Origin of the sequence: Candidatus Blochmanniella camponoti (assembly GCF_023585825.1) — a bacterium.
Lineage (GTDB): Bacteria > Pseudomonadota > Gammaproteobacteria > Enterobacterales > Enterobacteriaceae > Blochmanniella > Blochmanniella camponoti.
Map to the genome: position 1 here is coordinate 173,015 of NZ_CP097751.1, position 57,671 is coordinate 230,685.

Genomic DNA, 57,671 nt, shown 5'->3' on the forward strand with positions numbered 1-57,671 from the left:
ACACATCTTTATCCATCCCTACAGATGAACTTAAAATATTAGACCCAACAAATGGCAAATTCATCATACACAATAAACCTTGCAAAGCACCATCTTCTCCTAGTGTTCCATGGACTAAAGGGAAAATAACATCAAATTTTAATAAAATATTTATATTTTTAGTATGCAATTTAAATGGATGAGGACAGTTTTGTAACAAAATAGAAATGTTATCATTTTTATGATACGATAAATCATTAAAATTGATATCTTTCAAATGCCAACATCCTTTTTTATCTATCCATAAAATCATGGCCTCAAAACGAAATTTATCAATAACCTGTGCAATACACATAGCTGATTTCAATGAAATCTCGTGTTCTAAAGAACGACCCCCGCAAATAATACCAATGCATAATTTAGACATATTCTATTCCTTGAAACCATTAAATATACTAAAACAGGCGAATTAATGTCTTAATTAATTCGCCTGTTTTAGTATATTTAATGGTTGACCTATTTTTAAAATGCGTAAGCTACGCCCAATGCAATAACATTATCGGTACAAATCTGAGATGCACTGGTAAAACTATCTTTATGTAATAAATTGATTCTATAATCCACAGTAGTACAAATATTTTTATTAAAAACATAACTTGTTCCAACTGTAACACATTTTTTTAAGAAATTGCTGTAACCATCATTTTCCGCATCATTAGCTTTTGAATACAAATAAGATACAGAAGGACGTAAACCAAAATTAAATTGATATTGAGCCACTAATTCAATATTTTTAGCTTTATTAACAAACCCATAAATATATTCTGGATTAAGATTATCACAAAAACTACCAAATGGAGTCATATTATAAGTCTCTCCATAAGTAGCTGCTACATACATACCGTTTCCATCATATTTTATGCCCAAAGAATACGCTTCAGCATTATCATTGCAACACAGATTACTATCTAAACCAGTTTGTTCAAGGATACGTTTATTATTAGTGTAAGCCACGGACGCAGCAAACCCATTATCCAATGAGTAAGATGCGGACACCCCGTATCCTTCTCCGTTAGCCGTTTTTAAAGTACGACCCGTTGCTTTGTTCACATCATTTTTACCTTGATATTGTAAGGCAAAATCCAATCCATTCATGAAACCAAAAAAATTTTTATTACGATATGTAATCACATTCGAACTACGATTAGATAAAAAATTATCTACAAACAATATATCTCCTCCAAATCCTGGCGTTACATCTGTCCATGCTCCCACATCATACAATACTCCATAATTTCTTCCATAATCAATGCTTCCTAAATTTCCAAATTTTATTCCTGCATAGCCAAGCAACACCTTATCATTATTATTTATGATGGTTCCTTCAGTATTTTTTAGGGAAATTTCATGCTCCCACATACCAAAACCAACAATTTTGTCATTAATATATGTTGTTCCAGAAAAACCATATCTTACAAACGAATTATCCCCATTTTTAGTATTATCTTTAGAAAAATAATGACCTCCAACAAGACTACCAAACATATCTAATATATTTCCATCTTTATTGTAAATTTCAGAAGCCCCGGCAGTGCTTGCCATAACCATAGTTGCGACCAGGCTAGTAAAACACCGTAATTTCATATTAATACCTCACCATATAGTAAGTAAAAAATACTATTTAACAAAAATGACACCCATTAACTTTCTTCAAAATAAATTAACACTTTTTATGCACCAATCCACTCTAAGTTATTAGTTATTACATAATAAACCACCTACTTTGCTCACATTGCATCAACTATATCGGCATATTAATAAAATACAATTCTCCAACAATTCAACTCATATTTGAACAACACACGCAAAAAACCAAATCCTACGCATAAAACATAAAAAATCCAATGTTTCTCTCATATCTATATCATTTACTATCTAATACACAACGATTTCTCATTCAATATACATATCTAACAATTCCTGTCATTGAATATCGTATTATTTATGATCATAATGTCCAATATCAATAATAAAATAATCATATTATAATATAATATTGCATGTTTGTTACATTACCTCAACTTAAATAATCTCTACTCCAATTAACTATTTCACAAATCATAGTAATCATTTCTTATCATTATATTAGAAATAATTCCTGTATACCATATATATTAACATAATAAATATTAAAAAATACATGAGTAAACAACACAAAATGCAATATTAATTTCACAGACACAAAAATCCCATATTATTGAATAAAATTTCATTATTAAAACCAACAATTAATAACAATAAATTCTCTTCGATACTGAATTAAATAAAACATTTTAATTCTCTACTGATTCCACAACACACTGTAGCCCAACTACACATTCATCACATGCTGTACGAATTAACATAACTCCTTGAGTATTACGTCTAATAATATTAACTTCAGAAACACGAGTGCGCACTAATCGGCCTGAGTCAGTGATCATTACTATTTGATCAGATTGATTTACTTGCACAGCACCAATTACATTACCATTTCGCTCAGTAACCTTAATAGAAATCACACCTTGAGTCGCGCGAGACTTAATTGGATATTCTGATTGATTAGTACGTTTTCCGAAACCATTTCGAGTAACAGTAAGAATAGAACTCTTATCTTTTGGTATAATTAAAGATACTACGCGATCACCTTGTAACAAATGAATACCCTTCACACCGATCGCCGAGCGACCTACACTTCGCACCTGCGTTTCTTTAAATCGCACAACTTTTCCGTAAGCAGTAAACAACATTACCTCATTACTGCCATCGGTTACATCAGCTCCAATTAATTCATCCCCATCATTAAGATTCAATGCAATAATACCAACATTACGTGGCCGACTAAACTCAGTAAGTGGTGTTTTTTTTACAACTCCACTACTAGTCGCCATAAATACTTGATGTCCTGTTGTATAATTTTGAATTGGTAAAATAGCAGTAATTCGTTCATTCACATCTAATGGCAAAAGGTTAATAATTGGTTTACCTCGTGATCCACGACTAGCTGCAGGTAATCGATAGACTTTCATCCAATATATACGCCCATAATTAGAAAATAACAAAACCGTATCATGAGTATTAGCTATTAGTAATCGCGTAATAAAATCTTCTTCCTTAATTCGCGTTGCTAACTTTCCTTTTCCTCCTCGTTTTTGCGCCTCATAATCTGTTAATGGTTGATACTTAACATAACCTTGATATGATAAAGTTACTACTACATCTTTTTGATTAATTAAATTTTCAACATTAATATTTTCAATATTGCTACTAATTTCAGTACGACGAGAATCGTTATACTCTTCTTGTATCATCAATAGTTCTTGACGAATTACCTTCATAAGGCATTTAGAATCTTTTAAAATAGAGATTAAATTTTCTATTTTTTCTAATAAACTGCTATATTCTTTTAATATTTTTTCATACTCCAAAGTAGTAAGTTTATGTAATTTTAAATCTAAAATAGCTTGTACTTGATTCTTGGTAAGATAACATTGATTATTGTAAACAGCATTCTTTAAATCTGACCCTTCAGATTTCATCAAATTAATAGAAGTTCTCTGTTTCATATCAAAAACATTGCCTATATTCCACGATGAAGATATTAAAACAGAACTAGCTTCCTCAGAACTATTAGATTGACGGATAAGTTTAATAACTGAATCAATGTTAAATAATGCAATCGCTAACCCCTCTAAAATATGAATACGACTACGAGCTTTCTTTAATTCAAAAGTAACACGACGTATTACCACTGCACGACGATGACATACAAAAGCAGATAAAATGTCTTTTAATGACATAACTTTTGGTTGTCCTTGATGTAACGCCACCATATTAATGCCGAATGAAGTTTGTAACGAAGTTAAAGAATATAAATTATTTAAAATTACTTCACTAATAGCATCACGTTTAATTTCAACAACTATTCGCATGCCATCCTTATCAGATTCATCACGCAAATTATATATTCCTTCAATGCGTTTTAATTTTGCTAATTCCGCGATCTTTTCTAACAATCGAGCCTTATTAACTTGATAAGGAATTTCATATATTACGATAGATTCGCGACCACTTTTAACATCAGTTTCAATTTCCGATCGGGCGCGAATATAAATTTTACCTCGTCCAGTGCTATATGCTTCTTTCAGACCACCACTATCATTAATAATAGCAGCAGTAGGAAAATCTGGGCCCGGAATATATTTCATTAATCCTTCAATAGTAATATCCTCATTATCTATAAACGCCAAACATCCATTAATTACCTCAGAAAGATTGTGAGGAGGGATATTAGTAGCCATTCCCACAGCAATACCAGAAGAACCATTAACCAAAAGATTTGGAATTCTAGCAGGTAATATTCCTGGAATACTTTCAGTGCCATCATAATTAAGTTCATAATCAACTGTTTCTTTGTCTAAATCTAACAATAATTCATTTGCTATTTTAGACATACGTACTTCAGTATAACGCATAGCCGCCGCTGGATCACCATCTACTGAGCCAAAATTACCCTGTCCATCTACTAAAGCATAGCGCATTAAAAAAGGTTGTGCCATGCGCACTATAGTTTCATATACTGCAGTATCCCCATGAGGATGATATTTTCCAATAACATCACCTACTACTCTAGCTGATTTTTTATAATTTCTATTCCAACAATTCCCAAGTACTTGCATGGCAAACAATATACGACGATGCACAGGTTTTAACCCATCTCGAACATCTGGCAATGCACGCCCAACGATCACTGACATAGCATAATCTAAATAAGAATGCGTTAATTCTTCTTCTATGTTAATTTGTGTGATTTCTTTAGCAAAATCATTCATGCATTTATATCCTCTATTTATTTTTAATTTATATATATTAAAAATTTATTTAAATAATCTATTTAAACTATAATATAAACTGTTTTAGTAATATTTAAATTACTCTACAAAGATAAATACATTTATCATATTATATATAAATCAGTTCATAACCATATTTCAACGAACTAATAGTTGTAAACAATTTACATACTAATATTCAAATCTATAACATTCCCATCTTCTTATTTTAGGAAGATCTTAACATGAAAGACATAATTGTTGATGAACTTACAAAAAATCAAAAGAATATGAATAAAAAAGAAATCAGTAAATTCAAAACATCCACATCTCAATGGTGGGGTCCTTTTAATACATTTAAACCATTGCATCACATTAATTCAACACGCTTTAATTATATTATTGAGCACAGTAATGGACTATTTGGCAAAAAAATATTAGATATTGGCTGCGGTGGAGGTATTTTGTCAGAAAGTATGGCGCAAGCAGGCGCAAAAGTTGTTGGGTTAGATATCAATGCTTCTGCTTTAGAAGTTGCAAAATCACATGCCTTACATCAAGGTTTAAATATTCATTACATACAAGAAACAATAGAAAACCATGCCTTAAACCATGCTAATCACTACGACGTAGTAACCTGTATGGAAGTTTTAGAACATGTACCGTGTCCTTCATCAATCGTTCATGCTTGCTCTACCATGATTAAGATAGACGGATCAGTATTTTTTTCCACATTAAATCGTACATTTAAATCATGGCTGTTCGTTGTAATAGGCGCTGAATATATTTTTCGCATTATTCCAAAAGGCACTCATAATTTTAATAAATTTATTACCCCATCTGAATTACTAGAATGGATTGACTCTACCATTTTAGAAGAACAAAACATCACCGGATTATGCTATAATCCCTGCACGAATAAATGCGCCTTAATACGTAACCTTAACACAAACTATATCTTACATGCTAAACTAAAAAATAATCGCACTATATAATACAGAGCGATTACAAATTAACAAATAATAAACGTTTACTATTGCAAGAATAATTTTTTTAATATGATCAATATAATATTAAAGACATAATCCAATTGTTCAATTATATATAAAATATATAATACGGTACAGCATGATCACATATATTTATAGACACAATCAGTTATTATTGATATTTAGAATATTTATACCAAATAAGAACCATGCAATATTTTCCACCTGTATTACTATTTAATCAATTACTATTTTATACATAAAAATTATGATGTCATTATTAATTCACCGAACTATCACGAGTCTAAGCTATAATTTATTCATCACAAATTACTGTGGCCTAATATTATTAGTACTTCACAACAGGTATACATTTATATGAACCAAACTCTACTAGTTACTAAACGAAACGGTCATCACGAACCTATTAATCTTGAAAAAATTCACCGAGTTATTAATTGGGCCGCCAAAGGCTTAGAGCAAGTCTCTGTTTCACAAGTAGAATTGCGTTCCCACATACAATTTTATAATGGAATAAAAACTTCCGATATTCAAGAAACAATCATAAAAGCAGCAGCAGACTTGATTTCTGAAGAAGAACCAGACTATCAATATTTAGCAGCACGTTTAGCGGTATTTCATTTACGTAAAAAAGCTTATGGTCAATTTAAACCACCAAAACTGTATAATCATGTGTTACGATTAATAAAAATTGGGAAATACGATCAACATTTGCTAGATGATTACAATGCGGAAGAGTTTAATCAAATGGATTCATTTATTGATCATTGGCGGGACATGAATTTTTCATATGCTGCTGTAAAACAATTAGAAGGTAAATACTTAGTACAAAATAGAGTAACCGGAGAGATTTATGAAAGTGCTCAGTTTTTATATATACTAACTGCGGCCTGTTTATTTTCTAAATATCCCAAAAAAACTCGAATGCATTACATTCAACAATTTTACAATGCGATATCAACTTTTAAAATTTCTTTAGCAACACCTATTATGTCTGGAGTACGTACACCAACACGCCAATTTAGTTCCTGTGTATTAATCGAATGTGATGATAGTCTTGATTCTATCAATGCAACATCCAGTTCTATTGTAAAATACGTCGCGCAACGCGCTGGAATAGGTATTAACGCTGGACGCATTAGAGCATTAGGTAGTCCAATACGTAACGGAGAAGCATTCCACACCGGATGTATCCCATTCTATAAACATTTTCAAACAGCAGTAAAATCATGCTCTCAGGGAGGCGTACGTGGAGGAGCGGCCACACTATTTTATCCTATTTGGCATTTAGAAATAGAAAATCTACTTGTTTTAAAAAATAATCGTGGCATCGATTCTAATCGAATACGTCATTTAGATTATGGGGTACAAATCAATAAATTAATGTACCAACGTCTTATTGAAGGAAAATATATTACACTATTTAGTCCATCTGATGTGCCAGGATTATATGAAGCTTTTTTTAATAATCAAAATGAATTCGAACACTTATATAACACATATGAAAATGATCGTAATATTAGACATCGAAAAATTAAAGCAATAGAATTGTTTTCTTTGATGATGCAAGAGCGAGCTTCTACCGGAAGAATCTATATTCAACATACAGATCACTGTAATACTCATAGTGCTTTTGATAGTATTGCCGCTCCAGTTCGTCAATCCAATTTATGCTTGGAAATCACTTTACCAACCAAACCTTTAAATAACATTAATGACCATAATGGTGAAATTGCTTTATGTACACTATCTGCTTTCAATCTTGGTAACATTGAAAATCTTGATGACTTATCTGAACTTTCTACTTTAATAGTACGAGCTCTTGACGCTCTATTAGATTATCAACATTATCCTATTCCTGCTGCGCAACGTAGTGCTGTAAGAAGACGCTCTTTAGGAATTGGAGTAATTAATTATGCTTATTATCTTGCTAAACACGGGGTACGCTATTCAGATGGTAGTGCTAATAAACTAACACATCGTACTTTCGAAGCTATTCAATACTATTTATTAAGAGCTTCTAACAATTTGGCTCAAGAAAAAGGATCTTGCGAGTGGTTCGATGATACTTCATATTCAAAAGGAATCTTGCCTATTGATACATACAAAACAGACCTGAATTCATTTATTAATGAACCATTACATTATAACTGGGAAGATTTACGTGTTAAGATTAAAAAATATGGATTACGAAATTCTACATTATCTGCATTAATGCCATCAGAAACTTCGTCACAAATTTCTAATGCTACTAATGGCATAGAACCTCCCAGAGGTTACATTAGCATAAAAGCTTCAAAAGACGGAATCTTGCGTCAAGTAGTACCTGAATTTATTAAACTAAAATCTGATTATGAATTATTATGGCAAATACCGGACAATCGGGGATATCTACAATTAGTAGGAATTATGCAAAAATTCATTGACCAATCCATTTCAACTAATACTAATTACGATCCCTCTCGATTTCCAGAACACAAAGTGCCTATGAAACAGCTACTTTCAGATTTGTTATACGCATATAGACTTGGTATTAAAACATTATACTATCATAACACCCGTGATGGAGCTCAGGATGTACAAAAAACACTACCACATAACCAATCAAATATTTGTACAAGTGATGCTTGTACAATTTAAAAAAGCAACTACTGTTTACTAAAACCCACATATTTATATTTGCTTGTAACAAAGGAATAAAAATGATTTATACAACTTTTTCTCAAAATAAAAATAATCAACTGCTCGAACCGATGTTTTTAGGACAACCAGTAAATATCGCCCGATTTGATCAACAAAAACATTCCATTTTTGAAAAATTAATTGAAAAACAACTTTCGTTCTTTTGGCGTCCAGAAGAAATAGATATTTCTAAAGACCGTATAGATTTTCAATCATTACCAGACCATGAAAAACACATTTTTATTAGTAATTTAAAATACCAAACTTTATTAGATTCTATTCAAGGACGCAGTCCCAATATTGCATTACTACCATTAATTTCTATACCAGAACTGGAAATTTGGGTAGAAACTTGGTCATTTTTTGAAACCATCCACTCCCGTTCCTACACCCATATTATTCGCAATATTGTTAATCATCCATCTTTGATATTTGATGATATTATCAGCAACAAAGAAATTTTAAAACGTGCTAAAGATATTTCAACATACTATGATAATTTAATTGAATTAACCAGTTATTATCATATCTTAGGCCCCGGTATTCATCAAATCAATAATAACACTGTCGCAGTAAACTTACATGAACTTAAAAAGAAATTATACTTATGTTTGATTAGCGTTAACGTGCTAGAAGCTATTCGTTTTTATGTCAGCTTCGCCTGTTCTTTTGCATTTGCTGAAAGAGAACTCATGGAAGGTAATGCAAAAATTATACGACTTATAGCACGTGACGAAGCTTTGCATTTAAACGCTACCCAACATATTTTAAACTTAATGCGCTCTGGGTCAGATGATCCAGAAATGGCCGATATCAGTACAGAATGCCAACAAGAAAGTTATGCGCTATTTTTAATGGCTGCAGAACAAGAAAAAAATTGGGCTAATTATTTATTTAAAGATGGCTCTATGATAGGTTTAAACAAAGATATACTTTGTCAATACATTGAATATATTACCAACATACGTATGCAAGCAATCGGACTAGGAACACCCTTCAACACTAAATCTAACGTGATACCCTGGATTAATTCTTGGTTATCATCAGATAATGTTCAAGTAGCACCACAAGAAGTAGAAGCCAGTTCTTATTTAGTAGGTCAAATAGACCCCAATATTGACGAAAATGAATTTCATGACTTTCAATTGTAAAATATTTTTTTTTCAAAAAAAATATTTAAATATACAATTTGCGCATAATAACAGAACATATCGTTCCTTATTGGAAGCATTGGAAATGCATCATATACCATCATTAAATTATCAATGTCGATCAGGTTACTGTGGAAGTTGCCGTGCCTTATTAATAAAAGGAAAAGTGCAATATTGCATAGAACCTTTAGGTTATATTCATTCTAATGAAATTTTGATATGCTGCTGTGTTCCTATAGAACATATTATATTAAAACTACTGTAACATGTGTTTTAAACGACATTATTATAAATTCAGAAAATCTATTCATTAAATAATTTAAAATATAAAATCCTCCAATTAAATTTTTATTTCAATTAAACTACCGGTGAGTATATTAAATGCATAAAATAAATCAAAGGCTTTGGGTATAATCCTAAAAATAATATAGAAAAAGATACTATAATCACTATTATCCCATCAGGAGTAACACTCCAACTAGATAAAGAATCAGAGTTGATATTTAAACGATTTATAGGACTAAGATATAAATTTATTATAATTCTTAAATAATAAAATATACTAATAACACTACTCATTGCTATAAAAATAGTAAGCCACCATAATTTACTGTCTATTCCCAAAACAAACAAATAAAATTTCCCAATGAAACCTAATGTCATAGGTATGCCCGCTAAAGACAATATAATAATCGTAAATAATACCGATAACGTTGGATGATGCCAAAAAAGACCACGATATACAAACAAAGAATCTACATCTATGTCCTCATTGCCATAAAAAAACGACATTACACTGATAATACCAAATGCGCCAATACTAGTCAGCACGTAACTTATAAGATAAATACCAATCGTTTCCAAAGCAATGGGGTTGGCCCGTAATATCGCAATTACACCAATCAAAACATAACCTGTATGTGCAATTGAAGAATAAGCTAAAACCCGCTTAATATTATCTTGTTTAATAGCCATTAAATTACCAAATAACGCTGAGCAACATGCAATACCTGATAAAAATATACAAAATACCTTACTACACTGATTAGGAAACACCATAAATAATCGTATCAATACAGCTATTATAGCTATTTTACTGCTAGTTGTCAGATACAATGATACCGAAGATGGCGCTCCTTGATATACATCAGGAGTCCATAAATGAAAAGGAACTAATGACAATTTAAACCCGATCCCAACCATCATCATACCTAGTCCTATGGTTGACATAAGTATAGATTGATTCGACGCAATAACATGCAAACGTAACAATTGACTAATGCTGGTAAAAGACAAAAAACCAGTTGCAGCATATATCAATGCTATACCAAATAATATAAATGATGAAGATACTCCAGATAATATAATATATTTAATACTTGCTTCTAAAGAAAATTTTTTAAAAAAAGAATAACCTATCAACCCAAATAACGGCAATGAAATAAGTTCCATTCCTAAAAATAATATTACTAAATGATTCGTAGTTGCTAGTAAAATACCGCCAATACTAGAAATAAGTAATAATAAATAAAACTCGTCACGATTATTACTCGGATAAATTAACAACCATTTATAAGCCAATACGGAGCTTGATAAACCAGAAACTAACACCAATATTATATATAATATAGAAAAATCATCAACACACATTAATTGTAAAACGTTTCGAGCTCTTTGATCCCATACCAATCCAATCGATATAATTGCCAAACTAAATCCGAATATTGTTAATGAAGTATGTAAAAATAAATTGCGACGATATGCAATAGATAACATAATAATGACTACTGTCATTCCAATAATTAGTACGGGCAACAATAGAATTATTTGTGTCCAAGTTATTAACATAATAAATTAAGATCCTATTATCGTTATAATGTAATCACATTGAACAGTTATATTCTTTTAAGAAAATATAAAGATCGTGCATTGTCGTATATGAAACATTTAAAATATATTGCGGAAAAAAACCAATTAAAAAAATACATGACAACAACGTTATAATAATATTCTTTTCCCGTAGTGTCATATTTCTTAATAACCTGCTTTTATTAACTCTGGGAACCAATATTGGACCATAATATACGCGTTGCATTAAAATAAGAGAATAAATTGATGATAATATTATCCCAAAACAAGCTATTATTGTAGTTATAGGTGCTGATTGAAAATTACCAAACAAAATCGTCACTTCTCCTACAAAATTTCCAGTACCAGGTAATCCAAGTGTTGCTGCTGCGAAACATAAAGAAAAAGCAGGAATTAAATGCATGCGACTCCATAATCCTCCCATCACACGCATATCTCGAGTATGTGTCCGCTCATATAATTGACCACAAATTATAAACATTCCAGAAACAGACAAGCTATGAGAAATCATTTGTATCACAGCACCCTGATATGATAAGTGAGTACCACTATAAATTGCGATCAATACAAATCCCATATGAGATATACTAGTATATGCAATTAAACGTTTAACATCAGTTTGTGCGAATGCCATAAAAGCTCCATAAAAAATATTTACCAGACCCAAACCCATAGCAATTGGGGCAAAAGATTTTGAAGCACAAGGAAATAACGGTAAAACAAATCGGAAAAATCCATAAGCCGCTGTTTTTAATAAAATTCCTGCTAAATCGACTGACCCAGCAGTAGGAGCTTGACTATGAACATCAGGCAACCAAACATGAAAAGGAACGATTGGCATTTTTACTGCAAAAGCAAAAAAAAACCCCAACATAATTAAATATTCTGTATTCACTGGCAGCAACATATTCAATAAATCTTGATAATTAAACGACCACACACCATGTATATCATGATGTATAGAAACAAGAGTAATAATAGAAATTAACATAAATAATCCGCTAAATTGAGTATAAACAAAAAATTTAATAGCAGTATTAATACGACCGCTTCTATTAACCTCTTTGTGTCCCCACAAAGATATCAAAAAATACATCGGAATAAGCATTATTTCCCAGAAAAAAAAGAACAAAAACATATCAATTGATAAAAAAACACCAATAACTCCACCTAAAATCCATAATAGATTAAGATAAAAAAGACCGTGATAACGCTGAATCTCACACCAAGAACATAACACTGCCATGCATCCTAAAAATCCAGTTAATGTCACCATCAACAAAGAAAATCCATCCAACGCTAAATGAACGCTAATTCCAAATCTTGGGATCCAAGGATATACGTATTCTAATTGCCATTTAGGAAATACATGTTCTGTTGGATGCGCATTTAATAGATCATGGCACTCATACTGCCATAAAAAAAAAGTAGTAATGAATGTTATGCTCATTCCAGATAAAGCAACCCAACGCGGTACCCAACATCCAATACGTTCTGACTGCCAACATAACAGTCCAAAAATAAAAGGAATAAATATTAAGATAATTAATAACATATTATTTTTGTTTTTCTCGATAAAACATATACATTAAATATTTGTATTTCCTCATATTATAAACCAATAATGCTACACTGATTTACAGACGATCATAAATTAATATCATGATTAGTATCATAACTGCCCCTATGTTCATCGATATTATGTACCAACTGAGTTTACCATTTTCACTACATATCAAACCATTCTTAAGCCAACATAATAACGATACGATAACATTCACGATTACATCAATTGGATCAGAATAAGATAATTTTTTTGTTATAAATAAATATGGCTTTATAAATATCAATTTATAAAGCCAATCAAATCCCCATCCATAATAACATAACAATACTATATATCGTTCTACTACTTCTGTTACACGAGGCCTAATAATCTGTCTTGTAATTATACGCAAAGAATCCATCCAAAAAATTGATGCCAACCAAATACCAAGCATTACTAAAATCCCCGATATTATTTCAAGATATATTTGACTATAATTATACACCTCGCCAACGTTAGTAATTATAGTATCTGTTAACAACGGTAATTTTATCCATCCACCAATAAACGTCGATAACAATAACAATAAGATTAAGGGTAAATTTTGAGCAATTTTATTACATACACGTGGCTCTATTTTTTTTTCACCATGAAACACAACAAAAATCATTCGGAACGTATAAATAGGTGTTAAAAACATTCCTATTAATCCAGATAACAAGAAAAAATAATCATGATTAGTTAGTGTTTTTAACATGATCATTTCTTTTGAATAAACTCCAGCAGTAATGATAGGCACTCCAGATAAAGATGCTCCACCTATTAAAAAACAAACATAAATTAAAGGTATAAATTTATATAACCCTCCCATCTTAAAAATATTTTGTTCATATCTGCAAGCGTAAATTAATGAACCCGCAGATAAAAACAACAACGCTTTAAAAAAAGCATGTGTTACTAAATGAAACATAGCTGCATCCCAATGTTGACCTCCGAGCGCTAAAAACATGTATCCTATTTGACTTATAGTAGAATATGCTAAAATTTTTTTAATATTGCTTTGAAATAACGCTGAACAACTAAATAAAATCACAGTTAATGAACCAATAATACCGGTCAAATACAAAATACTTGGAGTCATTAAAAAAAATTTATTCATACGAATTATTAAATACACACCAGAAGTGACCATAGTAGCTGCGTGAATCAATGCCGACACTGGGGTTGGACCAGCCATAGCGCTGGTTAACCAAGTTTGTAAGGGTAACTGAGCTGATTTACCTATTGCTCCAATAAGTAACATAACAGATATCCATGTGATATCATTAAAAATATGACACGATAAATATTTTAGTTCCAACGTTAGTAATTTACTAAAACTCAAGGTATGATATTGATCATAAATCATGAATAACGCACATACCAAACATATGTCTCCAAAACGAGTAATAATAAATGCTTTCAAAGCTGCTATTCCATTCTTAGAATCAGAATAGTAAAATCCAATTAATAAATAACTACACAGTCCTACGCCTTCCCATCCAAAATACATCAATAACAAATTATCTGAAAGCACCAAAAGCACCATATTTGCCATAAATAAATTAGTGTAAGCAAAAAAACGAGAATATCCTTCACATTCACTCATATACCAAGCGGCATATAAATGAATGATAAATCCAACACCAATAATTACTGATAACATGATTAAGGACAACCCATCTAATCTAAGTGCTACAGTAATACATAAGGTATTAATAATAAACCAGGTCCAAAGTTCCTGTACAAACATAAAATTAACGTCATTACTGGAATTGCAATAAAAATTAAATATGACGTATATAGCAACCAACGCTGATACACCTACCGTGCCTACTCCTATTATAGCAGAAGTATTTTCTGACCATTTTCCTTGAGAAATAGCTAACGTAATGAATCCTAATAGCGGAAAAAGTATAGTTAAAAAAAGTAAATTCATCCGCGCATCTCACTAATATTATCAATATGCAATGTATGATAACGACGATATAACTGAAGTAATAATGCTAAAGAAACTGCAGATTCAGAAGCAGATAAAGTAATTACTAAAATATACATAACCTGACCATCTGATTGCCCCAAACAAGATCCTACTATCACAAATGCTGAAGCAGCAGCATTAATCATAATTTCTAGACCCAATAATATAAACAATAAATCACGTCTTATTATTATAGCTATTAAACCTAACATAAATAAAATTATAGATAAACCAAAAGCATGCGATAAAGGAATCATATTTTATATTTTTGTAATTGAGTTGAATCAATACAATCATCAGATTGTGTATGTTTTTGAGACAAATGAAAGACAGAAATCAACGCACCTAATAATAAAAATGACGCTAGTTCTACCATTAATATATATGGCCCAAATAATACAACACCAACTTGTTTTGAGTCTATTATTGAGTTGTTTACATTTATCACATCATCTTTTAATCCAAAGGATATGTACAGTAAAATCGCAAACAAAGTACCTACCAACAACGCAGAGCCACAACATAATATGGGGTTTAAAAATTTACTTTCTTTTTGTATACCAAATATAATATTTTTCGTATTAAGCATCATTATTGCAAATACGAATAAAATCATGATAGCTCCGGCATAAACAATAATTTCCAAGGCAGCAGCAAAAGATGCGCCTAAAGAAAAAAAATTGCATGATATAGATAAAAAGGAAACTATTAAGTATAATAAAGCACGCATTGGATTATAATGCAATATTACACATATCGTAGACAATATCGCTATAATTCCAGAAATATAAAATAGAACCATCATACTACATTCCTCTTATGAACCATCACCTTAAAATTAGGGCAATATGTTTTTAACATTTATAGGCTTTGATTCTTTTATCGCGTCCCCCTTTTTTTTATCCAATATTTCCTTACCAGAAAATTGATAAAAATCATACTCTAAATATTTTCCAGGACCCGATATTAATAAATCAGACTTTTCATACACTAAATCATGTCTTTTAAAATCACTCATTTCAAAATCTGGAGTTAATTGAATAGCTGCTGTTGGGCATGCCTCTTCACACATACCACAAAAAATACATCTAGAAAAATTGATTCTAAAAAATTTTGGATACCACCGACCATCTGTAGATTCTCCTTTTTTCAAAGAAATACACCCTACTGGACAAGCTACAGCGCATAAATTACAAGCTACACAACGTTCTCGACCTGAAGAGTCTCGAGTCAATACGATACGACCACGATATCTAGGTGATGGAATATACGGAACTTCAGGATACATCCGAGTTTCACGTTTACTAAATGCTTGCATTCCTATCATCCAAATACTACGTAATATAGAACCAATATCTATAAAAACCTTTTTTAACTTCATCATAATATATTTAACCTATATTAATAATTATAATAAAATAACAACAGCAGTACTTAATAAATTAAACAACGTCATCGGTAAACAAATTTTCCAACCTATCAACATAACTTGATCGTAACGTGGACGTGGTAACGCCGCACGTATCAATATAAACAGAATCAACAATAAAAAAGTTTTAGTAATAAACCAAATTACAGGAGGAAACCAAGGTCCCTGCCACCCTCCAAAAAACAGTGTTACAATGAATGACGCAATGACAATCATATTGATATATCCAGAAATAAAAAATAAACTAAACTTAATACCAGAATATTCAATATGATAACCATCTGCCAACTCTTGTTCTGATTCTGGTTGATCAAATGGATGTCTATGACACAAAGCCATACCCGCTAAAAAAAAAGTAATAAATCCTACAAATTGAGGAATTATATTCCACAGATATAATTGATCTTCAACTATATTTTTTAAATTAAACGATCCAGCTTTAGCAACTACACCCATTATAGATAAACCTAAAAACACCTCATAACTAAGAGTTTGAGCTGCAGCACGCACAGCTCCAATTAAAGCATATTTATTGTTGCTTGCCCACCCCGCAAGCAACACTGAATAAACCATTAATCCTGACATCATAAGAAAAAATAATATACCAATATTGCAATCCCATATTATCCATGTAGGCGTAAAAGGAATAATCAATACACTCATTAATGATGAAATAAAAGCTATCACTGGGGCTAAAACAAATACAATACGATCAGAAAATGGAGGGATCCAATCCTCCTTGAACATAACTTTAATTAAATCAGCGCATAATTGTAATGAACCATGCCAACCTACTCTATTAGGACCATAACGATTTTGAAACAACGCCAATAACCTGCGTTCTAAAAAACTCATGTATGCACCACAAGCGACTACCACTAACAAAATAATTACCGCATGAAAAATGGCGGAAAAACAATGTTCCGTAATAATTTCTGACGAACCAGACATCACAATAATACTCCTTGAACATCTTGCGCATACATACCAGATAAAAATAAAGGAATATCTGGAAAACCTAAAGGTAATCCAATATGGCCTGTAGGTAAATTAGTACTAAATTTGATCGGTAAACATAAAATTTGATCAGCACATGTAAATTTAAGCAACATATTTTTTTGTATTTTTAGTTGCAACGCATCTAATTGATTGAGCATTACATAAGGATTTGGCATACAATCTTGAATACACTTAGATCGCTGAGAAGTTTCTTCACTACCAAATAAATGCCAATAAGGTACTATCAACCACCGATCAACATTTTTCATAATTTTAAAAGATTGAGGAATCATATTAAACCAATTCAATGTTGAACCATTATCAGTGTGTAATACACGTATTCCCGGATTACCAGAATACAAATTCTCACCTACTTTATCTTGAAATTTATTCCATGCTTGTGGAGAATTCCATCCCGGAGCCCATGCAAACGCCACTTGTTTATGAAAAGATTGAACATTATGATTACCTTCCATAGAAAAAGAAAACATCGTATCATCATCTTGTGATATATAAGGTTCGTGTACATCAACATTAGCATACATCGCTGTACGTCCACTATAACGATGCGGTGCACGAGCTAGTTTTTGTCCATATATACGAAAAGATGCGTCCGGAGATGCCTGTTTAATTCCAATTAATTTTGGAAAATAATAAATAATAGCATCTATAATCTGATCAATATGCAAATTTTTTTTTCTAATATAATTTATATAGCAATCATGTATCAAATATAACCATCTCCAACTTTCTAAAATAACTGTATTTTTTTTATAACTTTGTGGCTTATATAAGCGAAAAAACCTTTGTGCACGCCCTTCGTAATTAATCACAGTACCATCGCTTTCAACAAAACTAGAAACTGGTAAAACTAAATTTGCTTTCTTTTGAATCAGAGTACATTGATGATCTAATACAATTAAATAATTAACCTTATTTAAAGCAACATCAACTTGATTTGCCTGTGCATGACGATACAAATCACTTTCTAAAACAATTAAACCAACGGATGAAGTGTCGGTACTACAAATATCTACAAGAGCAGCATCGAGACTTTTTTTACCTAACATTACTAAACCTATGCTATTTACTTCTCCTACGATAAAAGTAATCCCAACTTCACTCCCGCGATTTTTTAAAGCACGAGCAATATTTGCTGCTGAAGCAATTAATTCTTTACTACCTGCATTACTTCCTGAAATAATTAATGGCTTGTGCGCTTCCATTAATTTTTGTACAACTATATCTAATTTTTCATTCAGTTTAGAATCAAAATCTTTAACTTCGGGAGCAGTATGATCTAACGCGTGAGCAATAGCAAAACCAAACCGTGCTTGATTTTGTACTGAATCATAATATGTTAATATAGCAACATCGTCTAATTTAGTCTTGTCAACTCCAGTTATCAATATATTATTTTTAATACCTTGAGAGCTATTTATAATAGCCGCAGATTGCCAATCAAAAATTCCTTGATCCCCCGCGTCTTTACGCGCTTTCCCTTTAACTACCTGACGTATCGACAGTGCTACTCGTGCTCCAGTTTGAGTTAAATCCTCTCCTAATATTAACACTGTATCATAACTTTCTACTTCACGTAACGACGGAACTTGAATACCACTATTACACAATATTTCAATTATTAATAATAATCGCTCTTGTTCGAGATTATTAATCCCATTATAAAAATTATCTGGTCCTACCAATTTTAACAAAGAAAAATTGCTTTCCATGCTGGCGCGAGAAGATCCAATACCAATTATCCTGTTACAATTATATTTTAATCCATTGGCAGCCTCTTGTATCGCTTGTCTTTCATTCAACACAACCCAATTATCACCTTGCTTATTTGATGGAATTTTAGGTCTATTATCAATATTAACGTAATTACATCCAAACCGGCCACGATCACATAAAAAATACCCATTAATATTGCCATTATAGCGATTTTCAACACGACACAACTTTCCGTAACGCTCACCTACAATAATATTACATCCAACGCTACATTGTTGACAAATACTCGGCGCAAAAATCATATCCCATTTACGGGTATAATTTTGGGACTGTGTTTTATCAGTAAACACTCCAGTAGGGCATATCTCTATTAAATTTCCAGAAAACTCACTTCGTAACATACCATCTTGTACTCGTCCAAAATAAATGTTATCATGCACCCCGAATACCCCTAAATCATCACCGCCAGCATAATCATTATAATAACGTATGCAACGATAACAAGTAATACACCTATTCATTTCATGCCCAATAAACGGTCCCAAATATTGATTATAGTGTGTACGCTTATTAAACCTATAACGACGATATGTTTGTCCAACCATTGCTGTCATATCTTGAAGATGACAATTACCTCCTTCCTCGCATATTGGACAATCATGAGGATGATTAATCATTAACAACTCCAATATACTCTTTCTAAATTCTTCTACCTCATCATCAAAAATAATAATAGAACTACCATCTGCTACTGGTGTCATACAAGACATCACCAAATGACTTTTTGTATCTTTTATTGCGTTACCAAAATGCTGTTGTTTTACTGCACATTGCCTGCAAGCTCCAACACTGCCTAAAGCAGGATGCCAACAAAAATAAGGAATGTCAAATCCAAGAGACAAACATGTTTCCAGTATATTTTTTGAATCTTCCACTGTATACTTTTTCCCTTCTATATAAATAGAAATCATCATTTTAATATACCAATTTTATATTTTGTTGGTGCCTGAAAAAATTTAAAAATCATCAATGTACATTATTTATATTGAACATATAATATGATTATATTTATTTTGTGATAAAAAATTTTTTAATTAATTTGCACACAAGTAATACGATTAGGTTCCTGTTTATAAAATTTATAAATACCCAATTCAAATTCATTTTTAAAATATTTTAAAGCACTTTTCAAAGGTTCTATAGCTCCTGGGGCATGAGCGCAAAAAGTCCTTCCAGGTCCAAGTACACAACACAATTTCTCTAATAATTCTATGTCTCCAGGCCTGCCATCTTTATTTTCCAAAGAAATCAATAATTTTACTATCCACGGTAAACCATCTCTACAAGGAGTACACCAACCACAAGATTCTCGTGAAAAAAACTCTTCTAAATTACGCACTAAAGACACCATATTTACGGTATTATCTATTGCTATTGCCATACCAGTTCCAAATCTACTGCCAGAAATAGCAATATTATCAAAATCCATAGGTGTATCTAAATGATCTTTGGTTAAAAAATCTGTACTTACACCCCCAGGTTGCCATGCTTTTAATCTAAAACCAGGACACATTCCTCGAGAATAATCTTCTAAAATTTCTCTAGCAGTCGTACCAAAAGGCAGCTCCCAAACCCCTGGGTTTTTTACTCGACCAGAAAATCCCATTAGTTTTGTACCTGAATCATTACTTTTTTTAGAAGAAATGTTTCGATACCAAGTGGCCCCATGTTCAATAATTCCTGGAATATTACATAACGTCTCAACATTATTGACACATGTAGGTTTTCCCCACAATCCTACATGACTTGGAAAAGGTGGTTTAGCACGCGGCACTGCTCGACGACCCTCTAAAGCATTAATCAACGCTGTTTCTTCTCCACAAATATATCTTCCAGCTCCTGTATGTAAGAATAACTCAAAATTGAACTCACTATTCAATATGTTTTTACCAATCAATCCAATTGACTTAATCTCAGCTATAGCCCGAGTTAAATATTTCGCCACGATTATGTATTCATATCTTAAAAAAATATACGCTCGTGACACCCCTAAAGCATAACTTGAAATTAATATACCTTCTAATAATAAATGAGGCAATCGTTCCATTAAAAATCGATCTTTATAAGTTCCTGGCTCCATTTCGTCTGCATTACATACTAAATAACGAGAGCAGCCTGACTTACTTTGAGACATCATGGACCATTTTATTCCGGTAAGAAACCCCCCACCGCCACGACCTCTTAAACCTGAATTTTTAACTAATCCAATAATCTCTTCTGGAGACATTCGAGTAATTGCTTTATACGCAGATCGATACCCATTTTTAGATGTATATTCATGCAACCATACTGGTTGTTTATCGTCACGCATTCTCCATGTAAGTGGATTATTTTCTGCGCTAACATCATAAATATTGTTCATAAATACTGTCCTAACAATTTTGTAATTGTTTCCGGAACTATACAAGAATAAATATCTTTGTCTATCATAATGACTGGAGCTTTATCACAAATACCTAAACAACAAGTAGGCAATAAGGTAAAGCGATGATCTGAAGTTGTATTACCCACTTTAATATTCAACAGATATATTAAAGTGTTTTTGATTTTTTCACATCCAACCAAGTAACATACCGCACTATCACAATACCTAATGATATGTCGACCTACCGGCTGACGAAAAATTTGATTATAAAATGTCGCGACACCTTCTAGATCAGCGGCAGAAATACATAATATTTTAGCAATAAAAATAATTGCTTCATCTGGTACCCACCCATGATTTTTTTGAATAATTTTTAACGCTTCAATAGAAGCAGCGCGCATGTCCTCATAATGTGTACATTCTTCTTGAATAGCATTACATTCTTCTTGACTTAATTGAAAAAAACTATTACTACTTAAACTAGTAGGCGTATCATTAATTTTAATATTACTCATATTTCTCCATTTATTAACGATCTACATCAGACATAACAAAATCAATACTACCTAAATACACAATTAAATCAGATATTAAACTACCACGAATAACATGTGGAATCTGCTGTAGATGAGGAAAACTAGGAGTACGAATACGAGTACGATAACTCATAGTATTCCCATCACTAATTAAATAATAACTATTAATACCTTTTGTGGCTTCAATCATTTGAAAGGACTCATTAGCTGGGATAACAGGACCCCATGATACTTGCAGAAAATGAGTAATGAGAGTCTCTATGTGTTGTAGGGCGTATTCTTTCATGGGAGGAGTTGCTAAAGGGTGATCTGATTTAAATGGGCCTATTGGCATGTTCTGCAAACATTGTTCCAAAATACGTACACTTTGATATATTTCTTCTACTTTTAACATTACTCGACTGTAAGAATCGCTGATTCCATTTCCTATTGGTACATCGAAATCAAAATTTTCATATCCAGAATAAGGCCGTGACTTACGTATATCAAATTCAATGCCAGTAGCACGCAATCCTGCTCCAGTTACTCCCCAATCTAATGCGTCCTTGGCATTATATGCGCCAATACCACACGCTCGTTTTTTAAATATACTATTTTCTAATGTTGACTTAACATAAAAAGAAACACGATGTGGAATCCAGTCAAGACATTTTCTTAATAAACACTCCCAACCTCTAGGCAAATCATGAGCAACCCCCCCAATACGAAACCATGCCGGATGCATACGAGATCCGGTAATTGATTCAATAACATCATAAATCTTCTGTCTGTCAGTGAACGCTAAAAAAACTGGAGACATAGCACCTACATCTTGCAAATAAGTGCTAATATACAACAAATGGCTATTAATTCTAAATAATTCAGACAACATAATGCGGATCACTTTTACTCTATCCGGTACTGCAATTCCAGCAAGTTTCTCGACAGCTAAAATATAGGGCATTTCATTGACACAGCCCCCTAAATATTCAATGCGATCAGTATAAGGAATGTAACTATGCCAAGTTTGTCGCTCTCCCATTTTTTCAGCACCTCGATGATGATAACCAATATCTGGAACACAATCTATAATTTCCTCTCCATTTAATTGTAAAACAATACGAAACACTCCATGCACTGAAGGATGATTAGGTCCTAAATTAAGAAACATAAAATTTTCATGTTTACTATGTCTATGCATTCCCCATTCTTCGGGTTTAAATAATAATCCTTCCATTGCTAAATCTTCTTTTTGTTTCGTAAGAGTAAAAGGATTAAATTCTGTAGCACGAGCTGGATATTCTTTGCGTAACGGATATCCATTCCAGTTTTTTGGCATAATTATACGCGTTAAATTAGGATGTTTATTAAAATGAATTCCAAACATTTCCCACGTTTCTCGTTCATACCAATTCGCATTTGCAAACACAGACACTATTGTGTCTACGTATAGAGATTGCTCTAGCAAAGGAACTTTTATTATTATATCATCATTACGTAATATAGAAATTAAATGATAAAACACTGTAAAATCTGATTCTGGCAATCCTTCACGATGTATACGCAACCTTTCATCTATACCATGTAAATCATATAACATAATATACGGTTTTGACGTTGTTTTTAAAAATGTCAACACCGGGATTACCATCGCACGTTTGATCCAAATTATTAAAATTCCAGTATGAGTAGGTTGTAGCACAAAGTCCACAGAACTGAATGCAGAGAATAAATCATCTAATATCGGGTAAATATTGTTAATTAAAGACGCACCTGTAGAATCATTACGCATCATATCTACCAACTAATGATAATTATTACAAAAACTCTTAAAACTTTGATTATGCCTCGCCGTTTTGTTTTGAATATACATCAAGTTCATCATCTGGAGAAGATAAAATAGTTTCTGCTGTGCGAGTATTATGTTTACATTGACGCTCTGACTCCATATTTCTTCTATATATCCCTTTATCTCCCAACACCCAAGAAAGTGGACGTCGTTCTTCATTAATAGACTTTTTTAATAATAACAACCCTTGAATATACGCTTCAGGTCTAGGTGGGCATCCAGGAATATAGACGTCCACAGGAAGAAATTTATCTACTCCTTGCACCACAGAATAAATATCATACATACCTCCAGAATTTGCGCAAGCCCCCATAGAAATCACCCACTTAGGCTCTAACATTTGATCATATAATCGTTGTATTACTGGCACCATTTTAAGAAACGGAGTACCCGCTATAACCATAAAATCCGATTGACGAGGAGATGCGCGTAGCACTTCTGAACCAAACCGTGCAACATCATGTATTGCAGTGAACGCGGTAGTCATTTCAACATAACAGCAGGATAATCCAAAATTATAAGGCCATAAAGAATTGCCTCGTCCCCAATTGACAATTTTATGCAAAACAGCACTTAATTTTCCAAAAAAAACATTCCGTTTAATATTCTTTTCTAACGGATCTGTCACAATCTTCTTTTCTTGAAGAGGATATTGCTCATCTTCACTATTATCTGTTCGAGCTGTTGTTAAAGTATATTTCATATCTGCTACCTTGTATTGTTTTTTTTAAATATCTCGAAGTATCAATATCAAAACAATCTACACAATGGACATATCGGGATGATTGGTCCATCCAATCAAACATACCAATTCGTATCAAATATACTAAACTTACTAATAAAATAAAAATAAAAACAAAAATCTCACTAAACCCTACCCAACCCACATCTCGTACAGATATAGCCCAAGCATACACATATATTCCTTCTACATCAAAAATTACAAAAAACATCGCAATTAAGTAAAATTTAACAGAGAATTGTATTCTAGCATTCCCTATAGATTTAATTCCCGACTCAAATGGTACATTTTTAGAACGTGAACTTGAACGTCCTCCCAGAAAATATCCACAAGACAACATAAAAACACATAAAAATAAGATACCAACTATAAATGCTATTAAACCCCAATGATAAGTATCACACAAATTATATACCTGATTTTTTATTATTGAACACTACGTTTACATCAAATTATAAGTTTAACTACTATAAAACATAAACATTCAAATTTTTACTATCACATTTCATTAAAAATGTACTCATGACGACATACTTAATAATTTATTTCATGAATCTATAAAACTATTTACTATAGCCATTTTAATTCAGTACAAGTTAAAATTAAAAATGGTACAAAATTCCACACATACTATATTATACAACACAGTTGGCGGTATGATTCTGCATACTATATAGTAATCAGTGTATCTTTGCATAGAATATATTATAAATAGAACATATATAATATATATTACAGCGATCATAAGTATAAAACATAAATTAAATTAACTAAAATTCAAAATTCAATATACTACTGATTGCATTCTCTAAAAGAATGCAATTTCCAAACAAATAATCACAAAATCATAGGAAAACAATTTCTCTAAATTTATTTAATTAATTTACGATCAAATTTCTGACACATACAATTTATATACAACTGAAATATCTAACGACCTAAGATCATTAATTTTTAGTTTTCTATTTTCTACTTGTATTAATATTAAATAATTAATGTAAACCTATTTAATAAAAAGAACATCAAATTTCATAATTTCCTAACACTGATCAGCATATACACCAAAATATAAATTTATAACTATTTCATTATATTTCTCATAATTGGACTGACAGCGTGAAAAGATCCAAATACTAAAATGCAATCATCACATGATGCATCTAATACAGATTGATTCCAAGCATCTAATATATTACTAAATCTCTGAACATTACAATTCAACAAACAACCAGATAGTTCTACAGAACTCGCAGAAAAAGGGACATTTAAATCAGAACAATACCAAACGTCAACTAAATGACTTAAACAACATACGGTACCTTGAATATCCTTATTTTTTAACATTCCTATGACCATTCTCACTTTACCTGTCCTTCTTTTAAGAAGGACAGGTAATCGTTTAGTTAAATAATTAGCAGCATGAGGATTATGCCCTACATCTAATATTGCAAGCGGGCTACGAGCAACTATTTGAAAACGTCCTGGCAACGTAGCTACTTGTAACCCATAGCTTATTGCTGTTTTATCCACCAAAAAAGGTAACCAATATAATACACTTAATGCTGTAGCGGCATTTTCTATTGGGATTATAGGTAGGGGTAAATCATATAATAATCTACAATCATTAGAGCACTCCCGCCACATCCACTTATTTCCATAAACACGAAAATTCCAGTCCCTTCCACGAGCAAACAACATTGCTCCGCAATATTGCGCCATTTTGCGCGCAATTACTGGAAAACAACTTTCACCAATTACTGCTGGTTTGTTAAAACGAAAAATACCTGATTTTTCCTGTGCAATCATATCACGATTTATACCTAAAAAATCAGTATGATCTATTGCAAAATTAGTAATTACAGAAATATCAGGGTTGACAATATTTGTAGCATCTAATCTGCCGCCTAATCCAACTTCAAGAATAACTAAATCTAATTTAGCTCGCTTAAATATATACAAAGCAGACAAAGTAATAAATTCAAAATAAGTTAATGCAATTTGATGACGTGCGGACTCTATAACAGATAATGCTTCAATATGCATGCTATCTGGAAGCTCTTTTCCACACACTCGAATCCGTTCATTATAAGAAAGTAGATGAGGAGAAGTATATAAACCAACTGTATTATTATTATTTAATAAAATAGTTTCTAATAAACAACATGTTGTACCCTTACCATTTGTACCTCCAACTAGTATAACATACTCTGCAGGATGTATTAAATCAAGATCAGTAGCTATTTTTCGTACCCTATCGAGATTTAAATCAATTAATACATGACTTAAAGATTCAATATAATTCAGCCATTTTCCCAGAGATGATTCCGCGGTGGGAGTATGAAAAATTTTATTCATATTTTACACAATTTTAATTATTGTAGTATTTTTGCATGGATATAAATTAATAAAAATACAGGCATCTATTCGACACAATGTCTGTAATCACCTTTTGGTATTGGTTGTTGAGTTAACTTGGCTAATAACCCTGCTACTTTAAATCGTAAATCTGGTCTACGTACAATTAGATCAATCGATCCTTTTTCCAACAAAAATTCACTGCGTTGAAATCCCAACGGTAATTTTTCTCGAACTGTTTGCTCAATAATCCTAGGCCCAGCAAATCCTATAAGTGCTTTTGGCTCAGCAATATTCAGATCGCCTAACATAGCTAAGCTAGCGGATACTCCTCCCATAGTAGGATTAGTTAAAACAGAAATATATGGTAAACATCGCTCATGTAAATTAGCTAACGCGGCACTAGTCCTCGCCATTTGCATTAAAGACATAAGAGCTTCTTGCATACGAGCACCACCACTTGCAGTAAAACAAACTAACGGACACCTAATTTTTAAGGCTTGATTTACTGCATGCACAAAACGAGCTCCCACTACAGAAGACATCGATCCGCCAATAAAAGCGAATTCAAAAGAAGCAGCGACAATCTTCATGCCATATAAAGTACCCTGCATAACTATCAATGCATCTTTTTCTTTTGTTATTTTTTGTGCTGAAATTAAACGATCTTTATATCTCTTCGAATCTCTAAACTTTAAAACATCTTTGGGTTCAAATTCACTTCCTAATTCAGATGTACTTCCTTGATCTAAAAAAGAAAACAAACGTACCCTCGCTGCAATTCTCATATGATGATCGCATTTAGGACACACTTCTAAATTACGTTCTAACTCTTTTTTATATAACAATTGGCCACAATTATCGCACTTAGTCCATATTCCCTCTGGGATATTTATTTTTCGGGTGGGTATAATGGTACTTTTATTAAGAATTCGTTCAATCCAACTCATTTTTAACCTTTAAAGTTTTAAAGAAATTAAATATGCTTAACATATATTCACTGCTATAAATATTAATAATTCCATGTTCACAAATTATTTATAAAAAAATAAATCCATTATTAAAATATAGCTTAATAAAACTACCGCCCTCATTGATACTAATATAGTATGTCGAATACTATGCCATATACAATTATTTTCATATACATATTTTGCGAAATATAATAAAAATAATTCAATCACATGAAGACATCTTATAAAAATAATTAAAAAAATATAATTTATTTCGCATTAAAACATAGATTCATAGAAATATATGCAAATATGATAATAATGCAAAACAAAATGCAAAATATTTATGTGCACTACAGTTCTTCGATGAAAGAAGAAGGGATAGAAAAATCTGAAGGATATTTAACTTCCACCAAATATAAACCACTAGCTGGAGCTGTTACACCAGCTAGTGATCTATCACAATTTTCTAACAACTCTGCAATCCATGTTTCTGGTTGCTCCCCACAACCAACTTTTACTAAACTACCTACAATATTTCGTACCATACGATACATAAAAGAATTAGCTTTAATATCTATCACAATACATTGACCTTTGCGTATGATACGTATATGATATAATTTTCTTCGCGCTGAATGTGATTGACACCCTGCGGCACGAAACGAAGAAAAATCATTTTCTCCTAATAAATACTGAGCAGCATCACACATTTTATTGATATCTAAATATTTTTTATAATGCCAAGTTTTTCTAAATAACAAAGCAGATCGTATACAACTATTATTGATAATATAACAATAACGACGAGAAATGGCGCTAAAACGAGCATGAAAGTCTTTATGTACTAGTCTAGCCCAGCGTACGCAAATACTTGACGGCAAATAACGATTCATACCCAATGTCCAGGCTGATTTTGAGCACCGAGAATAAGTTTCAAAATGAACAACTTGCCCCAAAGCGTGTACTCCAGAATCGGTTCTGCCCGCGCAAAATACCGTTACTGACTCAGCTGTTATTTTTTTTATAGCGTTTTCTATGTAACTCTGGATACTTGGCACATCTCTTTGTCTTTGCCAACCGCAATACCAAGACCCATCGTATTCAATGCCTAAAGCAAATTTTTGCATTACACTGCAACTTTTATTCAAATATGTGATGAATCTATATGAGATTAATACTAATTACATGAGTTCTAATTAAATATAAAGATACATAACGGATATTTTATTTTAATAAAAACAATACATACACATACAACACAAGCTAATTAAATTCAATAACAATGGAACCACAAAGCACAGTGGTTCATAATCTATATCTTCAAGATAAAAATATCGTAAAATCAGCGCGTAATAACTATTAATGAAAAATCAATATACTGTATGTCATTCTTATCAACAAAAAAATATAAGCGCTTATCTACTATACATAAAAATAGATATACCTAACTCAGCAGAATAAATGTACAAAAACACTTTTCAACATATATAGACAATAATCCTTAAAAAATGCTTGTATACAAAAACTCTTTACCCTAAACATACAGTCATAACCCACTCAATATGCATTACAATACAAAAACTAGTAAACATGGACGCAATACAACAACACATATGCGAATATAATTTTACACACAACATACATTAAAACCTAACTTAGTTAATATTTCATTATTAGAATCTATGTATGTTTCTACGCGTAATGAAGACCACTCTCTACGAGCTAAATAGTGTTTACGTATCTTGTCAAATCCTCCTGATTTAGCAGCAAATCGTCTTAATATAATGTCATCATATTGTATGTTATACACAAATTTAACCAATTTATATAACAACATTTCATCTATTTCTTTCTGAACTCTTAAATAAGAAATCACAGAGGGATCCAACGCAGATAAATTAATTACATTAAAAATATTAAAAATATTACAGTACGCGTTATATATTTGTACAATACTACGTGTTTTGCTTTCAGTAGAGTATCCAGCAATGTGAGGGGTCCCTATATCCACATAAGATAACAGAGGTAAAGATAATTCTGGTTCTGTTTCCCACACATCCAATACCACATTTAATTTTTTACCGTTTTCTAAAACTTTTAGTAAGGCATTGTTATCTATTACAGAGCCTCGGCAAGTATTAATTAAAACACGATTAGAAGGCAAGGCCTCTAACACATCAATATCAACCATATGCCATGTAGGATGATCTCCATAATAAATTAAAGGAGTGTGAAAGGTTAAAATATCTGCTTCAGCAACTAATGTTTCAAAAGACTTCCAGGGTTTACTTGAGTTTATTTTTTCTAATGGCGGATCGCACAACAAAGTATGTATACCGAAGTTACGTAATCTCTTATTCAACAAACTACCAATATGTCCTACCCCCACAATTCCAACAATTTTGTCGCGCAAAAAGAATCTACCACGCTGTGCCAACCAAAGTAATGCTGAAAACACATATTCTACTACTGCTACAGCATTGTTTCCTGGAGCATAAACAAAATTAATGCCATATTTTTTTAAATAATTTTGATCAATATGATCAACTCCAGCGGTTGCAGTACCCACAAATGTTACAGAACTATCATCTAATAATAGTTTATTGACTTTTGTCACTGAACGTACTATCAAAATATCTATATCTCTTACATCTTTATCAGAGATAACACGTCCTTCACAAATTGTCACTGTGTTATATAAACCAAATAATTTATAAATATGTGGTATATTTTTATCAGCTAAAATTCTCAAATTAATCCTCCAAACAAATTACTATATGTAAAGATTAAAATAATCATAATAACTACTCACCACGCTTGTATGCTTTCATCATATCCGATCATATAAGTATAATATAAGTTTAAAAAACGCCCCTGAATATTCACATTTACAACTATATATTGTATTTTGTATGTGTAAAATACAATATACGGCACTAAACCTTATATAACCAAAATATTGAAAAAACATTCAGGAATATTTACTCATAATTAATGTAGCATTTGTTCCTCCGAACCCAAAACTATTAGTCATGGCTGTTTTTAATTTACGATAAACAGGATTATTAACAACAATTCTCATATTTTTCATATATGGATCTAAATGATCAATATTAATACTTGGAGCGATAAAATTATGTTTTAACATTAATAAAGTAAAAATAGTTTCATGAACTCCAGCAGCACCTAATGAATGACCGGTCATTGACTTAGTAGAAGAAAAAGAAGGATGTTGATCGCCAAAAATTTCACGAATAGCCCAAATTTCTTTGATATCACCTATTTGAGTTGATGTACCGTGCACATTAAGATAATCTATCGAACCGCCAACATTTCTTAATGCCATTTTCATACATCGAATTGCTCCTTCTCCAGAAGGAGCAACCATGTCACATCCATCGGACGTAGCTCCATACCCAACAATTTCTGCATAAATATAAGCTCCACGACTTAAAGCATGCGTTAACTCTTCTATTACAACTATCCCTCCGCCTCCCGCAATTACGAACCCATCTCTATTGATATCATAAGGACGAGATGCTCTTTCTGGTGTCATATTATACTTCGTAGATAATGCACCCATAGCATCAAATTCACAAGCCATTTCCCAACATAATTCCTCTCCGCCTCCAGCAAAAATAATAGATTGTTTTCCTGATTGAATTAATTCAACCGCATTTCCGATACAATGTGTAGATGTGGAACAAGCGGAACTGATAGAATAACTAACCCCACGAATTTTAAAAGAAGTAGCCAAGCATGCTGATACGCCTGAAGCCATAGATTTAGTGACCATATAAGGACCCACTCCTCTCAAACCACGCAAACGCATTCCATTAGATCCAGAAACTTGATTACGTGGGGATCCCCCTCCGGATCCGACAATCAATCCTGTTTGATCATTAGAAACCATACCTGCAGATAATCCAGAATCTATTATGGCCTGTTCCATAGATAAATAAGTATAAATAGATGCATCACTCATAAAACGAGCAATCTTACGATCAATTAATCCTGATGTATTAAGTTTAATATTACCCCAAACATGACTACGCATGCCAGATTCTTCTAATTCTTGAGAAAAAGTGACTCCAGATCTACCACTTTTTAAAGAAACCAAAACTTCATTCTGATTATTTCCAATACTTGATATAATCCCTAAACCAGTGATAACAGCGCGTTTCATTTTTTATATACCTCATGATAATAATGTTTTGTAATATCAAAATCGTACTAAACCTTAAACATATCTACTTAAAATGTTAAATCGTACGGTAAAAATTATTAACATAAGAAAGAACTCAATAATTTACAAACCCAATCATTACTTATTTAAATATTTTAAAAGAATATTCTATTGATCTTCAGGATATATCCCTTTAAATTGTAATCCAACATACAAAAATGTATTATTTGACTATTTAATAGTTATTTATACCGTTATAATATATGACAGTATCAAGCGCATACTAATATAATTAGATATAATGTGATTTAATCATCAAAGTATACTGTTTCAAAATAAATAGCACTACATCTCATAAAACAAAAAATCGTAACACATTTATGAAAAATATAAACACAACAATTATAGTTCACTGAAAACATAAACATATATTTATAACTGGTACTGATTTTGAATCAAAATGTTGTATTAATTACAAAGCATATTCAATGCAATTGAATTACATATGCATAAATTAGTAAGTTAAATAACTTATAATCAACATATAACTACAACAAAGTACAAAACCATATATAAAGTATCTATATATACAGTCAATAAATACTAATACGTAATTACATGATAACCATTCTCATATTATACTTTTATTAAACTAGCTATAACATAGATATCACTATGTGTACAATCTGTACATAAATTACAAAAATATAATACTTTAATTTTTAATTATAAAACAAATTACACTCTCACACACAATAACTTTACAGATCTGTATATGAATATAATCACAGGAATTACAATCCATGAAGAACGTAACTAAAGAAACACTGACAGAAATTCATACTATATTAGACATATTACGTTGGAGTAGCAGTCAATTTAATGCTAACCCAATTTTTTACGGGCATGGTACTAATAATTTTTGGGACGAAACATTACATTTAATACTACCTAGTATATACTTACCTATAAATATTCCAACCCAAATATACCAAGCCCGTTTAACCTCGAGAGAGCGCTCTAAGATAATCAAGTTAGTTAACTATCGCATAAAGAAACGCATACCAGTCCCTTACTTAACTTGTCAAGCATGGTTTTGTGGTTTAAAGTTTTATGTAGATAAACGAGTATTTATTCCTCGCTCTCCAATTGGAGAGCTAATTACATCATGTTTTAATGATCTATTACCCCAGTACCCATATCGTATTCTTGATATGGGTACTGGCAGCGGATGTATCGCTGTTGCAATCGCTACAGTTTACCCAAAATCTGAAATAGATGCAGTAGATATTTCCATCGATGCATTAAAAGTAGCTGAACACAATATTAAACTATATAATTTAGAACATCGTGTTTTCCCTATTCATTCCGATTTATTTAGCAATTTGCCACAATTAAAATATGATCTAATCATAACTAACCCTCCTTATGTAAAGAATTCGGATATATATAAATTACCGAAAGAATTTCATTATGAACCTATGATATCATTATCTGCAGATAATGATGGATTAAAGATAATTCAAAAAATACTAATGAACGTTATGCATCATTTAAATACAAATGGAACTTTAATATGCGAAGTAGGTAGTACTAAAATGGCATTAATAGAGCGTTATCCAAATATACCATTTCGTTGGTTGCGTCTTTCTAACGGAGGAAAAGGTGTATTTATGTTAACTTATGAGCAATTATTATCTTTTGATAACACTGAATAGTCAACAATTAAGGAAATTTTAATAATGGCTGGTAATAGTATTGGGCAATTTTTTAGAATTACAACATTTGGAGAATCACATGGATCTGCATTAGGTGGTATTATTGATGGAGTACCTCCAAGCCTTCCTTTAACAGAAAAAGATCTACAATACGATCTAGATCGTAGACGTCCGGGTTCTTCTCGTTATACTAGTCAGCGATCAGAATTAGATACAGTAGAAATTTTATCTGGTGTCTTTAATGGAAAAACAACAGGTACTAGCATAGGATTAATCATCAAAAATACTGATCATCGGCCTCAAGATTACGAAAAAATAAAAAATCTATACCGACCTGGGCATGCTGATTATACTTATGAAAAAAAATACGGTTTTAGAGATTACCGTGGCGGAGGACGTTCTTCAGCACGTGAAACAGCAGTACGAGTAGCAGCAGGAGCTGTTGCTAAAAAATATCTATTTAATAGAAAAAATATAAAAATTCGTGGATTCTTAGCACAAATGGGCGATGTTCATTGTAATTTAAAAGATTGGCGGCAAGTCGATAACAATCCATTCTTTTGCCCTGATATTGAACAATTAACTGCATTAGATACATTAATAAATAATTTACAAAAATCTGGAGACTCTATTGGCGCAAAAATAACAATAATAGCAGAAAATATACCAATTGGTTTAGGTGAACCTGTATTCGATCGACTTGATGCTGATTTAGCTCATGCATTGATGAGTATTAATGCAGTAAAAGGCGTAGAAATTGGGGATGGATTTTCAGTTATTACTAAACGTGGTAGCGAACATCGAGACGAAATGACATTAGATGGATTTGATAGCAATAATGCCGGAGGAATATTAGGAGGAATTAGCAATGGTCAACCAATAATCATGCATATAGCCATTAAACCAACCTCAAGCATAACAGTACCAGGAAAAACCATTACACGTGAAAATGAAGAAACACACGTAGTTACTATAGGACGACATGATCCTTGCATAGGAATTAGAGTAGTACCCATAGCAGAAGCTATGGTGGCGATTGTTGTCATGGATCATCTACTTAGACAACGCGCACAATGTGAAAAAATATAATAATCCAAAATAAAATATAGGATTAAATTAAAAAATAAATACATATATATTTACTAAAAACCAATTGCAATATTTTTACAATTATTCATGCAAAATCAATAATAAGTAGATATAACGTTATGTATATTAAATCAATAAAATCATTTTTTAACAAATTTCACATTTTAAAACAGTTCTATGCCCATGTGTATCTCTTTTTATATATCAAGACATCTATCATTTTGCAGTATCCAAAAACGCACAAATAACATACATGGATTTATGTTTATTAGAATGTAATAATAATTTGAATGTATGATTTTAACAAGTCTTCGTAGTTAAAAGGATATAACGAGCCTCTCCTAAAGGCTAATTACAGGTTCGATTCCTGTCGAAGACACACAGTTATATGATTATATAACTCGATATTAAATACACTCAAATAAGTGTATAATGCAGTAAACATAACCTTGTTTCTTATTAAATTTACAACTTTAAAATAGATATTTTATACCACAATTTCCTATTAAATACAATAATATACGATCGTAAGATATACTTATGGGACAAACACATAAATATAAACAATTATAAAAATTAAATAATTAATAATTATATGTTTTCTCTAAAATAGAGACAAAAGAATTTATAACTAATGTTTACCTCTACATATAAATCTATAAAGCGTTTTATTTAATTAAATTAAAACAAATTTTAATGATAACGAAAACACACATAATGAACCACTACACGGTAAAACAGAAAATTTTAACAGCAATCACCTACATTAACTTCTTGATTTATCAAATAATAATACCAATTAACAAATATATATTCAAAATTATTACTACTATTGTTATTAACCAACCAATTAATTTAATCCATAAAGAATTCACTAATTCATTCATTAATTTAACATTTCCAGTGAATACTAACAACGGTATTAACGCAAGCGCAATTCCAAAACTAAGTAGCACTTGACTCATTATTAAAATACGTGTGGAATCAATTCCAAAAGAAATAACTATAAATGACGGCAGCATGGTAATAACACGGCGCAACAACAAAGGAATATGAAAACGAACAAAGCCTTGCATGACCACTTGACCCGCCAAAGTACCTACTACTGTTGAAGATAATCCAGCTGCTGTTAAACTTAAACCGAAAACTATAGCAGCAGTATGATTTAACAAAGGAGACAATGTTAAATAAGCTTCATCTAAATTAGAAATGCCAGTATATCCGCCATAATGAAACACCGCCGCTGCAGTAGCCATCATAGATAGATTTACAAAGCCAGCAATAGTCATTGCGATTGCGACATCCAATTTTGTAGAAGAATATCGCTCCGATCTACTTGCGGTAATACTCTCATCTTGAGTAAGAGAAGAATGTAAATAAATAACATGCGGCATAATTGTAGCACCTAACACCCCTGCTGACAAAAACACTGCTTCTCTATCTGGAAGTATTGGAAGTAACATGCTCATACCTAACATAATAAATTTAGGTTTTGAATAAAAAAGTTCAATAACATAAGCAATTGCAACAAAAAATAACAAACCTCCCACAACAAATTCTAATGGTTTTTTTCCATATCTTTGTAAAGTTAAAATTAAAAAAGTAATCAATCCCGTTAATAATGCACCTTGTAATAAAGGTATACCGAGCAATATTTTAAATCCAATAGCAGCTCCAATAAATTCCGCTAAGTCTGTAGCCATAGCAATAATTTCAGCTTGAATCCAATACATCCATACCACTGATCTTGGAAATTGATCTCGAATATGTTCTGCCAAATTCTTACCAGTAGCAATACCTAATTTTGCAGAAAGTAATTGAATTAGCATAGCCATTATATTTGCCCATACTACAACCCACAGCAACTGATAACCAAAAGTAGCTCCAGCTTGTATATTAGTTGCAAAATTTCCAGGATCGATATATCCGATAGCAGCTATAAAGGCGGGACCAAGCAACGCGAATTTGATTTTTCTTGTAGAACGATGTTCCGCTACTGAATCTTGCTCATTTAGCATACCGGCAATCCTCACAGAATCATCTTATTCGAGCTTATTTTATGTACATTAAACAAAGTAATTGTACTATAATGGGTATATATAATTAGCGATCGAATTTGAAGATCTAATTTCACTATAGATGGTTATGTTTTTGAATACAAATAAGTATAGCATAGGCTAACTTTTTAAATTATATTTTTTTTAAATCTATTAATTATCTTTTAATAACTGCAATGCTATAACATAGAAATAGAGTTTTCATTGAATTGCAAGATGTAAAAATAACTTTATTGAATTGCTGTTTTATATAGAATAATGCAAATAATTTCTGTGTAATATTGCTGGAGTAAAGATTGTGTCTCGCATTTTTCATTTTATCTTAGGATTTACTGCAATAGTAATTCTGTCACTGATTGCCAGTAGTAATCCAAAAAACATTCGTGTACGCTTTATTTTTCAAGTATTAATAATAGAAATTTTATTTGGATATTTTATTTTACATTCCCAATTAGGATCAAATTCTATACGAAAATTATGTACTTTGTTCAATACACTGTTAATTTTTGCGTCAGAAGGAACAAACTTTGTCTTTGGAGGAATGCACGCACAGGGATTAGCTACTTTTTTCTTAAACATACTTTGTCCAATAATTTTCATTTCCGCGCTAATTGGTATTTTACAATATACTCATATATTAATATTTTCTATTCGAATAATTGGAACTATTTTATCTAAAATTAATGGAATGGGAAAGTTAGAATCTTTCAATGCTGTCAGTTCATTGATCTTAGGGCAATCTGAAAATTTTATAGTATATAAAAATATTATAGGAAAAATACCTGCACCACGAATGTATACCATGGCAGCAACTGCCATGTCTACAGTGTCTCTTTCCATAATTGGTGCCTATATGACCATGCTAGCTCCAAAATATGTTGTAGCAGCATTAATATTAAATATGTTTAGTGCTTTTATCATATTATCATTGCTTAATCCTTATGTAGTAGATACAGAAAGAGATCTAGACATCACCGATTTTTACATCAATAACCAAAATATTTTTGAAATTATAGGAGAATATATTTTAATTGGATTCAAAATAGCTGTTACTGTTACTGCAATGTTGATAGGGTTTATTGCGCTTATTTCCGCTCTTAATTTCACATTTAAAATATTATTTAATACATCTTTACAAGAAATTTTAGGATATATTTTCTTTCCCTGCGCTTGGATTATGGGTATACCTGCTGATGAAATACTCCCAGTCAGCAGTATTATGGCAACTAAATTAATTTCTAATGAATTTATTGCAATTATAAACCTACAAACAATTTCTGATGATTTATCGCCTCAAACTGTAGGAATAGCATCAGTTTTCTTGGTTTCATTTTCTAACTTCTCATCTATTGGTATTATTGCAGGTGCTATTAAAGGACTTAATGAAACACAAGGTAATATAATTTCACATCTCGGATTTAAACTAATATATAGCTCCACACTTATCAATATGCTATCTGCTTCAATAGTCGGTTTACTTATATGATGATTATCGCTAACGATTAAATGATAAATCAAATATTTTAATATTATTTAGAGACGAAAACCGCTAATAATCTAAATTGCATGTAGCATGCAATTTAGATTATTAATACAATCAAAATACAATCTCATAAAACAAAAAATAAAATAAAAATACACATGCATTAATATTATGTGATTTAAAAAATTATATAATAATATAAAAAATAAGTGGAGCTAAGCGGAATCGAACCGCCAACCTCTTGCATGCCATGCAAGCGCTCTCCCAGTTGAGCTACAGCCCCATTACAAATCTCCTCTGTTTCTCTGTTTTATACAATCATAATCCCGATGATATTTTTATACCTTTTTGAATAACAATAACTATCAAAATACTATATTATAGATGATATAACCCCAACGTGATAATGAAAAGTCAGTATGTATACAACAGTTATTTTTTGTATTTCCATCTAATACTATGTTGAAATATAGCGTACAGCCTGATCAAGGCGCTCTAATACACGAGACTGACCAATTGCATGTATGGTAATACTGAGCGTTGGAGAACAATCCGTTCCGGTTAATGCTACACGAAGTGGCATACCTATTTTATCTATGCTAGTATTAAATTCATTGACGGTTCCTATAATTATAGATTTAATAATCTCTGGCGTCCAATCAACTATATTGCTGAATTTTTTTCTTAAAAATTTTAATGGTGTTATCGCAACAGGTTTTAAATAATCTTTAGCTACCTTATTATCGAATAAATCAAAATCTATATAAAAATATAGACAATTATTTACAATTTCTTTTAATGTACGCGAACGTCTTGCAAATAATTTTATTATATCAGTTAATTTTGGACCATTTTGTATATTGATTTTTTGTTGATGCATATGCCATGATAAATGTGAAGCTACGTAGTCTATTGGCAAATGATTAATATAATAATGATTCAACCAAAGTAATTTTTCAAGATTTAAAATACTAGGAGATTTACTAATTCTGCTCAAATCAAAATATTTTATCATCTCTTCAATACTAAAAATTTCTTGATCTCCATGCGACCATCCCAATCTTACTAAATAATTAAGTATTGCTTCAGGGAGAAACCCATCATTACGATATTGCATAATACCCAATGTTCCACGGCGTTTTGATAGTTTTTTTAAATTATTATCTAATATCATTGACACGTGAGCATACGTTGGTATTGGAGCTCGCAATGCTTTTAAAATATTAATCTGACGCGGAGTATTATTAATGTGTTCTGCACCTCGTATGATGTGAGTAATTTGCATATCCATATCGTCTATTACAACGCAAAAATTATATGTTGGAGAACCATCGGCTCGGCGAATAATTAAATCATCCAATTCCTTGTTATTAAATGTAATTGTACCTCTGATTTGATCATGAAATATTACTACGCCTTCCTGAGGATTACAAAAACGTACCACATAAGAACTAATACAAGAATTATGTATAACCGTAGATTTAAAACGACAATAACCATCATATTTAGGTTTTTCTCCGTTTTTTATTTGATTTAATCGCAACGATTCTAACCTTTCTGACGAACAATAACACTTATAAGCCATATCGTGCTGAATCATATAACTTATTATACTATTGTAACGACTAAACCTATCAGTTTGAAAATAAGGACCTTCATCCCAATTTAAACGAAGCCAATTCATCCCTGCAACAATCAGATCAACTGTATCATCTATAGAACGTTGCGAATCAGAATCTTCTATACGTAATAAAAATTTACCACCTTGCTTTCGAGCAAACAACCAAGAATATAAAGCAGTACGAATATTGCCAATATGTATGGAACCTGTAGGACTGGGTGCAAATCGAGTTTTAATATTCATAAAAATTAAGTACCTGACTGTAGATAATCATCAAATTTTCATTTGAGTCAATACAAAATGAAATTTGATTTTCACATTAATAAAAACAATTAAAAAATCTCTATTTTTATAAAAACCCATTGACTCGTATCAATGAATCCATATAATTCAATTCAACAGAAAAGGTGATTAGCTCAGTTTGGCAGAGCATCTCCCTTACAAGGAGAGGGTCGGCGGTTCGATTCCGCCATCACCTATTTTATCGTTCTAAATTTTAATTTGGGTCGTTAGCTCAGAAGGTAGAGCAGTTGACTTTTAATCAATTGGTCGCAGGTTCGAATCCTGCACGACCCAAAAATCGTTTATTTTCTATCATATTAACAATTTTATCGATTACTAGGAAAACAGTTCAATATCCGCTACCTCTCAACCAAAGCATCCGATTTTAAAATGAATACATTTGTTTAAAATCGGATGTAAACAACAAAAACTCTCTTAAAACACAGTTAACATGTATTCGTCGCCCAATTTGGATTTGCATCCTTTTGATTATTCATCATAGATATTTTCTAATATACACAACTCCAATTTTAACATACCTATAATTTTTAATCTTTTAAATTCCTCATTTTCATGTAATAACACGTAACTGAATACCAATAGCCGGATCAATTAAATCTTGAACATTTTTTAAATTGTCTGGATTTCTGAAAAAATGATATATGTTATTAGCTATAATTGGCCCCACATATTTCAAATTTGATAATGATTGTAAATCAGCAGCGGCCAAATTTTCTATGGTTTTATAAACAATAGCTAAATTATTAGCTATTGTTTCGCCTACACCATAAATACCTAATGCATATATAAAACGAGCCAAAGTGATTTTTTTAGAATCCTCGATAGACCTTAATAAACGTTCAATATTTTCCAAACCAAAGCCCTCTAAACAAAGTAACTTATTTTTATTTAAACGAAAAACATCAGATGAAGTAAATATTAAACCTTGATTAACTAATTGATCAATAATTCTATTTCCCATTCCATAAATGTTCATTGCTTTTCTAGAAACAAAATGCTCAAGCGTTGCTTTTCGTTGAGCAAGACACGTTAATCCAGCCGTACAGCGCAATATTGATTGATTGTGCCATGTTTTAATACGAGACCCGCATACCGGACAAAATCGGGGTAATTCTATAGTTTTTACATGATCGGTGCGTTCTGATAAAATTACTTCTACAATTTTAGGAATCACATCACCAGATCTTTGTATACGAACTGTATCGCCAATCATTAATCCAAGCCTTTTAACTTCATTGATGTTATGCATGTTTACTTTTCTAATTGTAACATCAGAAATTACAATAGGCTCTAAATAAGCTATTGGGGTAATAATACCTGTTCGGCCAACTTGGAAAATTACGTTATCTACTTTAGTAGAACTTATTTCCGAAGGAAATTTATAAGCAAGGGCCCAATAAGGTGCTTTAGATCCGCAACCTAATTTACTTTGATATGTGCAACTATTTACCTTAACAACTATTCCATCAATGTTAAATTCCAAATTGGATCGTATTGTTTTTATATAAGAATAATATTCTAATACTTTATTAACTCCGCTCATTAAACGAATATAATTATTAATTGGTAAACCCCAATTTTTGCATAATTGTAATCGTTCCCAATGACTGTCTGGTAATTCCTTTTCTCCACAATAATTACTAATACCATAACAATAAAAACTTAATGGACGTGTGGCTGTAACACTAGGATCTAACTGACGCAACGAACCAGAAGCAGCATTTCGCGCGTTAGAAAAAGGTTTGTTACCTTGTTGTATCGTTATTTTGTTTAATTGTAAAAAACATAATTTAGATATAAATACTTCTCCTCTAATTTCTAATAAATATGGTAATTTGTCATATTTATTAGAATCTAATTTTAAATACATGGGTACTGCACGAATAGTGCTTATATTTTCAGTAACATCCTCTCCAATTTTACCATCACCTCGAGTTGCCGCATAAATCAATTTCCCCTTTTTATACAATAAACTAACTGCCACCCCATCTATTTTTAATTCACAACAATATGACATAATATGATTAGCATGAAGTTTAATTTTTATTCGTTTATCAAATGACAACAATTGAAACGATGCAACAATGCTATTTAAAGATAGCATTGGCACCTTATGATGTATTTTTTTAAAATTATATTGAGACACACCTCCTATACGTTGAGTAGGAGAACTTTCTGCAATCAAATGAGGATAAATTTGTTCTAACTGATTTAATTTTTCTAACATCGCATCATACTTTTCATCGGATACTGCAGATTCATTTTTTGTATAGTATAAATATTCCCAATGACGTAATTTTTTTCTTAATTTTTGTATTTTTTGTTTAGCAAATTTCATAATATAGATATCTCAATTATATGGGTTGCGATAATTAATTCATATTGAAAATCGTTATTTTTATTTACATGTGATTTAACATTTTATGATGAAAACATCTTCAAACATACAGTTGTTTAATGTAATCATTGTTAAAATATCAAGAATACCAAATTAATTTTTTATGAATTATCTATACCAACAAGATGTCAGAAATATTATTGAATATTGAATATACGTCTATAATTAATGCATAATAATCAATTTTATTCCAATATTTATATCAGAATAAAAAAATTATATTTTTATTTGATCCAAACTATATTTAAAAGATATTCTATATCATAAACCCATCATTGTAGTGCTGCATAACACTTGAGGAATTATTAAATATGTACAAAATTTATCAAGATAATTCTTACACTATTGGTCATACTCCATTAGTCCGTCTTAATAATATTGGCAATGGTCATATTGCTGTTAAAATAGAATCTAGAAATCCTAGTTTTAGCGTTAAATGTCGTATTGGCGCTAATATGATTTGGGATGCAGAAAAAAGAAACTTATTACAATTAGATACGAGACTTATAGAAGCAACGAGTGGTAATACTGGAATTGCTCTAGCTTACGTAGCGGCCGCGCGACATTATAAACTAACTTTAACCATGCCAGAAACCATGAGCGTTGAACGTCTTAAATTAATTAAAGCTCTAGGAGCCGAAATTATATTGACAGAAGGATGCGATGGAATGAAAGGAGCTATTGCTAAAGCAGAAGAAATTGTTGCTGCTGACCCTAAACATTATTTATTATTACAACAATTTAGCAATCCTGCAAATCCAGAAATTCATGAAAAAACCACAGGACCTGAAATTTGGAATGACTCGGACGGACAAATAGATATATTTGTAGCTGGAGTTGGCACAGGAGGTACTATCACCGGAGTTGGGCGATTTTTCAAACATACAAAAAAAAATAAAAAAATTATTATCGTGGCAGTAGAACCAGAAGAATCTCCAGTCATTACCCAGACATTATCAGGTCAAAACATAAAACCAGCACCACATAAAATCCAAGGTATTGGTGCTGGTTTTATTCCAAAAAACCTCGATTTAACTTTAATTGATCATGTAGAAACAGTAACCATAGACGCAGCTGTTAGCTACGCTAAATATTTAATGGAAAAAGAAGGAATTTTAGCTGGAATTTCTTCAGGCGCCGCATTAGCAGCAGCGGTACAACTACAAAAAAACAAAACCTATGCCGATAAAAATATAGTAGTTATACTTCCATCGTCTGGTGAACGATATTTAAGTACTGTATTATTTTCAAAGTTATAAAAAAATAAATTTTTATTTTCTATTAACATTCAAAAAAAATAGAAAACATTCATGTACGGTGTTTTCTATATTTATTTTTTACATAGATAAAAACAATTTGTATATTTTATTTATTGCAGAATTTATAATAATATTGAATTAATTACATTATGTAAATAGAATACTATCTTTTTAAGACATTAAAAAAATTAGGAGATCCAATGAAAAATATCTGTAATACATATTCTATTTTGAATGTGATATACATGGAAAAGAAACAAAAAATTAATAGATTATTTATACGTATAACAGTTTCATTCGCCTATGTTTCATCAATAAAAAATATTTAATTTTAGTAAATTTATATAAAAAATAATATTTGTATCATATTGTTAAATTAAATGGAGATAAAAATGTATCAAAAAGAAACTATAATTACTGCTTCCAATGGTTTACATACCCGTCCAGCTACTCAATTTGTAAAAGCAGCAAAAAAATTTAATTCTGAAATTACAGTAATCTCTAACGGGAAAAAAGCAAGCGCTAAAAGTTTATTTAAACTACAAACATTAGGTTTAAGCAAAGGATCTATGGTTGTCATTTCTGCCGAAGGAACAGACGCAGAACAAGCAGTACAACATTTAATCGAGTTTATTACTGAACTTAAATAAATACAATATAATCAATTAATATTCGGATAATTACACTATTTATAACTCTAATGAAGGTAGAATTATGATTTCAGGAATTTCAGTATCACCTGGCATCGCCTTCGGAAAAGCGTTGCTATTACAAGAAAAAAAAATCCTTATCAATTTAGAAAAAATCAATATTGGTACTATTGAACAAGAAATTAATCGATTTCTTTCCGGACGTGCCGAAACTTCCAGGCAATTGAAAGAAATTAAAAATAAAGTAAAAAAACAGTTGGACTCTAAAAAAGAAGCTATATTTGAAGGCCATATTATATTACTAGAAGATGAAGAACTTGAACAAGATATTATTACTCTTATTAAAGAAGAATTATTCAGCGCTGATGCTGCTGTACATTCAGTCATTGAAACCCAAGCAAAAGCTTTAGAACAACTAGAGGATGAATATTTAAAAGAACGTGCTACTGATGTACGAGATATTGGAAATCGTTTATTAAAAAACATTCTAGGAATTCCAATTATCGACTTAAATTCTATTACTGAAGAAGTGATCATTATTGCGGTAGATCTTAGTCCATCAGAAACTGCACAATTAAATTTAAAAAAAGTTTTGGGATTTATTACTGATGCCGGTGGGAAAACTTCACACACCTCTATTATGGCGCGTTCTTTAGAACTACCAGCCATCGTAGGAACTGGTATAATTACAAAAAGAGTGTCCAATGGAGATCTTATAATACTCGACGCCTTAAATAATAAAATTTACATCAATCCAACCCCAAACATCATTAAAAATATAAATACATTAAAAAAGAAATATGTTTCTGAAAAATATAAACTAACTAAATTAAAGAATCTCCCAGCTATTACTCTCGACGGACGTCAAGTACGAATATGCGCTAATATCGGTACGATACACGATATAGTTAGAGCTAAAGAAAACGGAGCTGAAGGAATAGGATTATATAGAACTGAATTTTTATTTATGAATCGTAATGCATTCCCCACAGAAGAAGAACAATTTAAAGCTTATAAAAACGCCGCTGAATCCATGATTAACGAAGCTGTGGTCATACGTATTATGGATATTGGGGGTGATAAAAGTTTACCTTACATGCACCTCCCAAACGAAGAAAATCCATTTCTTGGATGGCGCGCAATTCGTATTATGTTAGACAGAAAAGACATATTACATACTCAATTACGCGCTATCTTACGAGCTTCCTTTTTTGGTAAATTGCGCATAATGTATCCTATGATTATTTCAGTAGAAGAAGTAAAAACTTTAAATACAGAATTAAATTTTTTAAAAACACAACTACGTCAAGAAGGGAAAAAATTTGACGAAAATATTAAAGTAGGTGTCATGATCGAAACTCCTGCTTCTGCAATTATCGCTCATCATTTAGTTAAAGAAGTAGATTTTTTCAGTATTGGCACTAACGATTTAACTCAATATACACTTGCAGTAGATCGTGGCAACAAATTAATATCTCATCTATATAATCCCATATCTCCGTCTATTCTAATATTAATTAAAAAAGTAATTGAAGCTTCACATACTGTAGGGAAATGGACAGCTATGTGCGGAGAAATGGCAGGAGATGAACGTACTACTCTACTGTTACTGGGAATGGGGTTAGATGAATTTAGTATGAGCTCTATATCTATTCCACACATAAAAAACATAATCCGTAACGCATATTATCGCGATGCAAAAAAATTGGCACAAAAAGCATTGAACTATTCAACCACAGAATCATTAATGCATTTACTTACGCATACACATGTATCAAATAATACATAAAAATTATAAAACTATTCTTTTGTCAAAACATTATTGTGATTATAAACATATAATTTAACAATAGAAATTTTTTATAATTTTACAAATAAATCATCGGATAGTTTATTTGAAAATATTAAACCTAGTCCCATGCTTACATTTTATACACAAATAAAATAACCACCAATATAACGTATGAATAAAAACAATCTATTTCATAAATAGAATCAGCAATAATATATACAAAAAATTTTTTAATTGGCTATATATCTTCTTACAACATATTTTAAAATCTGATTACTCAGATATCTGAGTACCACAAAATTCATAAATAAAAAAACCTAACTCTTATATACAACGATAAATATGAAAATTATCAATTATCTACACACACTATCTACACCAAAACCATGCGCTAAATAAACCATACACTTGAAAACAATATTTACTACTAATTACATAAGTTACAGAATCTCAAAAAAAATAATTACAACATTATTTCCCCTGAATATAATCGTGCATTACGTCCGCTTAAATAACAATATGCACCGCATTCTGGAACACCAAAAATATCTTTAATTCCTAAAATTATAGTCAATAAATCTCGATGCCATCCTAAAGGCTCTACACTTAATTGCCAATAATAACCATGTAAACTGACATTCACAATCTTAGCTGGTAACGGATAAAGCACATTATGCTCTTTACTCATATCCATCTCCCACGGACGAAAAAATAATTCTACTTTCCCTTGTAAAGCTGGAATATATGGTAAAGACCAATGATAAGGCCCAATAAATAATTCCGATCCACACACTACTCCTTGTAAACAATTCACTTCACTTATAAACTCTAAAACAAAACGAGTAGCCGGCACACACCAAATATCCTTAGGTGTACCTATCTGCTCAATAACTCCTCGATTCATCACTACTATTCTATTAGCAACTTCCATAGCTTCTTCTTGATCATGTGTAACAAAAACACTAGTGAATTTAAATTCATTATGTAACTTGCGAAGCCAACGACGCAGTTCTTTTCTAACTTGTGTATCTAATGCGCCAAATGGTTCATCTAACAGTAAAATTTCTGGTTCAATTGCTAAAGAACGAGCCAGAGCTACACGTTGCTTTTGACCCCCAGAAAGTTGAGTAGGATATCTATTTGCCAAACGTTCTAATTGAACCATACTTAATAATTGCGTAACTTTTTTGCTAATTATATGAGAATTTGGACGTTTATGGCGTGGCAACATTCTTATTCCAAAAGAAATATTATCTGATACTGTCATATGACGAAACAAAGCATAATTTTGAAAAACAAAACCAACATGACGATCACGTGCACTAAGATGACTAACATCTTTACCTCTAAAACGCAAACAACCACTATTATAATGTTCTAGCCCAGCAATAATACGTAGTAATGTGGTTTTTCCAGAACCGGATGGTCCTAATAACGCTATTATTTCTCCAGATTCAATATGTAAAGAAACATTAGTCAATATTTTATCATGACCAAAAAATTTAGTGATTCCATCTATCTCAATGCTCATTTCTTATCCTTGATCATAATATTAATTAATACGTTTTAAACGACTTTGTAAATAATGTTTAATAAACAACATAAGAATTGAAATACAAGCTAATAATGATGCCGCAACAAATGCGCCTACAGCATTATAATCTTGATATAATAATTCTACATACAACGAAACAGTATATGTTTCACCCCGTATTAATCCTGATACTATAGATACTGCTCCAAATTCACCAATAGCACGAGAATTAGTAAGAATAGCCCCATATAACAAAGCCCAACGAATATTTGGAAAAGTAACATATCGAAACATCATCCAACCAGATGCTCCAAGAAGTATCGCTGCCTCATCTTCCTGTCTTCCTTGATTCACCATCATAGGAACAAGCTCATGCACCACAAAAGGACAAGTAACGAAAATAGTAACTAACACTAATCCTACCCATGTGAATATTATTTGTATATTATGTAAATGTAGCCAATTTGTTATTATATTATTGTTTGCATAAAGCAATAAATACAATAATCCAGCAATTACTGGAGAAACAGCGATAGGTATATTTATTAATATATACAACAACTGTCTTCCATAAAATTTAAAACGAGTCACTAACCAAGCCATTAATATACCAAAAAATACATTAATAGGTACCGTAAATAACGCTACAATAACCGTCAAAAAAGTAGCATGTATCATATCTTGATTTATTAAATTTACTATTACTATTTTTAGACCTTCTGAAAAAGCAGATACAAAAATCACAATTAAAGGAACTAACAATAACATTATTGATATAAACATAGTGCAACTAATTAGAATCCATTGGTTCCATTTAATGCCACTGTTATAATTGTTGTTGTAATTTCTATTGACATAATTATTCAACATACTGATCATTAGGATCCCTTAAACCTCCGGTTTATTCGTAATTGAAACATACTAGTAAAAAATAGTAATAATAAAGAAATAATTAAAATTACAGAAGAAATAGCACTGGCAGCTGGGTAATCAAATTCCTGTAAACGAATAAAAATAATTAAAGAGATAACTTCATTTTTCCAGGCAACATTTCCAGCTATAAAAATAACCGCACCAAATTCACCTAAACTTCGTATGAACGACAACACTACGCCATACAACCAAGCTGGTGCCAATTCTGGAAAAATTACATTACAAAAAATTTGCCAATGATCAGCTCCAAGAGTTTCTGCTACTTCTTCGTATTCTACAGTAAACTCCTCTAGCACCGGTTGTACGGTTCGTACTACAAATGGAATGCTTGTAAAAATCATAGCAATAGATATACCTATCCACGTATACGATACTGTGATGCCAAATCGAGATAACCAAGACCCATACCAACCTGACGTTGAAAACAATGTTGCCAAAGTTAATCCCGCCACCGCGGTAGGCAAAGCAAAAGGTAAATCTATTAACGCATCTAACAATTTCCGACCAGGAAATTGATATCTAGTTATTACCCATGATACTAACAATCCAAATATAGCATTAAATAATGTTGCTGCCCCGGCAGCTAATAAGGTAATTTTATAGGAAACCAATAATGCTGGATCTGTAATTACATCCCAATATTGAGAAAAACTCATTTGGGATAATTGCATAACTAACGCACTTAAAGGTAATAATAGAATCAAACAAACAAACAATAAACTTCCGCCCAGTGCTATACCAAACCCAGGTAAGGTATGTTGAGACGAAGAAAATAACATCAACGATGTCCTATTGATAACAATTGATCTAATTCACCACCACGTTTAAAGTGCGTATTCATAACAGCATTCCAATTACCAAATTGATCCTCTACTCTAAATAATTGACCCCCAGAAGATCCATTCGGACATATTTGAGCAATGTCAGTGGTGTTGACGCGGTACCCAAACTTAGTAATAATCTTTTGTGCTGAAGGGATATATAGGTAATCTAAATAAGCTCGTGCTACATCTTTGGTTCCATTTCTAATGACGTTTTTATCTATCCAAGTCACCGGAAATTCTACCAAAACATTCGGAGTGGGTATAACAATTTCATAATTATTACATCCATATTGACTTCGCACTAATTTTGCTTCAGATTCAAAATTAATTAATACATCTCCTTGATTACGATCGACAAAAGTAGAGGTAGCAGCGCGTCCTCCAGTATCAAATACCTCTACATTTTTTAAAAATTTTTGCATCCAAATTCGAGTTTGCTCTATATCTCCGTCGCTATTTTTTAAGAAACAATGCCAAGCTGCTAAATAAGTATAACGTCCATTACCAGAAGTTTTAGGGTTAGGAAATATTATTTTCAATCCTTCATTAGTTAAATCATGCCAATTATAAATTCCTTTTGGATTACCTCGTCTCACCAAGAAAGCCATAGTTGAAAAAAATGGCGAACTATGATTTGGAAATCGATCTTGCCAATTTTTAGGAATTAAGTGTCCGCGATCACACAAAATTTGTACATCTATCACCTGATTATATGTCACCACATCCGCGCGCAGTCCCTGTAATATAGCCATAGCTTGTCTAGTAGATCCTGCATGAGATTGACGAATAATTAACTTATCTTCAGGATGAAGATCCTTCCAATATTCGATAAAATCAGAATTAATCTTTAAAAATAATTCTCTAGACACATCATAAGAACTATTTAATAAAATAGTTCCATGTATTGGAACGCAAAAAACACAGTATAATAATGCTGTCACTTTAATTATTTTAAAAATAGTATGCATAATAATCATATATATATATCCGAATACAAACATACCTACTCAAAATAAAGATTTTCCTTCCAGTTGATAGAATATCATTACATAATACATGCATAATTAAGACATAGACTACACGCACATTTGTACTTGCACACAAGTTTTGTAACCAATTATTAATTAAATGAAATGTAAATCAATCATATTTGATTAATTTTGTCTATACTGCTCTCTGCAAAATACTACCATATTCAATATTATAATTTATACTAAAATATAGTAATATTATCTTTATTTTTAAACTATATAAAAAGATTTTATATAAAGATATATAGATAATTTAAAACATGATTTCTACATATAAATATAGATATTTTCGTTAACTCGACTTAAAACCTAAAATCATTCTCAATATGATCATATAATAATTAAAATTAAAAAATAATTCTGTTGTAATAAATTATTTATATAACAAATGATTATCTTTATATATTGAGACTTTCGATTAATTTTATACAATTTAAGCGATACTTATTATAGTTAATACTACAATAAAAATTTGTGCTGTACTATAATTGTAATCTAAACAAAATAGCCCGTTGCAAAAGAAAAATAAAAAATAATAATTTTAAATAAATTCAAATATTATTTTTTACTATTAATTAGTTATGTGCTACACAACATATAATTTTGTTATGGAAAGATCATACAATATAAAAAATTAAACCGCCTACATAATCTTAAATTCCATTACACATGACATAATAACACTCACACTTCAAAATCATTGCTTATGATGTATTATTAGTAATATGACATTAATCAGATAATATAATGTACTTTTGTTACACTCTACAAAATGAAACCTCATGAACTTAACGTTTAAAAAATTACTTCAATCTCAATAATCTTTACAGTTATATAATAAAATTACAATCAGCATTAAATTGTGATGTTAATAATAATTTTTACTATTTTAATACAATCACCTGACATACAGATGTACGCACATTAATTAATAGAGTGTTTATAGATACACAATGTTCACGCATCTTATATTGAGATATATGATACAACTTGTATAATATACATATTATAAAACATGTTTTGATAGAAATAAAACATACAATAAAATATATTTATGAGTATAAATATATTTTATTGTATGCATTTAAAATGATTGTAAATATCGTTAATATTACCCAATTACAATACGTAATACGGAGTCAGTAGTGAATCAAACAAATAATTTAAAAAAAATTTCTGTAATTGTAGAAAATATCAAAAATATTGACACCATTCGATATTGCCATCCACATAACAATACTATTACTAATCCGTTTCTTACTCTAAAACCATTTTTTTTCAGTTCTCATTGCAAATTAAATGAATATACAATAATTTATACTATAAAAAAAGATGATGTTACACGTATTAGCACAATTAACACAATAAATGAGTTAAAAACTCATATCGACACTAAAATTTTAGACAATATTCCAGGGCATGCCTTCATAAAATGGATATAATATCTTCTTCTAATAAATATTTTAGAATAAAAAAATACTACAGATTTATCGCAATCTATAAAAATCAAAAGACAGATCCAGTTTATTTTATTATAAAAATCATTATCAATTGGAAAAGCATAAAAAAAACAACAGAATTACAAACAAACAATATCCAAATCAATTTAATACTTTTACTATCTTTATATCAAAAACGCATATGTACCACATTAAATCTATGTTTAATACATCCATTTATAAAGCTTATTTATAACTGGTATAGTCAAAATGTACTATTCAGTATTTATAATTATACTAACATCATACAAAAAATAAATAAAAATTATTTTGACCATAATAAATATTACGAAAATAATATTTCTATAAATACTAATTTATGTACAGATGACCCAATAATAATGGTTACAGATGAATATGATTGCTTAACAAGTGCTAAGAAATTACTCAAGCAACACGGTCAATTAATCTTGCATACACAGCCAATCAAATTTTTGTATTTTCTTTTTTAAATAAAAAATTTAATAAATCTATTTCTGTGTATAAATCAAACTTTTAAAAAATCATAAAATAAGTATGGAAAAATTCACTAAACGTATTCGATAATTCTCTATAAGAGAGAAGAATTTATAACCGTTTAATTAAAACATTCAATATTAGGAAAACACTTTATGTTATCAGAAAAAATATTAGCTAATGCCATACGTATATTGAGCATAGATGCTATACAACAAGCTAATTCTGGGCATCCCGGCTGTCCCATGGGTATGGCGGATATTGCGGAAGTATTATGGAGGGATTACTTAAATCACAATCCAAACAATCCCAATTGGATTAATAGAGACCGATTTGTTTTATCTAATGGGCATGGATCAATGCTGCTATACAGCATACTACATTTAACCGGATACAAAATATCTATAGAAGATCTAAAAAATTTTAGACAATTAAATTCAACAACACCCGGGCATCCAGAATATGGGCATACTGATGGAATTGAGGTTACAACAGGTCCGTTAGGACAAGGTCTTGCTAACGCTGTGGGGTTTGCAATTGCTGAACGAACACTAGCAGCTCAATTTAATCGCGCACAGTTTAATATCATCAATCATTATACTTATGTATTTTTAGGAGATGGATGCATGATGGAAGGTATTTCTCATGAAGCTTGCGCGCTAGCTGGGACCATGAAATTAAATAAATTGATTATATTTTACGATAATAACGGTATTTCTATAGACGGGAATGTAAAAGAATGGTTCACAGACGATACTGCCATGCGTTTTGAATCTTATGGATGGCATGTAATACGTAATATAAATGGACATAATAGAAATTCTGTTAAAGCTGCAATTGATCAGGCTAAATCCATATTAGATAAGCCATCATTGTTAATATGTAATACTATTATTGCTTTCGGAGCTCCAAATAAAAGCGGAACACATAGCGCTCACGGCGCTCCATTAGGAGCAGAAGAAGTGGCTGCTACTCGAAAAGCGCTTAATTGGAATGAACCTCAATTCGTCATACCAAAATCAATATATAAATCATGGAATGCCACGATACTGGGACAAAAAAAAGAAGATAATTGGCAACAACTTTTTCGCAAATACCAGGTTAGCTATCCTAATTTAGCAAAAGAATTAATAAGACGAATACAACGAAAATTACCCAACGATTGGCATAAAAAAACACAAAAATTTATTGAAAATTTACAGATGCATTCTCAAAATATTGCTACACGTCAAGCTTCTCAAATTACAATTGAATTTTTTTCTAAAGAATTACCAGAGCTTTTTGGTGGATCAGCAGACTTAACACCCAGCAATTTGACAACTTGGTCTCAATCTTCTTCTATTATGAAAAATCCTGCCGGAAATTATATTCATTACGGTGTACGTGAATTCGGGATGACTGCTATTGCTAATGGGATTGCTAATTATGGAGCTTTTTTACCTTATACTGCTACATTTTTAACATTTGTTGAATACGCACGCAACGCGGTTCGCATGGCAGCATTAATGAATAGTCATCATATTATGATTTATACTCATGATTCTATTGGATTAGGAGAAGATGGCCCAACTCATCAACCTATAGAACAATTGTCAAGTTTACGTATGACCCCTAATTTAATAGTATGGCGTCCCTGTGATCAAGTGGAAACAGCAGTTGCCTGGAAATCAGCAATTGAACACTATGGACCAACCGCATTGATTTTATCTAGACAAAGTCTCATGCAACAAGAACGCACTTCAACACAAATTAATAACATTGCTCGCGGAGGATATATTCTGAAGGATTGTCAAAATATCCCTGAATTAATTATAATTGCTACTGGGTCAGAAATAATATTAGCAATACAGGCATATTACCGATTAACCGATGAAGGCTACAAAATACGAGTCATCTCGTTACCTTCTACTGATATATTTGATCAGCAAGATAAATCATATCGTGAATACGTATTACCAAAAACAGTAATTAATAGAATAGCTATCGAAGCTAGCAGTACTGACTATTGGTATAAGTATGTTGGAATATATGGTGAAATCATTGGTATGAACACATTCGGAAAATCAGCTCCATCACATCAATTATTTAAATTTTTTGACTTTACTGTGGACTACGTGATCAATAAATCATATAAATTACTCAAAAAATCCTAAAGCAACGGATCACCAAAAATGTTTAATTTTTATAAAAGGCATCTATATACAACTATACCAATAAATATCGGTATAGTTGTATACCTGAATTTTGTATTGATTATATATATGATTTATTCGTGTGAATTATTAAATTCAAGATAATTTTATCAAAACTATTACTACGGGAAAATATAAAATGGATTATTCAGCACTAATCACGTTAGCTCAAAAATTAATTCAGCAACCTTCGGTTAGCCCAAACCATCATAGTTGTCATGAAATAATTGCAAATTATTTAAAAAAACTAAATTTTAATGTAGAGTTAATGCGCTTTGATAACACTCTTAATCTTTTGGCATTTCATGGTTGTAAAAAACAACAAAAATGCACAACATTATTGTTTATTGGGCATACTGATGTGGTCGATCCTGGAGATCTTCAATGCTGGGATTACCCCCCGTTCTCAGGATTAGTCCATAATAATATATTATATGGACGAGGCGCAATTGATATGAAAGGGGCATTAGCAGCTATGTTAGTAGCCGCTGCCAATTTTATCGACCAACATCCCAATTATCGAGGACGGATTGCGTTTCTTATCACTTCTGACGAAGAAGGCAGTGGCATCAACGGAACCACAAAAGTTGTAGAATCTCTAATTGCTCGCAATGAATATATAAACTATTGCATAGTCGGAGAGCCATCTAGTCAAGATCAACTAGGTGATGTTATAAAAAATGGTAGACGTGGATCACTTATTGGACAACTGACAATACATGGATCTCAAGGACATGTAGCGTATCCTCAATTCTCTAAAAATCCAATACATTTAATCATTCCAGCGCTGTCAGAGTTACTAAACACTACATGGGATCAAGAAAGAAGTATATTATTTCCCCCTACTGCTATACAAATTACTAATATTTATTCTAATAATAACAACAACAATGTTACACCCCATACAGTTATATTAAATTTTAATGTACGCTTTAATGATAAATGTTCTATTGACAATATTAAAAGATACATAAATGAAATATTCACATGTCATAATTTACCTTATAATATCGATTGGAAACTTTCTGCAGAGCCTTATTTTAGTAACCCTGGACCATTAACTAATGTTGTAGTCAATGCAATTAAATATTACCAAAAATTTGAACCTCGATTAGAAACTACAGGAGGTACTTCTGATGGACGTTTTATAGCTAAAATGGGGACAGAAGTCATAGAATTAGGCGCGCGTAACCATATGATCCATAAAGTTAACGAATACATTGATCTCATTGATTTAAAATTACTTAGCTCTATATATAAAAAAATTATAGAAGATTTAATACTAATACAATAAATACATAATGTATTATTAGAATAGTTCTGAGACTAAGATACATTTTTATTAATCACATACGTGTATTATATATGGGAATATATATGAGGGAGTAATTTAACACTGAATAATAAACGTGTAGTTATTATTTTTTCATACATATATTAAAAATAATTTCAACAAAAAGGTATTACTTGCTTGCTTATTATATTAAAATTAATCTTCAATGTTAATTAAACATGATTCATGTGACATATCTGTAGAAAAAATTAACGGAGGACATATATTTAGTTGTTTACCTACTTTTTGAGCAATAGTATTATCTTCTCTGATAACATCAGGAACAACATAATCATCATATGATGTAGGTAATGCGCCATCTAAATCTTCTGGTATATTTAATTCTGCCAAAGATACAGAATCTAAATATGATAAATCACCATTAAGCTTACAGCGATCTTCCTTGTATATTCCAAAAGAACAAGCTGATAGTAATATCATGCATAAAATCTCTAAAAAAGTTAACATTATAACCCTTATATAAATAATTATTTATAATTAGACTGATCATAAAATAACCCTGAATCTATTAAAGCTTTCTTTAGCACATCCCGATGTATCTCAGATAAAACAGTCATAGGTAAACGCAAAACATAATGCGATATTAATCCTAATTCTTTGCAAGCCCATTTCACTGGTATAGGATTAGAATCAATAAATAGCGCTTGGTGCACAGGCATTAAGCGCTGGTTAATGTGTTGTGCATTTGAAAAATCGTTTTCATTTGCTAACTTACACAACTCAGCCATTTCTTTTGCAGCAATATTTGCTGTAACGGAAATTACCCCAACTCCCCCAAGTTTCATAAAATCTAATGCACTTAAATCATCTCCGCTCAACAAAATGAAATCTTCATGAACCAACTGTTTTAATTGATTTACTCGATGTAAGTTTCCTGTCGCCTCTTTAATACCAACTATATTTTTTATCTTTGATAAACGAGAAACAGTAATCGGTAACATATCGCAACCAGTACGTACTGGAACGTTATACAATATCTGAGGTAATTCTGTGCTTTCTGAAATAGCCTTAAAATGTTGAAATAATCCTTCTTGATTAGGACGATTATAATAAGGAGTTACGCTTAAACAAGCTGCTATGTTGCTATCATTAAATTTATTAGTTAATGCAACCGCCTCTGCCGTTGAATTAGCGCCAGTACCCGCTATAACAGGCAA

43 protein-coding genes and 4 tRNA genes (2 of these 47 running past the window's edge) are annotated in these 57,671 nt (G+C 31.3%); 16 read left to right on the forward strand and 31 right to left on the reverse strand.

The window, feature by feature from the left end; genetic code table 11:
* The 3 genes from M9394_RS00725 to gyrA all read right to left on the reverse strand — a co-directional run.
* Positions 1 to 406: the start of a D-alanine--D-alanine ligase family protein gene (locus tag M9394_RS00725; RefSeq protein ID WP_250247326.1), read on the reverse strand. 701 nt of this gene lie to the left of the window's left edge; 406 of the gene's 1,107 nt are visible here — the first part of the coding sequence; the start codon lies at positions 404 to 406; the stop codon falls past the left edge of the window.
* A gap of 95 nt (positions 407 to 501) precedes the next feature.
* On the reverse strand, positions 502 to 1,623 hold the full coding sequence (locus tag M9394_RS00730) for a porin (RefSeq protein WP_250247325.1): 1,122 nt from the start codon (positions 1,621 to 1,623) through the stop codon (positions 502 to 504).
* A gap of 689 nt (positions 1,624 to 2,312) precedes the next feature.
* The gene (gyrA, locus tag M9394_RS00735; RefSeq protein WP_250250104.1) at positions 2,313 to 4,850 is read right to left on the reverse strand and encodes a DNA gyrase subunit A; all 2,538 of its coding nucleotides are present in this window, start codon (positions 4,848 to 4,850) and stop codon (positions 2,313 to 2,315) included.
* Positions 4,851 to 5,095: 245 nt separating this feature from the next.
* On the opposite strand from gyrA, the gene ubiG reads away from it, so the two are divergent.
* The 4 genes from ubiG to yfaE all read left to right on the forward strand — a co-directional run bounded on the left by ubiG (position 5,096) and on the right by yfaE (position 9,958).
* Positions 5,096 to 5,845, forward strand: coding sequence for a bifunctional 2-polyprenyl-6-hydroxyphenol methylase/3-demethylubiquinol 3-O-methyltransferase UbiG (ubiG, locus tag M9394_RS00740; RefSeq protein ID WP_250247323.1), 750 nt, complete (start codon positions 5,096 to 5,098; stop codon positions 5,843 to 5,845).
* Between the two features lie 372 nt (positions 5,846 to 6,217).
* Positions 6,218 to 8,500: a class 1a ribonucleoside-diphosphate reductase subunit alpha gene (gene nrdA, locus M9394_RS00745; RefSeq protein ID WP_250247322.1), complete on the forward strand. Its 2,283-nt coding sequence runs from the start codon at positions 6,218 to 6,220 to the stop codon at positions 8,498 to 8,500.
* A 62-nt stretch (positions 8,501 to 8,562) separates the two neighbouring features.
* The gene (gene nrdB / locus M9394_RS00750; protein ID WP_250250106.1) at positions 8,563 to 9,693 is read left to right on the forward strand and encodes a class Ia ribonucleoside-diphosphate reductase subunit beta; all 1,131 of its coding nucleotides are present in this window, start codon (positions 8,563 to 8,565) and stop codon (positions 9,691 to 9,693) included.
* The gene (gene yfaE / locus M9394_RS00755; RefSeq protein ID WP_250247521.1) at positions 9,668 to 9,958 is read left to right on the forward strand and encodes a class I ribonucleotide reductase maintenance protein YfaE; all 291 of its coding nucleotides are present in this window, start codon (positions 9,668 to 9,670) and stop codon (positions 9,956 to 9,958) included. The genes nrdB and yfaE overlap by 26 nt, the downstream gene beginning before the upstream one ends.
* Before the next feature lie 92 nt (positions 9,959 to 10,050).
* Here yfaE and nuoN read toward each other — a convergent pair whose 3' ends face one another.
* The 18 genes from nuoN to fabB form a co-directional block, all read right to left on the reverse strand.
* Positions 10,051 to 11,541 carry an NADH-quinone oxidoreductase subunit NuoN gene (gene nuoN / locus M9394_RS00760; protein ID WP_250250108.1) on the reverse strand — a complete coding sequence of 497 codons (1,491 nt, stop codon included), beginning with the start codon at positions 11,539 to 11,541 and terminating at the stop codon, positions 10,051 to 10,053.
* A 34-nt stretch (positions 11,542 to 11,575) separates the two neighbouring features.
* Complete coding sequence (nuoM, locus tag M9394_RS00765) at positions 11,576 to 13,117, reverse strand: NADH-quinone oxidoreductase subunit M (protein WP_250250111.1); 1,542 nt, start codon at positions 13,115 to 13,117, stop codon at positions 11,576 to 11,578.
* An 82-nt stretch (positions 13,118 to 13,199) separates the two neighbouring features.
* Entirely contained in the window at positions 13,200 to 15,086 is a 1,887-nt protein-coding gene (gene nuoL / locus M9394_RS00770) for an NADH-quinone oxidoreductase subunit L (protein WP_250250113.1), read from the reverse strand.
* Positions 15,083 to 15,385, reverse strand: a complete 303-nt coding sequence (gene nuoK / locus M9394_RS00775) for an NADH-quinone oxidoreductase subunit NuoK (protein WP_250247316.1) — start codon at positions 15,383 to 15,385, stop codon at positions 15,083 to 15,085. Before nuoK ends, nuoL begins: the two co-directional genes overlap by 4 nt.
* Entirely contained in the window at positions 15,382 to 15,933 is a 552-nt protein-coding gene (nuoJ, locus tag M9394_RS00780) for an NADH-quinone oxidoreductase subunit J (protein WP_250247315.1), read from the reverse strand. Before nuoJ ends, nuoK begins: the two co-directional genes overlap by 4 nt.
* A gap of 33 nt (positions 15,934 to 15,966) precedes the next feature.
* On the reverse strand, positions 15,967 to 16,509 hold the full coding sequence (nuoI, locus tag M9394_RS00785; protein ID WP_015344732.1) for an NADH-quinone oxidoreductase subunit NuoI: 543 nt from the start codon (positions 16,507 to 16,509) through the stop codon (positions 15,967 to 15,969).
* A 27-nt stretch (positions 16,510 to 16,536) separates the two neighbouring features.
* A complete protein-coding gene (gene nuoH, locus M9394_RS00790) occupies positions 16,537 to 17,508 on the reverse strand; it encodes an NADH-quinone oxidoreductase subunit NuoH (protein ID WP_250248035.1) in 972 nt (323 codons plus the stop codon).
* The gene (gene nuoG / locus M9394_RS00795) at positions 17,508 to 20,267 is read right to left on the reverse strand and encodes an NADH-quinone oxidoreductase subunit NuoG (RefSeq protein ID WP_250250115.1); all 2,760 of its coding nucleotides are present in this window, start codon (positions 20,265 to 20,267) and stop codon (positions 17,508 to 17,510) included. The genes nuoH and nuoG overlap by 1 nt, the downstream gene beginning before the upstream one ends.
* A 116-nt stretch (positions 20,268 to 20,383) precedes the next feature.
* Positions 20,384 to 21,715 carry an NADH-quinone oxidoreductase subunit NuoF gene (gene nuoF / locus M9394_RS00800; protein ID WP_250250118.1) on the reverse strand — a complete coding sequence of 444 codons (1,332 nt, stop codon included), beginning with the start codon at positions 21,713 to 21,715 and terminating at the stop codon, positions 20,384 to 20,386.
* Positions 21,712 to 22,233, reverse strand: a complete 522-nt coding sequence (gene nuoE / locus M9394_RS00805; RefSeq protein WP_250250120.1) for an NADH-quinone oxidoreductase subunit NuoE — start codon at positions 22,231 to 22,233, stop codon at positions 21,712 to 21,714. Before nuoE ends, nuoF begins: the two co-directional genes overlap by 4 nt.
* A gap of 13 nt (positions 22,234 to 22,246) precedes the next feature.
* A complete protein-coding gene (gene nuoC, locus M9394_RS00810) occupies positions 22,247 to 24,025 on the reverse strand; it encodes an NADH-quinone oxidoreductase subunit C/D (RefSeq protein ID WP_320411732.1) in 1,779 nt (592 codons plus the stop codon).
* Between the two features lie 49 nt (positions 24,026 to 24,074).
* The gene (locus M9394_RS00815; protein WP_250247307.1) at positions 24,075 to 24,785 is read right to left on the reverse strand and encodes a NuoB/complex I 20 kDa subunit family protein; all 711 of its coding nucleotides are present in this window, start codon (positions 24,783 to 24,785) and stop codon (positions 24,075 to 24,077) included.
* Positions 24,751 to 25,164 (reverse strand): NADH-quinone oxidoreductase subunit A, encoded by a 414-nt coding sequence (ndhC, locus tag M9394_RS00820; protein WP_250247520.1) that lies wholly within the window; start codon positions 25,162 to 25,164, stop codon positions 24,751 to 24,753. Before ndhC ends, M9394_RS00815 begins: the two co-directional genes overlap by 35 nt.
* Positions 25,165 to 25,904: 740 nt before the next feature.
* Positions 25,905 to 27,179, reverse strand: a complete 1,275-nt coding sequence (folC, locus tag M9394_RS00825) for a bifunctional tetrahydrofolate synthase/dihydrofolate synthase (protein WP_250250122.1) — start codon at positions 27,177 to 27,179, stop codon at positions 25,905 to 25,907.
* Positions 27,180 to 27,244: 65 nt separating this feature from the next.
* Positions 27,245 to 28,129: an acetyl-CoA carboxylase, carboxyltransferase subunit beta gene (accD, locus tag M9394_RS00830; RefSeq protein WP_250247303.1), complete on the reverse strand. Its 885-nt coding sequence runs from the start codon at positions 28,127 to 28,129 to the stop codon at positions 27,245 to 27,247.
* A 356-nt stretch (positions 28,130 to 28,485) separates the two neighbouring features.
* Positions 28,486 to 29,262: a tRNA pseudouridine(38-40) synthase TruA gene (gene truA, locus M9394_RS00835; RefSeq protein WP_250250124.1), complete on the reverse strand. Its 777-nt coding sequence runs from the start codon at positions 29,260 to 29,262 to the stop codon at positions 28,486 to 28,488.
* A 500-nt stretch (positions 29,263 to 29,762) separates the two neighbouring features.
* Positions 29,763 to 30,887 carry a 4-phosphoerythronate dehydrogenase gene (locus M9394_RS00840; protein ID WP_250248039.1) on the reverse strand — a complete coding sequence of 375 codons (1,125 nt, stop codon included), beginning with the start codon at positions 30,885 to 30,887 and terminating at the stop codon, positions 29,763 to 29,765.
* A gap of 219 nt (positions 30,888 to 31,106) precedes the next feature.
* Positions 31,107 to 32,321, reverse strand: coding sequence for a beta-ketoacyl-ACP synthase I (fabB, locus tag M9394_RS00845; protein ID WP_250250126.1), 1,215 nt, complete (start codon positions 32,319 to 32,321; stop codon positions 31,107 to 31,109).
* 803 nt (positions 32,322 to 33,124) lie between these two features.
* Between fabB and prmB the strand changes: the two genes are divergently transcribed.
* From prmB to M9394_RS00860, 3 genes are all read left to right on the forward strand, one after another.
* Positions 33,125 to 34,039: a 50S ribosomal protein L3 N(5)-glutamine methyltransferase gene (gene prmB, locus M9394_RS00850; protein ID WP_250250127.1), complete on the forward strand. Its 915-nt coding sequence runs from the start codon at positions 33,125 to 33,127 to the stop codon at positions 34,037 to 34,039.
* Between the two features lie 24 nt (positions 34,040 to 34,063).
* Positions 34,064 to 35,128 (forward strand): chorismate synthase, encoded by a 1,065-nt coding sequence (gene aroC / locus M9394_RS00855; RefSeq protein WP_250247292.1) that lies wholly within the window; start codon positions 34,064 to 34,066, stop codon positions 35,126 to 35,128.
* Between the two features lie 307 nt (positions 35,129 to 35,435).
* Positions 35,436 to 35,507: transfer RNA gene (locus tag M9394_RS00860), tRNA-Arg, on the forward strand.
* Positions 35,508 to 35,910: 403 nt separating this feature from the next.
* On the opposite strand, the gene M9394_RS00865 is transcribed toward M9394_RS00860, so the two are convergent.
* The gene (locus M9394_RS00865; RefSeq protein WP_250247519.1) at positions 35,911 to 37,146 is read right to left on the reverse strand and encodes an Nramp family divalent metal transporter; all 1,236 of its coding nucleotides are present in this window, start codon (positions 37,144 to 37,146) and stop codon (positions 35,911 to 35,913) included.
* A 337-nt stretch (positions 37,147 to 37,483) separates the two neighbouring features.
* Here M9394_RS00865 and M9394_RS00870 point away from each other — a divergent pair, with 337 nt between their 5' ends.
* The gene (locus M9394_RS00870; protein ID WP_250250129.1) at positions 37,484 to 38,671 is read left to right on the forward strand and encodes a NupC/NupG family nucleoside CNT transporter; all 1,188 of its coding nucleotides are present in this window, start codon (positions 37,484 to 37,486) and stop codon (positions 38,669 to 38,671) included.
* Between the two features lie 207 nt (positions 38,672 to 38,878).
* Here M9394_RS00870 and M9394_RS00875 read toward each other — a convergent pair.
* A tRNA-Ala gene (locus tag M9394_RS00875) sits at positions 38,879 to 38,951 on the reverse strand.
* A 174-nt stretch (positions 38,952 to 39,125) separates the two neighbouring features.
* Complete coding sequence (gene gltX, locus M9394_RS00880; RefSeq protein ID WP_250250132.1) at positions 39,126 to 40,532, reverse strand: glutamate--tRNA ligase; 1,407 nt, start codon at positions 40,530 to 40,532, stop codon at positions 39,126 to 39,128.
* Positions 40,533 to 40,694: 162 nt separating this feature from the next.
* Here gltX and M9394_RS00885 point away from each other — a divergent pair.
* A tRNA-Val gene (locus tag M9394_RS00885) sits at positions 40,695 to 40,768 on the forward strand.
* A 24-nt stretch (positions 40,769 to 40,792) separates the two neighbouring features.
* Positions 40,793 to 40,865: transfer RNA gene (locus tag M9394_RS00890), tRNA-Lys, on the forward strand.
* Positions 40,866 to 41,142: 277 nt separating this feature from the next.
* Here the strand turns inward: M9394_RS00890 and ligA are convergent.
* Entirely contained in the window at positions 41,143 to 42,930 is a 1,788-nt protein-coding gene (ligA, locus tag M9394_RS00895; RefSeq protein WP_250250134.1) for an NAD-dependent DNA ligase LigA, read from the reverse strand.
* A gap of 371 nt (positions 42,931 to 43,301) precedes the next feature.
* Here ligA and cysK point away from each other — a divergent pair, with 371 nt between their 5' ends.
* The 3 genes from cysK (at position 43,302) to ptsI (ending at position 46,688) form a co-directional block, all read left to right on the forward strand.
* Positions 43,302 to 44,249 (forward strand): cysteine synthase A, encoded by a 948-nt coding sequence (cysK, locus tag M9394_RS00900; RefSeq protein WP_250247287.1) that lies wholly within the window; start codon positions 43,302 to 43,304, stop codon positions 44,247 to 44,249.
* A 392-nt stretch (positions 44,250 to 44,641) separates the two neighbouring features.
* Entirely contained in the window at positions 44,642 to 44,899 is a 258-nt protein-coding gene (locus tag M9394_RS00905) for an HPr family phosphocarrier protein (RefSeq protein ID WP_250247286.1), read from the forward strand.
* A 64-nt stretch (positions 44,900 to 44,963) separates the two neighbouring features.
* The gene (gene ptsI / locus M9394_RS00910) at positions 44,964 to 46,688 is read left to right on the forward strand and encodes a phosphoenolpyruvate-protein phosphotransferase PtsI (RefSeq protein ID WP_250250136.1); all 1,725 of its coding nucleotides are present in this window, start codon (positions 44,964 to 44,966) and stop codon (positions 46,686 to 46,688) included.
* 466 nt (positions 46,689 to 47,154) lie between these two features.
* Here the strand turns inward: ptsI and cysA are convergent, their stop codons facing one another.
* The 4 genes from cysA to cysP are packed head-to-tail and all read right to left on the reverse strand — an operon-like array spanning position 47,155 to position 50,959.
* Positions 47,155 to 48,222: a sulfate/thiosulfate ABC transporter ATP-binding protein CysA gene (cysA, locus tag M9394_RS00915; RefSeq protein WP_250247284.1), complete on the reverse strand. Its 1,068-nt coding sequence runs from the start codon at positions 48,220 to 48,222 to the stop codon at positions 47,155 to 47,157.
* A 21-nt stretch (positions 48,223 to 48,243) separates the two neighbouring features.
* The gene (locus M9394_RS00920; protein WP_420022164.1) at positions 48,244 to 49,104 is read right to left on the reverse strand and encodes a sulfate ABC transporter permease; all 861 of its coding nucleotides are present in this window, start codon (positions 49,102 to 49,104) and stop codon (positions 48,244 to 48,246) included.
* Positions 49,104 to 49,937 (reverse strand): sulfate/thiosulfate ABC transporter permease CysT, encoded by an 834-nt coding sequence (gene cysT, locus M9394_RS00925; RefSeq protein ID WP_250247283.1) that lies wholly within the window; start codon positions 49,935 to 49,937, stop codon positions 49,104 to 49,106. Before cysT ends, M9394_RS00920 begins: the two co-directional genes overlap by 1 nt.
* Positions 49,937 to 50,959, reverse strand: a complete 1,023-nt coding sequence (gene cysP, locus M9394_RS00930; RefSeq protein WP_250247281.1) for a thiosulfate ABC transporter substrate-binding protein CysP — start codon at positions 50,957 to 50,959, stop codon at positions 49,937 to 49,939. Before cysP ends, cysT begins: the two co-directional genes overlap by 1 nt.
* Positions 50,960 to 52,158: 1,199 nt before the next feature.
* Here cysP and M9394_RS00935 point away from each other — a divergent pair.
* The 3 genes from M9394_RS00935 (at position 52,159) to dapE (ending at position 56,454) form a co-directional block, all read left to right on the forward strand.
* Positions 52,159 to 52,455: a beta/alpha barrel domain-containing protein gene (locus M9394_RS00935; RefSeq protein WP_250250138.1), complete on the forward strand. Its 297-nt coding sequence runs from the start codon at positions 52,159 to 52,161 to the stop codon at positions 52,453 to 52,455.
* 668 nt (positions 52,456 to 53,123) lie between these two features.
* On the forward strand, positions 53,124 to 55,121 hold the full coding sequence (gene tkt / locus M9394_RS00945; protein WP_250247278.1) for a transketolase: 1,998 nt from the start codon (positions 53,124 to 53,126) through the stop codon (positions 55,119 to 55,121).
* Positions 55,122 to 55,299: 178 nt separating this feature from the next.
* On the forward strand, positions 55,300 to 56,454 hold the full coding sequence (gene dapE, locus M9394_RS00950; RefSeq protein WP_250247277.1) for a succinyl-diaminopimelate desuccinylase: 1,155 nt from the start codon (positions 55,300 to 55,302) through the stop codon (positions 56,452 to 56,454).
* Positions 56,455 to 56,649: 195 nt separating this feature from the next.
* Here the strand turns inward: dapE and M9394_RS00955 are convergent, their stop codons facing one another.
* Together M9394_RS00955 and dapA are read right to left on the reverse strand one after the other, a co-directional pair.
* Positions 56,650 to 56,934, reverse strand: coding sequence for an outer membrane protein assembly factor BamC (locus M9394_RS00955; RefSeq protein ID WP_250250140.1), 285 nt, complete (start codon positions 56,932 to 56,934; stop codon positions 56,650 to 56,652).
* Positions 56,935 to 56,981: 47 nt separating this feature from the next.
* On the reverse strand, positions 56,982 to 57,671 hold the 3' portion of the coding sequence (gene dapA / locus M9394_RS00960) for a 4-hydroxy-tetrahydrodipicolinate synthase (RefSeq protein WP_250250143.1). The gene runs 210 nt beyond the window's last position; only the last 690 of its 900 coding nucleotides appear in the window; its start codon lies beyond the right edge, outside the window; the stop codon is at positions 56,982 to 56,984.

Coding starts and splice junctions, on each gene's coding strand:
- M9394_RS00730 (WP_250247325.1), bottom strand. CDS start 1,623: ATGAAATTACGGTGTTTTACTAGCCTGGTCGCAACTATGGTTATGGCA.
- gyrA (WP_250250104.1), bottom strand. CDS start 4,850: ATGAATGATTTTGCTAAAGAAATCACACAAATTAACATAGAAGAAGAA.
- ubiG (WP_250247323.1), top strand. CDS start 5,096: ATGAAAGACATAATTGTTGATGAACTTACAAAAAATCAAAAGAATATG.
- nrdA (WP_250247322.1), top strand. CDS start 6,218: ATGAACCAAACTCTACTAGTTACTAAACGAAACGGTCATCACGAACCT.
- nrdB (WP_250250106.1), top strand. CDS start 8,563: ATGATTTATACAACTTTTTCTCAAAATAAAAATAATCAACTGCTCGAA.
- yfaE (WP_250247521.1), top strand. CDS start 9,668: ATGAATTTCATGACTTTCAATTGTAAAATATTTTTTTTTCAAAAAAAA.
- nuoN (WP_250250108.1), bottom strand. CDS start 11,541: ATGTTAATAACTTGGACACAAATAATTCTATTGTTGCCCGTACTAATT.
- nuoM (WP_250250111.1), bottom strand. CDS start 13,117: ATGTTATTAATTATCTTAATATTTATTCCTTTTATTTTTGGACTGTTA.
- nuoL (WP_250250113.1), bottom strand. CDS start 15,086: ATGAATTTACTTTTTTTAACTATACTTTTTCCGCTATTAGGATTCATT.
- nuoK (WP_250247316.1), bottom strand. CDS start 15,385: ATGATTCCTTTATCGCATGCTTTTGGTTTATCTATAATTTTATTTATG.
- nuoJ (WP_250247315.1), bottom strand. CDS start 15,933: ATGATGGTTCTATTTTATATTTCTGGAATTATAGCGATATTGTCTACG.
- nuoI (WP_015344732.1), bottom strand. CDS start 16,509: ATGAAGTTAAAAAAGGTTTTTATAGATATTGGTTCTATATTACGTAGT.
- nuoH (WP_250248035.1), bottom strand. CDS start 17,508: ATGTCTGGTTCGTCAGAAATTATTACGGAACATTGTTTTTCCGCCATT.
- nuoG (WP_250250115.1), bottom strand. CDS start 20,267: ATGATGATTTCTATTTATATAGAAGGGAAAAAGTATACAGTGGAAGAT.
- nuoF (WP_250250118.1), bottom strand. CDS start 21,715: ATGAACAATATTTATGATGTTAGCGCAGAAAATAATCCACTTACATGG.
- nuoE (WP_250250120.1), bottom strand. CDS start 22,233: ATGAGTAATATTAAAATTAATGATACGCCTACTAGTTTAAGTAGTAAT.
- nuoC (WP_320411732.1), bottom strand. CDS start 24,025: ATGCGTAATGATTCTACAGGTGCGTCTTTAATTAACAATATTTACCCG.
- M9394_RS00815 (WP_250247307.1), bottom strand. CDS start 24,785: ATGAAATATACTTTAACAACAGCTCGAACAGATAATAGTGAAGATGAG.
- ndhC (WP_250247520.1), bottom strand. CDS start 25,164: ATGTTGTCTTGTGGATATTTTCTGGGAGGACGTTCAAGTTCACGTTCT.
- folC (WP_250250122.1), bottom strand. CDS start 27,179: ATGAATAAAATTTTTCATACTCCCACCGCGGAATCATCTCTGGGAAAA.
- accD (WP_250247303.1), bottom strand. CDS start 28,129: ATGAGTTGGATTGAACGAATTCTTAATAAAAGTACCATTATACCCACC.
- truA (WP_250250124.1), bottom strand. CDS start 29,262: ATGCAAAAATTTGCTTTAGGCATTGAATACGATGGGTCTTGGTATTGC.
- fabB (WP_250250126.1), bottom strand. CDS start 32,321: ATGAAACGCGCTGTTATCACTGGTTTAGGGATTATATCAAGTATTGGA.
- prmB (WP_250250127.1), top strand. CDS start 33,125: ATGAAGAACGTAACTAAAGAAACACTGACAGAAATTCATACTATATTA.
- aroC (WP_250247292.1), top strand. CDS start 34,064: ATGGCTGGTAATAGTATTGGGCAATTTTTTAGAATTACAACATTTGGA.
- M9394_RS00865 (WP_250247519.1), bottom strand. CDS start 37,146: ATGCTAAATGAGCAAGATTCAGTAGCGGAACATCGTTCTACAAGAAAA.
- gltX (WP_250250132.1), bottom strand. CDS start 40,532: ATGAATATTAAAACTCGATTTGCACCCAGTCCTACAGGTTCCATACAT.
- ligA (WP_250250134.1), bottom strand. CDS start 42,930: ATGAAATTTGCTAAACAAAAAATACAAAAATTAAGAAAAAAATTACGT.
- cysK (WP_250247287.1), top strand. CDS start 43,302: ATGTACAAAATTTATCAAGATAATTCTTACACTATTGGTCATACTCCA.
- M9394_RS00905 (WP_250247286.1), top strand. CDS start 44,642: ATGTATCAAAAAGAAACTATAATTACTGCTTCCAATGGTTTACATACC.
- ptsI (WP_250250136.1), top strand. CDS start 44,964: ATGATTTCAGGAATTTCAGTATCACCTGGCATCGCCTTCGGAAAAGCG.
- cysA (WP_250247284.1), bottom strand. CDS start 48,222: ATGAGCATTGAGATAGATGGAATCACTAAATTTTTTGGTCATGATAAA.
- M9394_RS00920 (WP_420022164.1), bottom strand. CDS start 49,104: ATGATCAGTATGTTGAATAATTATGTCAATAGAAATTACAACAACAAT.
- cysT (WP_250247283.1), bottom strand. CDS start 49,937: ATGTTATTTTCTTCGTCTCAACATACCTTACCTGGGTTTGGTATAGCA.
- cysP (WP_250247281.1), bottom strand. CDS start 50,959: ATGATTATTATGCATACTATTTTTAAAATAATTAAAGTGACAGCATTA.
- tkt (WP_250247278.1), top strand. CDS start 53,124: ATGTTATCAGAAAAAATATTAGCTAATGCCATACGTATATTGAGCATA.
- dapE (WP_250247277.1), top strand. CDS start 55,300: ATGGATTATTCAGCACTAATCACGTTAGCTCAAAAATTAATTCAGCAA.
- M9394_RS00955 (WP_250250140.1), bottom strand. CDS start 56,934: ATGATATTACTATCAGCTTGTTCTTTTGGAATATACAAGGAAGATCGC.